The sequence below is a fragment of the Clostridium luticellarii genome, assembly GCF_002995845.1.
Classification (GTDB): domain Bacteria; phylum Bacillota; class Clostridia; order Clostridiales; family Clostridiaceae; genus Clostridium_B; species Clostridium_B luticellarii.
This window is the reverse complement of record NZ_PVXP01000016.1, coordinates 1-57671: the sequence shown is the minus strand read 5'-3', so window position 1 is coordinate 57671 and position 57671 is coordinate 1. Positions and strand designations below refer to the sequence as shown.

Here is a 57671-nt window from a genome sequence, read left to right as displayed (position 1 = left end):
CCACCATGCCGTCCATTTTAGGCATCATGATATCCATAAGTATCAGATCTATTTTGGTATTTTCAAGTATGTGAAGAGCCTCCATGCCATTTGCCGCACATACAGTATCCATATTTTGATTTCTAAGCATTATGCCCAGCAGTTCTCTTATACTTTCATCATCGTCCACAATGAGCACCAAATTCTTATCCATATAAACACCCTCGTTTCACACCTATATTATATCTATTTTTATCGGTCCTGTAACAATTGTAATAAAATCTTAATAAAGTGCATCAATTTTGTAATATTAAATATATCTTTTTTGAAACATTGAGACTTTATAATTAAAATATTACTGAAAAAAGGATGTGATTTGCAATGGAAGTGCTAAAACTTCAAAACATATCAAAAAACATAGGTAAAAATAAAATAATAAAGGATTTAAGTCTTACCATAAACCAGGGTGAGATCTTCGGCTTTCTCGGGCCGAACGGAGCCGGAAAAACCACCACCATAAAGATGATTGTGGGATTTTTAAATCCAACCAGCGGAAAAATATATGTATACGGCAGGGACATCCTCCAGCACAGAATTGAATCCATAAAAAATATGGCTGCCATGGTAGAATCTCCGGACATGTATCCCTATCTTACTGGACTTGAAAATCTAAAACAGCTTGCCAGGCTTGATAGGAATATTGATGAAAATAACATAATAAATGCTCTGGAAGAAGTAGGTCTTAAGGATAAAATGAATCAAAAGTTCAAGACTTATTCCATGGGTATGAAGCAAAGGCTGGCAATAGCCCAGGTCCTTCTAGGAAATAAAAAATTATGGCTGCTGGATGAACCTACAAATGGACTGGACCCCAGCGGAATAATTCATTTTAGAAATCTGTTTAAAAAATATGCCAGTAAAAGAGGAGTTACCATTTTCATCTCCTCTCATATACTGGGCGAGATGGAAGTTCTCTGTGACAAAATTGCCTTCATAAAAGGTGGAAGAATCAAGGGAATACAGGATATGTGCAAACTCCATGGAAAACTGGAAGACAGATATATTGAACTTATAGGAGGAGATATTGATGATTTTCAACATAATTAAAAATGAACTCATAAAAATATGTCACAAAAAGAAACTCATAATATGCTTTATACTGATGTGCATTGTGTCTACAGCTTCTTTTTTCTTTTTCAGCAGGGATCGTGGAGAAGGAGGTCTGGAAAACTATAAAAGAATAGAGAAATACTACTATGACCTATAATAAATTCATAGAGATTATACCAGGTACCTCCACCATCATGCCTCTTTACAGATTTCTCGGAGAATTTTTTCTGCTTCAGCTGTTGTTTATAGTAGCCTCAGTAGCCTTTTGCATACTGATGTCCACCTTGTCTAAAAACAGTGCAGTTTCACTTTCATCCAGCATACTTTTCGGAGCCGCCTACATATTTATTCTGAAAATGCCTGGTCTATTAAGTGATGTCACCCATATAACCTCTGCTTTTTTTCTCGGCTTGAACAGCTCTTTTGAAATAATAACAAGATCCTTTGCAGAAAAAACCGGCGCCTATTATATAAATACCTGCTCTGCATCCGCCATACTATTGGCATGGACAGCTCTATTTATTCTAATCTCCATATTCATATTTGAAAAAAGAGAAGAATATATATAGTTGACTAATCAACAATATCGTGCTATTGTATACTGTGGAAATGGAAGGGAGATATCATGGAAAACAGTAAAGCATCAGTTTTGATTAAACTCACCAACAGTATATATAGGTGTACACAGATGTATGTTGATAAAAAGCTTAAAAAGTTTAACCTCACTACAGGTACATATCCCTATATACTTGTACTAAAAAGACGTGAAGGCATAAATCAAAATGAACTGAGCAGGGAGCTTAATGTAGACAAATCTCTTTGTTCCAGAACTATTAAAAGATTGATAGGGTTAAATTATATAAGAATGGAAGAGAATAAAGAAGACATAAGAGCCCATAAGTTATATATAACAAATAAAGCGGAAGATGTGATGCCTAAAATTGTAAAAATCATACAAGAATGGATTCATATTTTAGTACAGGGGACCGATGAACAGGAAATTGCAATTTCTATAGAATTTTTAGAGAGAGTTTTAAAAAATGGAACTATCTATAGAGAAAAATACTGTGAGAGGATGAAGAAAATTGAATAACACTGACAACAGGACATATAAGAGAAGATGGATAATTTTATTCACAGTTCTTTCTGCCACATTTATGTCAACTTTAGATGGAAGCATTGTAAATGTAGCTCTGCCGGACATGTCTGCTAAACTGCATGCACCCATGGCTGGTATTGAATGGGTGGTGACCGGATTTTTAATAGTTATTGCAGCTACTATATTGATTTTTGGAAGGCTGGGAGATATAAGAGGGAAAACCAGGATATTTAGTTTTGGAGTTGTACTGTTTACTTTTGGCTCTTTTCTATGCGGTCTGAGTAATTCACTTATATTTTTGATAGCTGCCAGGTGCATACAGGCAGTTGGCGCCTCTGCCACCATGGCCACCAACCAGGGAATTATAACCCAGGTTTTTCCCAAGAATGAAAGGGGCAGCGCCCTTGGCATACTGGGAACATTTGTAGCTCTGGGAGCCATGACGGGACCACCTCTGGGAGGCTTCATTGTTTCAGCCTTCAGCTGGAAATATATATTTCTGATAAACGTACCTATAGGAATACTTGTATTTATAATTGGGCTCAAGGTGTTACCCAAATCCCACAGAGCAGTTGATGAAAATCTGGATGGGAAAGGTTCTTTCCTATTCATGATATCCACTATACTTTTATTTGGTGCACTAGTTCATGGACAGAGTATAGGATATGACAATCCCCTTATGATCTCCGCATTTATAATATCATTTATAACTTTCATCATATTTATTATCATGGAAAGTAAAATGGATCTGCCGCTGCTTCAATTGAATATTTTTCACAACAGCTTGTTTTCTATAAGCATTATCTGTGCTTTTATTTCTTTTTGTGCCATAAGTGCCTCCAATATAATACTGCCTTTTTATTTTCAGGATACAATGAAACTTTCACCGGCAGCAACAGGATTATTCATGATGGTGTCTCCCGTAGTATTGTCCGTAGTGGCACCTTTAAGCGGACATATGTCAGATAAAATCGGCTCTGAAATACTGACATTGGTGGGGCTTTCCATTACCAGCCTGGGACTATTTTTAATATCCAGCATAAATGCAAGTTCATCTTTAATTATGATGGTTACCTACATAGCTATCATGACCATAGGAAATGGAATGTTCCAATCACCTAACAATGTTCTGGTCATGTCTACTGTCTCAAAAAACAAACTCGGTATTGCAGGAAGCGTAAATGCACTGGTAAGGAATCTGGGATTTGTTGTAGGAACTTCCCTTGCCACCCTTCTGCTGTATAACAGGATGAGCCATAAAATGGGCTACAGGGTAATTGACTATATAAAGGGAAGGGATGACGTATTCATTTATGGAATGAAGTATGTATATATATCCGCTGCCTTATTGTGTGTTATAGGAGTGTTTCTAACAGGTTTCAGACTTTATAACAATAGAATTAAAACAAATTATAACAACAAGCAATATCCATTAGCTTAGATGGAAATTTTATTATGAATAAGAAAGGGTTGATCAAATTTTTTATTTGATCAACCCTTTCTTGATTAAGGATAAATTCCACATATAGAGCTAACATAAGCATTCATATTCTTTCTCCTTTTCTCAAGAAATTAAATATCAAATTTATTATCACCCTGTACAAAATTACACTCACAATTATAATTACAACAAAACAGATATTTTCCCATAGTGGCAGGTCATTATATAGAATATATCCGAAAATAAAAAAAAGCAATATAATTTCAACTATACAAACTATCACAGATAATAATTTCAATCTACTTTTATCCATGGTAAAACTCCTCTTTTACAATTTATTTTATATGGTAATAAAAGCCTAAGTATATTCTCAGACTTTTATTATTGATATCCCCATAATTACATTTCCTTCCATCTCTGCAGGCAATAATTTATTCTATAATACCATGCTCTAAAAGTATCTGCTCAAGTCTTTCCTGAGACATAGGCTTTGGAATCACAAAATTATCATTTTCTTCTATTGCCTTTGCAAGCGATCTGTACTCTGCAGCCTGATCTGCCTTTGGATCAAACTGTATTACAGTTTCCTTATGGATTTCTGCTTTCTGAACTACATTGTCTCTTGGGACAAAATAAATAAGATGTGTCCCCAATTCCTCTGCAAATGCTTCAAGCAATTCTTTTTCATTTGCTACCTTCCTGCTGTTGCAAATAATTCCTCCCAGTCTCACTCCACCTTTCTCCGCATATTTTTTTATTCCTCTGGATATGTTGTTTGCTGCATAAAGTGCCATCATCTCACCACTGGCCACAATGTATATTTCCTTGGCCTTTCCCTCACGAATTGGCATGGCAAATCCACCGCATACCACATCTCCAAGCACATCATAAAATACATAATCCAAATCATCCGTATATGCTCCCAGTCTCTCAAGCATATCTATGGAAGTTATTATACCTCTTCCAGCACAACCCACTCCCGGTTCAGGTCCTCCAGACTCCACGCATCTTATACCATTAAATCCTTCTTTTAAAATATAATTTAAATCCACATCTGATCCTTCCTGCCTCAAAGTATCCAGCACCGTTTTCTGGGCAAGCCCCCCTAAAAGAAGCCTGGTTGAATCCGCTTTTGGATCACACCCCACCACCAGGACACTTTTGCCAAGTTCTGATAATCCTGCTGTTAAATTCTGTGTTGTGGTGGATTTGCCTATTCCACCTTTCCCATAAATCGCTATCTGTCTCATGTAAATATTCCTCCTAATATTACTGTATTTATTAACTTTAAATCTTTAATCATCAAAGCGGTGTACATTTGCCAGAATCTTTGCTGCCCTAATTGGGCAATTAGCTCTATCAACTGAAGCTCCAAAGGTATCCTTGGCCACAAGATATTCAAGTATCTTTCCCCTTTTAGCATAGGATTCAAGTGCCCTCTCTATAGATCCGCTGAGGCTTACAGCCACAATTTTCCTATCATGAAGCACATCTACTGCTCCAGATCCAACGCTGCTGGCCAATACCAATTTCACATCTCCCAGCAGCTTTACAATCTTGTTTAATTTATCCTCCCCACTCTTGGAATCATTAAAATGGACTTCTCTTGTCTCTATGAATTCAAATTCTCCACCCTGGTAAATTTCATAAATAAAAAATTTATCCGCCCTTGCAAAATGTTCGTTTATAGAAACGCCATCGCTGCTAGCTACGGCAACTTTCGCCATATATTAACCTCCTCCATACTATGGTCTCACAAATTTGCTCAAGAAATCTTCTATAAGTGAAATTCCTCCGCCGTATCCCGTGTAGGTATCTCTTACAACAACACGATTCTCTGCAGGAAATGTTACACTTAAATGTATCTGCTTTTTACCTTCAGCTTCATATCTCTCCTGGGAACTTGCAAAAAGCACCCTGAAATAAGTATTCCTCAAATGCTCATGTATCTCATAAGAATCTATTTCAAAAATAACTTTAGGATTAATTCCACCAGTTTTGGCTACAGTATTTTTATCGCCAAGATCTTTAAGCCTCTCTAATATCTCTTTTCTGGTATCAGCTGGTGGATCGTCATTTATGATTATGAGCTTTGGAGTAAATCCTGCTTCATTTGTCAAGAACCTGGCGATCCCCACAGCTGTTGCTGATCCGGAAACTACGGCGAATGGAAGCGATGCTGAAAATCTTGAGCAAACATCTCCTATGATATTGAGGTCTTCATAAGCCTCTCTCTCTTCTTCCGCAATTGCTTTTTCAATTTTTGATTTGGATATACCCACTTTTTCTCCTATGGCACGTAAAAACTCACTGGAATCCCTTGGTCCTACAGGTATATTGGGAAAATTTATATACGGTATGTCAAATTTCTCTTGCAAGAGCTTTGCCACTTTTCTTCCCACCCAGGGAGAAACCACTATAGTGTATTCTGCAGCAGAAAGTTTTTTCAATCCTTCAATTCCGCTGAAATCTCCTATTACCTGATTTGTCTTCAACCCGATTTTATTGAGCAACCTTTTTATCTCGCGTAAGTTTCCCCTCCAGAATATATCCTGATATGGTACAAACCCAAGTATATTTACCAGTCCTTTTTCCTTTGGCAGGGGCTTAACCAGCTGTTCAGCCGCAGCCTCAAAAACTGCCTCATATCCAAAATAGGTATTTCCCAAAAATCCGCTGGAATTGACATACAATACAGGAGTTTTCTCCTCTGAAAATTCACTTACAATTCCCTCAACGTCATCTCCAATCATTCCTGCAATACAGCCGTTTGCCACAACATAGAGATCTCCGTCAATAAGATCTATTGTAGAACGAATCTCTTCCCTGAGTCTTGTTTCTCCGCCAAATACAACATCTCTCTCTGAAAGATTGCTGGAAGGAATACTTAATCCACTTACATATCCCACACCCTGCTGAGCACCTGCCGCCCTGAAGCTGAGCATTTGCTGCATTCCGCAGCCTATCCCTGCATGAATTATAGGCACTGCTCTATGAATATTGGTGATAACCGAAAGTGCCCCTCCCAATGCACAAGTATACTTAGGATTTTCCAGAACCCTCTTGTCACTTTCCACTTCTTGTAGTTTTAATTTTTGAATGCTGTTTGCCAAACTTATCCTCTCCTCCTGAATTTATTTTTTTGCCGCATACGATTTTTTCGGTTTAACATAAGCCTCAACATCATCTTGTTCATACCACCATGATTTATATGGACTTGGAGTCTCCCTGTACAGTGTCTTGTTGAGGGAAGGATTTTTTAAAGCACGCTCCAAAATAGTTCCATAATTCAATATACCTCTAAAGAAGAATTGATTTGACTGTGGTGAAAAATCAGAAAGGAAAGAGTGATTCCTAAGCTGACTGCCCTCTCTCTTATAAAGGCCCATAAATGCACAACCTGTGTAAAGATCAGGTTTCAATCTGTTTAACAAATGACTCTGTTCAAAAGGCTGATAATCTGATGCATGTACTTCAAAATCACCGATTTCATTATATACTTGTTCAAATTCATCCACTATATTATGATCCAGTTCAAGTGTATTAACTGCTGCTACATCAATACCCAATTCAGTTGCAAACCTTGGAATAAATACAGCCCTGGCTTGGCCTGCAGATACATAAATGCTTGCTTCTCTTCCTTTAAATGATTTCTTGAGTTCTTCCAATCTTGGCAGTACAAAATCCAATTCCTCTTTTATAGGCTGCTCTACTTCCTTTTCTTTGCCTGTATATTTAGCTATCTTTCTAAACCATATTTTGGTATTTTCAATTCCAAGCGGAGCTGGATCCAGAAAATATGGTGTACCATAATTTTCATAAAGAGCTTTCTGCATATACTGACCGTATGACTGGCATGTAGGTGCAATTACTGCTGCCTCTGAGATTTCCTTTAATTCATCTACTGTAGCAAAGTCTGGAATAAATCTTGCCCTCAAACCAATTTTATTGAACATCCTTATGAGATCATTTTTATCTCCCAATGTCACACTCATAGGGGCTATCACACCCACCAAATCTTTCTGTCTCTTCTTTGGTTTTTGAACTATATATTTCACTATGGCATGTGAGGAACCATCAAAAGCACTTTGTGATATCTGGGATCTGAAACCTTCGCAGTGGACAGGCACGAGTATAGGCTCCACTTCACGCTGAACTGATGCTACTATACCCTCTATATCATCACCCATTACTCCTGAGGCACAGGAGCAAGCAATTATAATTGCCTTTGGATTATATCTCCCAGCTGCTTCTTTTATTGCCAGTCTTAGTTTCCTCTCTCCTCCGAATACAATATCGCTTTCCGTAAGATTGCTGCTCACTGCATGAAGTTCCACCTCTCCTTTCCATGCCCTGAATTTTTCGGGAATTCCCTGATATATTTCCCTGTAACCATTTGTACCCTGAGCGCACCCCACAGGCCCATGGACAACAAGTGCAGAATCCCTTATAGTCACAAGTCTCCCTACAGTCTGGGTCAAAAGGCACCCTCCTGTCTGCTGAAATTTGTGATCACGCCAAGCTAGATTTTCACCAACATGTTTTCCATTTATCAAATCACTCACCTTACCTGAAAAAGCTTTGATACTTCCCAGGCTATCTTCTCTAATGGGACTGGTACTTTGAGTAAGATCTATTTCCTTTTTCTGTTCTTTTGACATAACAATATCCTCCTTACATTTTATATTGAACTTTATTTTTAAAATAAAATTGAACTAAAGTAAATGAAATTAAGAAGCCTAGTTCTTTTTTAAAAGTTTCTTATTATCCTGATTGTCAATTAAAACCTTGGTTATAACAGGTATCTTCAAAAACAAATAAGCTACGATGCCTCCAAATATACTGCTAAGTGCAAATGGTATTACAAATGCATATACGGCACCCTCTTTTCCAATCAAGAACTTTGCCACCGGGTAAGCCACTATGGCACCTATTATTCCAGTTCCAATCACTTCCCCGATCACGGCAGTTATGAGCTTTTTAAATTTAACATAGAAAATTCCTGCAATACCTGCTCCTATTATGCTGCCCGGAAAAGCCAATAGAGTTCCCACTCCTAAAATATTCCTGATCAATGCTGCAATAAATGCATTTGCAAGTGCATAAACAGGTCCTAAAACTATTGCACCTACTACATTTACAAAACTCTGCAGCGGTGATAATCTTGCAGCTCCAAGCGGAATGGAAAATGTACCAAAAATAACTGCAAAAGCAATTAGGACTCCGCTTAATGCGATTTTTTGTGCTGTACTTTTTTGTTTCATTATCAAATAACTTCCCTTCAATATATATTTGGCAATTTACTGCGTGATATCATTCCCAGCAACATTTCAAAGGCCTATAACATTACCCCATAACTATTGGAATTAAAGTCCTTGTCTTTTTCAAACTTTTTCCCATCACTCACTTTTACCAGCATAAGGGTTAAACTCATTTGTCTGTACATCTGACACTTTAACTTTTCCTTTTGGTATATATTTATATTCCTCCAATTTATCTATAAAATATTGGGCATCACTGCCCTTTGCCAATGAATGAGGTCTAATGTCAACTACAGAATAATATTTTTCTATTGCAGATGGATCAAGTCCTCTTTCTTTTGCAATCTGAACATGCAGTTCTTTACCCTTTTCCGGGTTTTTCTGAAGCCAGGTGTTTGCCTTTTCAAATCCAATAGTAAGTTCTTTAACAGCTTCAGGGTTTTCATCTATAAATTTCTGATTGAGAAACAAACCGCAGTGAATGAGTCCTTTTGGGAAAAGATCATACACAGTAAACAAAGTACGATATTTACCTGATTCTTCTATAGGTTTCTGTTCAAAATCCGACCAGGTTCCCACTCCTGCCAGCTGATTTTTCTCCAATACCTGGAATGTCTGACCTGGCTGTACTGTAACAAATTTAACATCATTTATTGACACTCCACCTTTTTTAAGCCAATCCGAAAGACCATAATATGCAGAATCACCAATTCTAATACCGCCAATTGACTTGCCCTTTAAATCCTGCGGGCCGTGAATCGGACTATCTTTTGGTACATAAAAATGCAGGTTGGAAGTATTCTGACCGCCGTGGGCAGCTGCAACTGCTTTCAGCTTTGCACCTTTTGCCACAGCACTTATGGCAATGGAGTACTGGAGATGAGCTGCCTGGATACGCCCAGATGTAAGAGCCGCCAATGTATCAGCTCCTACCGGTACACTGGAATCCACAATTTTAATATTTTTAAAATATCCCAGTTTTTGTGCCACTATCAGCGGATCATAGGTTGTAAGACCTCCTGCTCCCCAGTATCCACCTACATTTATAGTGATTACTTTTCCCGATTTTCCTGATGCTGTTTTTTTATTTGATGTTGAATTTCCTGCACTGCTTGTTCCACATGCTGTTAATCCTAATACCAATACTAAAAAAACTGATACAACTTTAAGCGGCATTAAAAATTTAAATTCTTTTTTCATAATAATAACTCCTCTACTCTATAATTTAAATTATAATCTATTGATGGAAATCGTACTTCCAGTAGGTCAATCTCTTCTCCAGCCACACAAAAATATTATTTATAATCAATCCAATTACAGCCATTGTAACAATACCTGCCCACATTTTATCTGTCTGAAAAAGCATCTGCCAGTTGGTAATCGCATATCCAAGTCCACTGGTACCACCCAGCATTTCAGTAGTTATCAATAACAGAAGTGCTACAGAAGCACTATATCTTAATCCTGTAAAAATAGACGGAATAGCTGATGGTAAAACCACCTTCCTAAATATTTTACTATTGGAAAGCTTTATTGATTTGGCACATTTTACATACAGCGGATCAACACCTTTAACTGCACTCACTGTATTCATGAAAGTAGACCAGAAGCTCGCAAAAGCTATCATGGCTATTTTTGAAGCTTCACCTATTCCCAGCAGCAGAATAAATAATGGTAAAATGGTCATGGTGTTGACCTGACGTAAAGTCTGGAACAGAGGATCCATATATTTTTCAAATTTCTTAAACCATCCCACAAGAAATCCCAGCGGAATGGCCAAAGCAACTGCTATGGCATAACCAATCACTGCTCTTCGCATACTGGCGGCTATCAATTTTATCAATTCATTGGACAAAATCAAATTCACCATGGCAGATACTATTGCAGATGGAGGCGGTATAAATACAGGATCAATTAAATTTAACCTGGGTGCAGCTTCCCATATAGCTAAAACAACAATAATAACAATAGTTCGCTGATAAATATTTATAAATTTTGATTTAATTTTCTCAACTCCTGGACTTATCTCTGAAAAATGAACTTCTTTTTGCATTTTATCACTTCCTTTCTTCTCTAAAATATTTCTGGCTTTTAAAAACTTCTTCTTTTATCAGTGCCCATAAACTTTGACGTATTTGTACAAATTCTTTTGTGGATCTGATATCTTCATTTTCCAGTCTGGAACGGCGGGACAGTGGTATTTTTACAATTTTCTTTATAGTTCCTGGCCTAACCGTCATAACTGCAACCCTGTCCGCAAGAAAAACAGCTTCATCAATGCTATGGGTGATAAATATTATTGTCTTGCCTGTCTCATTTCTTATCCTAAGAAGTTCTCTTTGTAAAATTTCCCTGGTAAGAGAATCAAGAGCTCCAAAAGGTTCATCCATGAGAAGTATATCTGGCTCAAAGGACAATGCTCTTGCAATGGCTGCCCTCTGCTTCATGCCTCCACTCAACTGATGTGGATAATGATTTTCAAAACCTGAAAGCCCCACCAATGCTAAAAGTTTATTTACAATTTTATCTCTTTCCTTTTTCTTTACATTTTGACTTTCTAGTACAAATCCCACATTTTCAGCAGTTGTAAGCCATGGAAACAATGCATATTGCTGAAAAACTATCCCCCTGTTCAAATCAGGCCCATCTATGCTTTCACCATCAATACTTACAGTACCTTCTGTTGGTTTAGAAAGGCCTCCGAAAATATCAAGGAGCGTGGTTTTCCCGCAGCCGCTTGGTCCAACAATTACGAGGAACTCTCCTTTTTTTACTTCAAGACTTATATTATCCAGTATAGTTACGGTAGAATATTCTCCATTCTGTTTTTTTCTTATAGTAAATTTTTTTGTAATATTTTTAACTTGCAATTTGACATCAGTGCTGAAATCAGGCTTTAAAATAGTCTCAACAGCTTCTTCACTCATTACAAAACCCCCTGTATTCATTTTCTTTGTATTTTCTATTAAATTCCAATTTAAATAAAGTCTTTCAAATTTTCAATAACTGTGGTAAGATAATGTTGTGTTTAAAAAGCTCTGACATATATGCTACCTCCATTGATTATTTGGTCGTTTTTAATGAAAGGTTAACATATTATGTTGGAGTTTTTCTATCTGTAAGCTAAATCACACCAAAATAATTAACTAGTGCAAGAAATTAACTTATTTTATTTTCAGCAAACAATACAGTAATAAATAAAAAAGACTGATCAAATTTTGATTTGATCAGTCTCCAGTCTATCCAGTCAACTAATTCCACTAAACTAAATTTTATAAAATAAAAAAACTTCCTTGTGAGAAAATGCAGGAAGTTTTAATCCTCGTATTCTCTCATCTCTCAGGTTCTACCTGCTGGAATTGGCACCACACATTCTAATGAAAAATGTTGGTTGCCGGACATCATAGGGCCAGTCCCTCTGTCTCTCTAGATAAGAAGTTTTCTATTTTAATTACTTTTAAAATTCATTGTCTGTCACGTTCGTCGTGTTTATTGATATTTAATATACACTGTTATATTTATCTTGTCAACATTTTTTTATAATTTTTTTAAAAAATAATGTGAAAATCTATGATTTATTGATTTTAATTAAAAAAAGCTATAAAAACACAGCTGATCTTATTTGCAGCAGTACATGGAATATGAAAAAAGATATATCTTATTCATTTTATTTTTCCCTCCTTACTAAAAAGACTGATCAAATCCCTTGATTTGATCAGTCTCCAGTTTATCCAGTGAACTAATTTTACAAAATAAAAAACTTCCTAATGAGAAAACATACAGGAAGTTTAAATCTTCACATTTTCTCATCTCTCAGGTATACCTGCTGGAATTGGCACCATACATTCTAATGAAAAATGTTGGTTGCCGGACGTCATAGGGCCAGTCCCTCCGTCTCTCTAGATAAGAAGTTTTTTATTTTAACTATTTTTAAAAATTTCACCACTAATGTCATCCATATCTGTTAATAAATAATATACACTCTTATATTTAGGCTGTCAATATTTTTTAATATATTAATTTTATAATCTATTAGAGCATATAAATCTTTATATTCATCGTCTTGGTTTATAAATGAATATAATTCATCATTTTTCAAAATATTTAGTTCTATTGAAATTGCTGTCCAATGTTCAAAGTTTAAAATAAATGAGGATAGATCTGTTTTTTACACAATCTATCCTCATTTACAATAGCTTCTAGATTTGAAGTATCCACTTTCACAGGAAAAACTTACTCTAAATTGACATGATTTTTTATTGCTTCTTCATTGTCAAGCTTATCTTTATAGCTGAGCTTTAAACAAATTGCATCCAAAACTATATGAAGGCTTTGATCAAATAATGAACTTAAAAGTTGTATGGACTTTACACTCTTATCAGATTTTGTAGCTCCGGGAACTATCAGAAAGCTTGATGAAATTTTTATCAGCGATGAATCCTCTTTGCTGCTCACTCCTATTACAAGTGTACCTTTATCTCTCGCTTTCCCGGCTATATTTAAAACCAGGGAGGTTTCTCCTGAGCCGGAAATAGCAACTATTATATCATTTTCATTGATAGCCGGCGTAATTGTTTCTCCAACTACATATACTGCATAACCTAAATGCATAAGCCTCATGGCAAAGCATCTTCCAACAAATCCCGATCTTCCTTCACCGTATATAAATATTCTTTTATCCTTGGATATAAGCTCAACAATATTATCCATTTGATTTTCATCAACGTTATTTACCACGTCATTTACTTCATTTAATATTTTACTCAAAACTTTCATAATCTCACCTCCAATTTATTTTTGCAGCAATTCCTTAAACCGCCTGGCCGCCAATTTTATATCACTGGATTTAGTTATGGCTGAACCAACTACTAAAATTTCCGGGTTTATAAGTACTATATCCTTTAATATATCTTCCCTAACATTCCCACCTACTGCAATTCTCTTGATTCCTCTATATAAATCACTATTTTTATTAAAATTGTCAATTAAATTTACATGTTTATTATCCTTGGGCAGGTGAACAAAAAATATGGCATCATCAAACTTTTTTAACTCCGCCAGCTTATTTTTGCTCGTTTCCATAAGATCTATCATGATATCTTTGTTATATTCCCTTGAAACATTATAGCATATTTCTATAGTTTCTATTGGTGAATTCCCCATGACAGTAGCAATATCAGCACCTGCCTCAAACATGGCTCTAAATTCATATTCCCCTTCATCACAAGTTTTTACATCTGCCAGTACCGTCCTATTCTTAAATCTTTCTCTAATAAAACTCACTGATTTTTTTCCATAATCTTTAATAAGGGATGTTCCAACTTCTATTATATCAACATAATCTTCAGCTTCTTCAGCAATACTTTCAGCCTTTTCCAAATCCACTCTGTCCAGGGCTATCTGTATCTTCATCTAAGCCTCACCCTTTAAAAACTTTTCCAATTTTTCTCTTGTTGGATATCCGTCATTATCTCCAGGAGACATCACTGCCATGGCTCCTATTGCATTTCCACGTCTGACGGCATCCTTTAAATCTAATCCTTCCAGCAATCCGGTTATAACTCCAACTGCAAACCCATCTCCTGCACCAACTGTATCCACTACTTTTTCAACCTTAAACCCAGGAACTGTATACATTCTTTCTTTGGATTTAACAAAAGCACCCTTTGCTCCAAGTTTTACAATTACCAGTTTCACCCCTTTGTTCAAATAAAAATCGGCAATTTTCTCCGGGTCATCGCTGCCCATCAATATCAATCCTTCATTTATACCGGGCATAACTATATCACTTCTGAAGGCTATATCATTTATGGTATTCACCATCTCTTCTTTGCTGCTCCAAAGCTGCGGCCTTAAATTAGGATCAAAGGTAGTTCTTATATTCTTTTCTTCAGCAAGTTCTATTAATTTATAAAAGGCATCTCTTGAGGTTTTTGACAATGCCGGGAAAATTCCAGACAAATGAATATGCTTTACATCCTCAAGATCCAGCTTCTGCAAATCATCTACCGTAAAATGTGATGCAGCTGAATTTCTTCTAAAATAAAATATCTTGGGATCTCCAGTACTAACTTTTGATTTCAATTGATATCCAGTGAAATAGTCTCCCGTTGAACTTATATAACTTGTACCTATATTTTCTCTATCAAGGCTCTCCTTAATAAAATCTCCAAATGGATCTTCTCCTAATTTGGTTATATACTCAACAGAATGTCCTAATCTTGATACACCAACACATACATTGACCTCAGCACCGGCCAAAAATTTTTCGAAGTGGTTTATATCTTTTATTTCTTTATCTGTTTCAGATTCTCCTTCTGCTCCAAATAATGTTAATGGTTCTCCAATTGTTATAAATTCACTCATCCTAATAATCCTCCATTTTAATTTAATTTTATTTTTATCCAAACATAATAACTGCCAAAACTTCATTAATTGCAGCGGCTATCCAGCACCATGCAAAACCTGTTTTTAAAAATTTCTTAATTTCTATCTTACTGTAGTTTATAGACCACAAATTCCATGATTGAGTCGGGCAGGTGGATATGGCCATAATTGCCGGTATATATAATAATGGGAATAAAAATTTGGCTGGGAAAATATTCATGGCCGCCAAAATTGCCGCAGTGGCACTTCCAGCTCCCCAAACATTTAAAGGCCCTCTAAACAATGCTATAGGACAAAGTATTGCTATAGCTATCGCAATAATTACTGTACTGTGAGGTACGACACTTGACAATATAGAAGTAAAATTTTGTGCATCCTTTGCAGCCGCTGCACTAAACATGGTGAGCGCAAACAACATCATGAGCAATCCAGCTATATCAGAAACAGCCTGCTTTATTGTAGCATTTATAATTTCAAGGGATCCTTTCCAGGTCTTTAATTTCCCCGTCAATAAAAGCCCCAGCAAAGTAGCCAAGAGAAGAGATGGTATAGGCTGCCATTTAAATAAAATTGTCATCAGTATAGGTATTATAGGCACTATATAACTTATTGCCGGTACACTCTTCAACTCTTTCTCTTCAGTTTTTTCCAGAACCTCTTTCTCGCCTTTAACTATTTTTCTGGAATTGAAAAGCAGCATGACTATCAGTACGATAACTTGAACAGCTGCGGCTGCTATACCGAATTTAAGGTAATTTGCATCGTACTTAACCGATGGGAAAAATAACTGCATCTGTTTAAATAAAACTATATTGACATACATTCCGGCACCTATTGCTATGGTAAATGCAGATACTGCTATATTTCTTGGAATTCCAAGGGAAAACAATATAGGCAGTATGATAACACCAATAGCTATAACCGAGCCAACTCCAAATGCACTGGTAAATATAAACGTAGTTGCTATACAAACTAAAATTGCAGCAATTACAGGTTTGTTTCCAGCAATTTTAAGCGTCTTTTTGCTTATATTTTCAGCTATTCCTGTATCAACTAGAACCCTTCCAAACCAACTTCCGAATATTATAACCACTGCCGTAGCTCCATATCCCTCAACTGGTTTGGAGAAAACATCAACTATTGCCGTATTGAATGGTATAAGACCTATTATTGTCCATAATATTGCCATTATAAAATATCCTACCATTATGTTTCCGCCTTTTACGGCATAGTATATAAATCCAAAATAGGTTATAAGTAGCAATATGCCTATAATCATATTCATAAAAAATCCTCCCGACTTTGTTAATCACTGTTGATCTTTCAACACTTTTTCTCAATTTATTTTTTGTTTAAGGCATGTCCAAAAACATGGATCTCGTAAATAAAAATACCGTTTTCAGACACTGCCTAATTAACTTCAGTATTCCAATAATTTCTTGACTCCAGCTTCTACAACATAAATATCTTTGCATGGATATTCCAGCCCAACTTCAATATTCTTAGGAAGTATATCCAAAATTTCTCTCCACTTTATATCTCCATCATCCAGTGGTAAAGTTAAATTCCCATCTTCAGTTTTTTTGACATCTTTTAAATGTATATATCTTGTAAATTCCTTTAATCTCTTTGCGTTGTCTAATTCGTTTTCATCTACCCAATACCAGTTTCCTATGTCATAAACATAGCCTATGTTTATATTTTGAGCTTTGCAATCATTTAAGAATTTAATTATATTTTTATAAGTACCATTCTGCTGTGTCTGATCATTTTCTACTGTGATATTGAATTTCAAATCAACAAACGGTGATAAATCCTCTTTTAAATTTCCCTTATAATTTTCATAATCACCTATATTTAACTTGACATCTTTACAATTCATTGCTCTAGCTTCTTCCAGGTACTTATTTAAATTTTCCTTATCTACTATATTGTTTACAAAAATCGTCCTGGGAACACTGTAAAAGACCTGTATTCCCGTTTCTTTTGATGCTTTTGATATAGCCTGTAGTTCCGAAGAAAAATCTTTAATATATTCTCTCCTGATCTCTATTTTCTTTACTCCAAGCTTTGATACAAAATCAAAAAATTGCTCTTGTTTAAAACCTTTTGACACGTAGCTGTTAAAAACCAAAGTGTTTATTACAATTAAATCTCTATTCACTGTAATTCCTCCTATGTTTATTCTATTTTAATGCATCAAATATTTTCTTAACCCTTATATCAATCTCTTCTAAGTTGTCTTTGGTTATATTCTTTGTAAAATATCCACCTAGACCAACGGCAAATACTCCATTGTCAAACCATTCTTTTACATTTTTTTCGCTTACTCCGCCTGTAGGCATAAAATTCATAAATGGGAATGGCCCTTTTAATTCTTTTATATATGAAGGTCCAAAAGCACTTCCTGGAAATATTTTTACAATATCTGCTCCCATCTTGTATGCTTTATAAGCCTCTGTTGGAGTCGCCGCACCCTGCGAACAGCATATATCATTTTTTACACAGTAGTCACATACTTCATCAACTATACATGGTGAAACTATAAAATCTGCTCCATAGTTTACTGCTTCTTTTGCCTGATCCAATGTCAAAACTGTTCCTGCTCCAATCAAGCTGTCTGGAAACTGTTTTTTTAGATTCTCAATTAATTTTCCGGCATCTTTAACTGAATAGGTAATTTCAATGGCTTTTATTCCATCGGCTATTAATCTCTTTGAAATCTCTTCAGCCAAACTGAATTCTGAACATCTGACAACTGCTATAGCCTGATTTCTCATCTTTTCCTTAATTTTATTTTTTCCCATATTTTCATCCTCCTTATTGGTAATGTAAAACACTTAGTGAATCAGTTTCTAAAAATCTTAAAGAATATAAATCATTATAATTCCAATCAAAACAATTCAATAAAATTGTTCAAATATTGTGTTAATGTTTACATGAGTATTTTTATATAAGCTTTTAGAAACCGATTTACAAAATACTTTTAAATATATCAACGTAAAAACTTACGTTGATATATTTAGAAGTACCGTAGAACCCCTTATTTCCAGCTTTGCTTTAAGCTTTTCATGTACTAATTCTTCAATATTTCCATTTTCAATTCTATCAATCAATATTTTAGCAGCTTCGAATCCCATATCATATGAAGGTTGTGCTATAGTAGTTATCCCTGGAGGAATCAATGAAGCCCATCCCCAGTTATCATACCCGCAAATGCCCACATCATCCGGAATTTTTTTGCTTAATTTTTCTATTGAACATAAAATTTTTAACAGTACAACTCCGTTCACGGCAAATATTGCCTTTTTACCACTGTAATTACTTAAGAATTTACATATCTCAACTTCTAAATTTACTTCTCTTTCACAATCAATAACACAAACACTAAAATTTGATTTATCAAGTCTTTTATTGCAGACATCCACAAATGCCTGTTCTCTTTCTTTTCTGGGACTAATTTTTTTAATTCCCTGGGTAAAAAAGCACAAACTGTTGAATCCAACATCTATAAGATAATTAATTGTTTCGGATGTCATTTCATAATTATTGCTGGTAACTGAATCAAACTTGTCTTCACGTAAAATTCTATCCAGCATCACTACAGGTGTACCCTTATCTTTAATATCAATCAGCAGCTCTTCATTATAACCTGTACTGTTGACTATGAAACCCTCTACTCTTTGATCCAGCAAAGATTTAATGTATTCTTCTTCCTTGGTTTTATCATTATCTGAATTGACAATAACCATGTTATAACCTCTAACCTTGCATCCATCACCAATTCCTTTAATTATAAGTGAAGAAAATGGATTAGTTAAATCAGCTATAACAACACCGATTAACTTGCTCTTGTTTGATTTTAGGCTTCTAGCTATATTATTGGGTCTATAATCCAATTCTTCAATGGCCCTGCTTATCTTCTTTCTGGTGTTCTCAGACATATACTCAAATTTTCCATTGAGATACCTTGATATAGTCGTCTTGGAAACCCCCGCCAGCTTGGCCACATCATCTATTACCACTTTTTTTTCTCTATTCATTTTTATCTTCCTTTAGTAACCGGTTTCTATGTTTATATATTACTCCTAAAATAATAACTTTGCAATATGTAATTTTATAATATGCTCAAAAAATATTTTTACATGCAAAAATGCACTCTAAAAAGGCTTAACAAAGCCAATCAAAGTACATTTTAAATTAACTGCAGATCATAACAGCTTTATGATATTGAAATTTCCCTCCAATAATGTCCAGTTTTGTGGAAACGGAAAGCCAAGAGCCCAGTAGCTTATGCCCCTCAGCCCATAATCTTTAACCGTATCAAATTTGGCCTGGGCACTTCTTGCATCCTCAAACCACACCTGATGCCGCCTTCCCTGTGTATCCGTATAGTTGTAAAAAGGCGTCTGACTGACTGGATCAAATTGTATAGCCACTTGATGCCGGACTGCCCTTGCTACGGCTTCCTGCATGCTGAAGGTCTCCGCCTCCATACCCGGCACATGTGGAACAATCCAGTCCCTTGCATACAGCTGGAACCCAAATAGAATCTTTTCCCTCGGTATGACGGTAACTGCATAATCAAGCACCTGTTTTATCCTGTTTAAAGGTGAAATGGCCTGAGGGGGTCCCAATCTGTATCCCCATTCATAGGTCATAAGTATTACAAAATCCACAATTCTTCCATGTGCCTCATAGTCATGAGCTTCATACAACAATCCCTGCTGACCCGGTCCTGTTTTGGGAGCCAGTGCAGTTGATACGAAAAAATTTTCCCTGTGAAGTCTTTCAACCACAAGCTCAAGGAATGTATTATAATTTTCTCTATCTGCGGGAAGTACATTCTCAAAATCAATATTTACTCCTAAATATCCTTTATTTCTCATGATATTGATTATGTTGTCTACAAGATTTTCTCTGATATCTGCATTGGACAGAACCGCATGTGCCAGATTATTACCCAGCTCTGTAGCCGTAAAATTTGTCACAGCCATCATAGGAACTACATTTTCAGCATAGGCTGTATTTATTAGAGCAGAATCATCTATGGCCTCCAAACTACCATCTTCTCTGATTCTATATGCAAAAGGACTTAAATAGGTCAGATAATCCCCAACTTCTCTTACAATGCCGGGAGAATTTTCGGTAAAATCATAGATATAGCCATTTACATATATGGAAGGTCTTTGCCCTGAAGTATCTTCCACAGGAATTATCAATGACTGTCCGACAAGTAATCTGTTGGGATATTGAAGCCCATTGGCACTGATTATTTGAGCAGTTGAAATGTTGTAATAATTTGATATTTTCCAAAGTGAATCCCCTGGCTTAACTACATAAATAAGCACAGAAAACCTCCATGTTATTACTTCATATATTAATTTATGCACATATTCTAAAATGGTGCATGAGTTAATTATTTACATAAAGCGAGGGAAATTTTTCATCTCAAAATTTCCCTCGCTTCCAGTTACCTCTGTTTTAATTTGCTGCTTCCTTTTTCTCTATTTCAAAATTGCCTTCAATTTCTGTTCTCTTTTTGAATACTGCAAAGTAAAGAACAAATCCTATCAATATAAGCACTATGGATACCAGAGCAGTTTTATGAAAATCGGAAGGCAGAGTGAGTATTGCAAGTTCAAATACAAGCCATACTACAGCTGAAATAAATACCGGTTTTGCAGCTCTTCCGAGATTGAAAGATCCCTCTTCGATTTTTACCTTTTTTCTGGTAAGACCATAGCATATTATAGTTGTAAAATATATGATTGCAGGAAGTATGGCTGTAACACCTATCAACGTAGTTAAAGAACTTGAAAACAATGTAGCTATAACTCCAAATATCAAAATCAGAACCGTGGCATATATGGGGGAGGACGTCTTCGGTGAAACTTTTCTGAACAAATTGCTCAAGAAAAATGCATTGTCTCTTGACATAACATATACAAGCCTGGAGCCTGATGTCATGGCCACAGTTCCACAGGCAAATATGGAAATGGTAACTATTATCAAGAACAAAGTACCTATTGCATTCCCCAGGTTCGACTGAAGTATATACGGCAGTGGACTGTTGGACGCAATAGCAGCAGGAAGATTTTTAATTCCAAGAGTCACGGCAATCAGAAAAAACGTGCCAAATATTCCTGCAATAAGTACTGAGCCCACAACGGCTTTTGGAACAGTTTTATTGGCATTTATGGTTTCCTCGCTCAAATTTGCAGCAGATTCAAATCCGACTAACGTAAATGAGCCCATAAGCATACTCATCATGAAGGGTTTTATATAAGACATGCCTTCTCCCGTATTTGCCGTATTAAACAATATGGAGGGGTTATTTCCATTTTTCAAGGAGATTGCAAGCAATATGACCGTAAGAGAAATTATTCCGATACTTTCCGTAAACACCGCTGCATTATTTATAAAAGCTGCCAGCTTTACTCCTATGATATTTATAGCAGCCTGAATAATTAAAGTGGCAACAACTATCATCGTTATCTGTGAAGGAGTTCCTGCAAGTCCAAAAAGAGAAGCAACTATAGGTGCAAGCCCAGAATCTATTGCCGGAACCACCAATACCAGAAAGCAGATGCAGACCCATCCTATTATCCATCCCATCATATTGTTTGAAAGTCTTTTTATCCATTGGTAGGAATATCCTGAAACAGGTATCACTCCGGAAAGTTCCGCAAAAATCAGGGCTACAAGAAGCTGCCCGATAAAGGCTATGACCCAGGACCAGATTCCTGCAGGTCCTGCAGTGGAAATTACAAACTTGTAATTTGCAAATATACCGGTGGTTATGGAAATAAAAGAAAAGGCTACGGCAAAAGAACTGAATAATTTCAAGTTTCTCTTAAGCTCCTGTTTGTAACTATTTGATTCAATACTGTTTCCTAAATTACTTTCTGTATTTTTCATATTATACACCGCCTTTAAAATTTTACATTTTCAAATCAATTCCACTCTTTTTTTCTTTCAACATTATTTCAATCAGGTGGACTATCTGGGCACCTGCCTCCACAGGCGGAGTACCATCCTTGTATATATTTGAAATCACATTTCTCTGGGATTCGGGTTTTAAGGTGCTGGATTCATATGCCATATAAGAACTCATGCTTTCATTGGTAACAAGTCCAGGTCTTTCTCCTACAAGAAGCACCGTAACCCTGGCATCAAGCACCTCGCTTATTCTGTCCATGACGGCCACTCTGCCGTATTTTACAAATATAGGAGTGCCTATCCTATATCCTTTTGCTTTTACTCCATCTAAAATTATGGAGTATATGTCTTTCAGGTTTGTATCTATGGCATAGGCGCTGAGACCATCTGCAGCTATAATTTGAACATCGGGACTGCTTATACAGTTATCCTCTATTCTTTTTAAAGTTTCTCTGGAAAACTTTCTTCCCAGATCAGGTCTTTTTATATATTCTTCTTTATCCCTGACAATGGTCTGTACTTTAAAAAATCCCAAATCATCAACTATATCTTCATCTACATGGGACCAGACAGAATCCATGGCAGCAGCATGATCCGCCAAAAATTTGAGCAGCGTTTCGGTTCTGTATCTGCAGCCAGCTCTTCCCACGCATATTCTGGCATTTGTACTTTTCTTCAATTCTCTGCAGGCATCCGGATTTTTAGGATTTTGTATTGTGACCCTTGAGGTATAATCCACCTCGGATATGTCCCTTATATATTGTTCATTCAAAATAACTCACCTCTAATCTACGAATATAGATGGATCTCCGGCTTTTTCCGTGAGCCTGCCATCCTTCATTATGCCAAGTCTCTCCATGCTGTCTTCAAATTCTTTTATGGGTCTTTTATTCATTATTTCTCTGACTGCAGCCACATCATGATAACTGGTTGTCTGATTCATCAGCATTACATCGTCCGCCACAGGTATTCCCATTATATAAGTACAGTCGGCTGCTCCCAAAAGCACCACCAAATTTTCTGAATCATTTTGATCCGATTTCATATGATTTGTGTGACAGGCATCTACTCCCATGGGCAGCCCTGTAAGTTTTCCCATAAAATGATCTTCAAGCCCTGCCCTTATGGTCTGCTTTCCGTCATACAGATATTCAGGTCCTATAAATCCCACTACGGTGTTCACCAGAAAGGGCTTATATCGTTTTGCAAGTCCATAGCATCTTGCCTCCATGGTAACTTGATCCGCTCCATTATGCCCCTCTGAAGAAAGTTCAGAACCCTGGCCTGTTTCAAAATACATAAAATTATCACCTGTACAGTTTTTCTTTTCCTTCATAAGTTCATAAGCCTCATCAAGGAGCTTGACATCTATACCGAAAGCTGTATTTGATATTTGGGAACCTGCTATGCTCTGAAACATAAGATCCATGGGAGCTCCCTCTTTGAGTGCTTCCATCTGGGTGGTTATGTGTGCTAAAACCGAATTTTGGGTGGGAATATTCCACTTTTTTATAAATTCCTCAAATTTATTTAAAATCATAGCCACCTGGCTTGCGCTGTCACCAACAGGATTCAACCCTATTACCGCATCTCCCGCACCATAGCTTATGCCCTCCATCACGGAAGCCATAATTCCATCTACATCATCTTTTGCATTGTTAGGCTGAACTCTCGAAGAAAATGTACCTGCTCTTCCAATTGTAGTATTGCATGTAGCCAGATTCTTGATCTTTTTAGCCGTATATATCAAATCCATATTGCTCATCAGCTTTGCCACCGCAGCTATCATTTCGGATGTCAGACCATCTCTTATACCTTTTATGTCTTTTTCATGGGATTTCAATAAAAATTCCCTGAATTCACCTACAGTGAAAGACTTGATTTTGTTGTAGCAGTTCTCATCCACCTGATCCTGAATGACCCTGGTAACTTCGTCCTTTTCATAGGGCACCACCGGATTGTTTCTTAAATCCCCAAGAGTCATTTCAGATAAAACAACTTTTGCTGCAACCCTTTCAGCATCATTTTCCGCTATAATTCCAGCCAGGGCATCTCCTGATTTTTCTTCATTTGCTTTGGCAAGAACGTCTTTTATGTCCTTGAAACAATACGTTTTTTTTAGAAGTCTTGTCTTTAATATCACGTAAATCACCTACTATTTAAAAATATTTTCTCTGTCAGCTTTTAAAAATCAAAGTTTTCACCACCACCGGCACCACTCCTGAAATGGCTTTTCCAATATCGATATAGTCTCCATTTCTGACTTCTACATTGTCGATACATATCACTTTATGATGTGTGTCCATGTTTTTAATAGTCTGTCCTAGTGCCTTTGCAAAATCATTTTGAATTATCACAACTATGGGATTGTCACTGCCTTCAAAGGCCTTGACTATACCCTCTGCCATCTTTTTTATTGCAAAATACCCCGGGGATTTAGGGCCTTTAAATGCAATTGCCATATTGCCGCTACTGTACATTCTGGATCTGCTCCATATATTTTTACAGATGAATTGAGGTTCTTCATTTTCACCCATGGGTATCCTCACAATGGGAATATTTTTCATGGGCAGTATATCATCTTCAAACATTATGGTACTTCCGCTTATTTTTACAGAATTGCTCCCGGCACCTATTACTGTAGCTCTTATTTTTTCTCTGGGCCGCAGCAATTTATCCCCTTCATTTTCAAAGATCTGCCTTATGGAATATCCAAGCAGCGGTCCTATATCCTTGAATCTCATGGTATCTGAAATTCCGTTTATTTTTAAATCACTGTATATAAATTCAGCTACTCCGCCTGAAAACATAATAAAGCCTGATTTTACACCTTCATTTTTGTGATTTATAAAAAGTTTTTCCTCCACCTTATTCAAATTCCTGTTATAGAAAATTTTGGAAAGTATTTTTGCAAATTCATCTGTAAGAGATTTTAAATCACGAAATTCAGCCTTCTCGCCAATACAGAGATTTAATTTTAAATTACATATAAGTTTTCTTATTTTATCCGATATATAAGTTATCCTGCCTTCACCATCAAATTTTATAAGCCTTCCCCCTATGTCAAGAGCAAAAGAATCCACCACCTCTCCCCCTGAAAATACGGCACAGTTTGTTGTTCCTCCGCCTATATCAAAATTTACAATCCCGGCAGCCCTGTCTTTTGACATATCACCTGCTCCAGAGCCATAGCCAGCCAATATGGACTCAAGATCAGGTCCTGCTGCTGCTACCACAAAATCTCCTGCAAAATCCGAAAGAATCTCTAAAACTTTCTCCGCATTTTCTTTTCGCGCAGTTTCTCCGGTTATAATTATGGCTCCGGTTGAAATCTGTTCTTTATGAACACCTGCTGACTTGTATTCATTTAGTATTATCTTTTTAAGTTGTTCCAAATTTATCTCTTCTTTGGACAACAGCGGTGTAAAATATATTCCACTTCTATAAGTCACCGCTATATCTGTGATTTTCATATTGGGCACAAGAAAAGCTCCTGCTGTATTTTGTACTGTAATTTTACTGAATATAATCTGGGTAGTGCTTGTCCCAATATCAATTCCCACACTTAAAATTTCATCTCCCATTACTTTATGCAATCACCTCTTTCCATAAGGAATTTCAATTTAAACAAATGGAGCCCAAACACTTGCGGCGTGTTCAGGCTCCATTGCCTATTAGAACTATATTGTTTTTTGTTACAACAGTAAAAATTTCAAATATAAAATAACTGCTCCAGTGCAGCTACTTTTTAAATTATAGTAAGTTTATCACAATAATCTGTTAATGTAAAGTACATTTTTATAATAATTTAATAAAATATTTATGCTTTATTATTGATTTGATTTCCATTCTTTTTCCAGCTTCTCTATTATTTCAAGAGAATTTCCTCTTTTTCCTTTTATTTTCTCATTTTTAATTCCTGCACATAAATCCGTAGAAGAGGATTCTCTTATATCTTTTACATTTTCCACAATGATTCCTTCAACCTTTTTCATATCTTCATCGGAAGGCTCATCTGCATTTACCCCTCTTATCACAGTTGAAACCAATCCGATTTTTTCACAGGATTTTATATCATAGGATATTCCGGGCACTCTTTCCGCAATTTTATCCACATATTCAACTCCCTTTTTCAAAGCTTTTGAAAAACACTCCTTATTCATAAGATGTATAAAGACTTCAGGATCATCAAAAGCAAGAATCCTATTTGCCTGACATCCATGGGAAAGAAATCCTGATGATACTGCTTTTCCCACTATAAGTGCAATTACCGGATGACCTTTTTCTCTGGCGGTTGCATATGCATCCACCGCACAAGCACAGGATTGAAACTCTCCCATTATCTCTTCCTCATATCCATACGCCTGTCCCGTTATATCCACCACAGCCAGTATGGGAGTCTTTTCATTTCTGGATTTGCCTTCATCTTTTTTCATCAGGTCATTCAATCTCTCTGCAATCGTCAATCCTTCGTATAAACCAAATTCTCCATTTCTTGCATTTTTAAATACATTTTTTAAATTGGGTACTACGGAGAGAATATACATTTCAATTCCTCCCAGAACAACTTTATTACTGAGAACTGAATCATTTACAGCATCTGTTCCAGTCCTTCCAGCCAATTTTTCAAACCAGATTCTTCCCCTGGCTGATGGATTCTTTAACTTTTCACCATTAACTTTTCCGTTTTCACAGTACTTTTCCCATATCTTGCTTAAATAATATGCCTGATTTCTGCTTCTCAAATTCTCCTCTCCATCACAACTCATGGCTTCAAGTACAGTACTCTTTATTCTGTCTATATCGTCCTCAACAAGGTAATCGCAGAATCCCTGGACATATCTTTCATTTCCACCACCAACACTCCATATGAACCTTTTGTCTTTAAAGTTAAACTCCTTTTTACCAACTTTTTCTTCAGTATCAGAAGGTTCATTCATGAAATACTTGCCATGCCTGGTCATTATCAATCTGGAGCACAGTGCTGCAGTTACTGCCAGAGAACCGCAGTTTCCTCTATTTCCAGCTATGATTCCAATAACAGGTACATATTTTCTAAGTTTTATAATTGAAGATTGTATTTCAGAAACTGCCATAAGGCCGTAGTTGACTTCCTGAAGCCTCACTTCTCCACTGTCAAACATGATTATAGGTATTATCCTATTTCCCTTTTTGTTTTCCTCAAGTGCAAGATTCAATGCGCCTGAAAATTTGGCCCCTGAAACTTCTCCTATCCCCCCATTTAAAAATATTCCCTCTATTGATATTACAAGTGCATACTGTGAATTTATTTTTCCCCTGGCAATTATAACTCCATCATCACTTTCAGGAACGACACCCTGGATTTCAAGATGTGGAGATTCCGCGTAGTCATAAGGCCCTAAAATTTCCTTAAAGGTTCCAGTATCAAAAATTGTCTTTGCCCTTTCTCTTCCCTTCAATTCAATAAAACTATCTTTCAGCCACATCTCTGATCCCCTCCAATGCTTCAAGTATTCTCAGCTCCACTATACCGGGAGTATTTCCAAAATCATTTACCACCATCTGTATGGATACAGGATATTTTGTGAAAAACCTGTCTAGAAGGTTTTTATATATACTCTCTCTGCCAGTGATTCCGGTTCTTATAATTACCTGGGACTCATTGCTTTTATCATTGGGCTCTATAATAACTTCAAGGTTTCTAGGCCCTACAGCTCCTACCTGGCTCTTTCCCCGTACTTTTTGACTGCAATTTTCATACTTGAATTTATATACCTCCACAATTACATCTCCTCTCTACCAATTTTTAAATTTCGCAGGCGGTTCATAAAGTCCCTGGGACCACTGAACCAGATCCTCTATGTCCTTCGCCGCAAGAAGACTCCTCTTTGCATCCGTTCTCTTTATTCCAATATCCTCAGGATAGGCAACCAGACCTTTTCTCCTTAAGGCATAGACTTCATCATCTGTTATTGAAAGCCCCGGGCCGGTGACACCTGCTATTGCAGCCAGGGCCTTTTTTCTCTCATCTAAATTTTGCGCTTTATACAGGTAGGCTATTCCCTCTTCACTGACAACATGAGTTATATCGTCACCATATATCATCACAGGTGTTATTGGAAGCCCTGAATCACTCCTTACTTTTACTGCGTCAAGTTTGTCCACAAATACAGGATTATCACCTCTCTTAAAGGTTTCAACAGTTTGAATTACAAGTTTCCTGCCCTTTTGTATTTCTCCTCCACAGACTGCCATGTCAAGCCATGCCTCAGTGGAATGTCTCCTTCCCCTGGAATCCGATCCCATGTTTGGTGCTCCGCCAAAACCGGAAAGCCTTCCTTCTGTAACAGTAGATGAATTTCCCATACTGTCTATTTGAAGAGTAGATCCTACAAAAGCATCAAGAGCATACTGTCCTGCCATCTGTGCATAAACTCTGTTGGATCTCAGGCTTCCATCCTTTCCATCAAAGAACACATCGGATCTGGAAGAAACATATTTTTCCATACCAAGCTCTCCTCCAAAGCTGTATACGCTCTTTACCCATCCCGATTCTACAGCAGGTATTAGAGTTGGGTGAGGGTTCAAAACCCAGTTGGTACATATTTTCCCTTTCAATCCCAACAGCTCTCCATAAGTAGGAAGCAAAAGTTCGATAGCAGCTGTATTGTATCCTATGCCGTGATTCAGAGAAAGGACATGGTGTTTTGCATATATTCCCTTTATGACCATCATGGCTATTAGAATCTGGACTTCATTTATTTTTGCAGGATCTCTTGTAAACAGCGGATCTATATCATAGGGAACATCTGATTCAACTATAAAGTCCACCCAGGAACCAGGTATGTCAACTCTTGGAAGATGATTGTCTATTTCATTTACCTGGGCTATTACTATACCATCGTGAAAAGCGGCAGCTTCTACCAGTACAGAGGTTTCCTCGGTATTTGGCCCCGTATAGAGATTACCTTCCCCGTCTGCCTTTTCGGCGGCAACAAGGGTTATATCTGGAATAAGATCCACAAACAGCCTTGAATAAAGCTCCAGATAAGTATGAACATCGCCTATTTTAAGACTCCCTTCCTTCAGCATATTGGATACCTTTACACTTTGGGAACCGGCATAGGAAAAATCCAGCATGCTGGCTATGCCTTTTTTAAATATCTCAAGATGTTCATCTCTTGAAATGTTCGACATCACCATATGAAGATTGTTCACCTTTCTCCTGTCAACATTTAAAAGCGCCCTGGACAAAAATGAAGCCTGTTTTTGGTTGTCTCCTTCAAGGGTAACTATATTCCCGGGATATATTACATTTTCCATTACATCTACTATTTTGTCAGCAGGTATTATCTTACCCTTAAAAATTTTTAAAACATCTTCCAGCTTTTTCTCCTTTTCAAGATGTCTTGAATTCCATTTTCTACTGTTTAATTTAATCTCTCTCATTGCAAATCACCCCCATACTTAAATTTTATATTTATATACATATAACTTCCAATACATGTTATTATATATGTATATAACATATATGCTATAAAGGGGGATATTGTGGAACTTCAACAATTGAAATATTTTGAAACTATAGCCAGATATGAAAATATTACAAAGGCCTCGAAACTTCTTCTCGTATCTCAGCCTTCCCTGAGCAGGACACTTAAACAGCTTGAAAATGAGCTGGGTGTCAATTTGTTTGACAGATACGGCAGAAATATAAAATTGAACAGATATGGCAGAGCATTTTTTAGGAAAGTACATTCGGCACTTAATTCCATAGAGGATGGAAAGAAAGAGATAGATGACATGAAGGGAAAAGAACCTCAGAATATAAAGCTTATGATATCCTCTGCATCCGGTCTTATTCCCGATCTTTTAAGTTCCTTCAGAGAAATACATCCAAACGTAAGATTCAGTCTTTTTCAGAACAAAAACGAATATGGAAGTGATGACTGTGACTTTTCAATTTTATCACTTTATTCCTATGTATTAAATAAATCAAGTATTCCACTCAGGACAGAAGAAATATACTTGGGAGTTCCAAACAATCATCCTCTTGCCCGTAAAAAGAGTTTAAACTTGATTGAAGTGGAAAAGGAGCCTTTTATAAGTCTTAAACCCAATAAGGACTTGAGAAGAATAACAGACATATTTTGTGAATATTCGGGGTTCAAACCAAATATAGTCTTTGAAAGTGATGAACCTTCAATGGTAAGAGGACTTATAAAGGCTGGACTTGGAATTGCATTTGTACCTTCAATATCCTGGACAAAGCTCATAGGTCCTTCAATTTCACTTCTGCACATAGATATACCAAAATGCAAACGAACAATATATCTTTCCTGGAAAGAAGAAAAATATTTTACAAAAGCCGATAAACTTTTTAAATCTTTTACACAAAAGTATTTTGGGAATCTATAAATCTATAGCCAATACTGTCAATTTTCAAAAGAGAACACAGCCTTAGTTCCGTTTTTACCGGATTCAATATTTATATCACCATTCAGTTTATCTTTTATTATGCTCTTTACAATATTCAATCCAAGGCTGTTGACTTTTACCTGATTCATATCAAATCCCTTGCCATTGTCGGTTATGGATATGTTGGAATACATAATTCCTGTTTTTATTGTTATTTTTATAAGCCCTTTGCTGCACTCTGCAAAAGCGTGCTTTACGGAATTTTCGAGAAGCTCATTTATAACAATGGCTATAGATGTGGCTTTATCCGAGTTTACGGAAAAGCTGTCTCCAGCAAGTACTATATCTATTCCCTTGCCCTCCTGGTATAAATTCTTTAAAAAATTATCCCTTATTTTAGAAAGGATGGCTTTTATGTCCACATCGTCTATTCCGTTCTGAGACAATACTTCATGGGTGGAGGCTATACTGAGTATCCTACCTATGCTTTCGCTAAAGGCCTGTTTTGCTTCTTTATTATTTATTCTTCTGGATTGAAGTCTTAAAATGCTGGCTATGGTTTGAAGATTGTTCTTTACTCTGTGGTGTATTTCCCTGATAGCTACAGCTTTCAAAATAAGTTGTTTTTCTTTTTCCCTTATATCCGTCACATCCTTAATGAGCATAACAACTCCGTATACATTGGAGGAACTCTTTGTAACTGCATATTTTACCTGAAGTGAAAAGCTGCTCACCCTGGTTTCACACAAGGTTGATTTACCCTGCTTTAATATTTCATAAAAACTTATTTTGTTTAAAACTAGATTTTCAAATTTCATACCCAGTATCTGGTCTTTATAGCCAAGTTTTTTATACAATATTTCAGCATTGCGGTTTAAATAAATACAATTTCCATATTGATCAAATATAACAATGGCATCATTTATCAAGTTAAAATCAATGGTACTCGGCAAATCATGATTTTTTAAATTCATAAGTGATTCCGTGAGCTGCTCTGTGGTTTCAGACAAAATTTCCATATTTCTATTTTTGCTTACATCCTCAGTTATATCCTGCTCCATTATAAGTACTCCAATTATTTTATCCACATTGCTTTTAATGGGTACAGTATTTTGCTTTACAACTATATTTTCCTGGGTGATTGCTTTTAAATCCACAGTTCCTATACCCAGCTCCAGTGTTCTTAAAACCGCAGGTTCGTTTTGCCTGTATACCAGTTCCCCCACCGTGGAAGTTTTATAAAGTGACACGTGATTGGACGGCTTTGCCTGTGCAACTGCAATTGCTATATCGGAATCTTTAATCAAACAATCTATAAAAATATCAGCTCTGACTAAATTAGAGATATAGGGAATGCATTTCTCTATCCTCTCTAAAATACATATGTCCTCTTCATTTAAAGATGTATTTTTTTTGCATAATCGACGCAGCATACTATGTATTCTCCCACTTCCTATTTGATATGATTGTCGTGAAATTCTATAAGTCTTTTTGAAGTTTCCAGAATTGAACACTGATTGTTCATGCTCAATTTTCTTATTCTGCCATAGGCTTCATTCTCGGTTATACTGTATTTCTCCATAATCAGTTCCTTGGCTCTATAAATTATCTTAGTTTTTTCAGCCTGTTGTTCTGCTTCCATAATTTTATTTTTAATGGATTTAATCTCTCTGCCCTTGGATATTGCAATTTCAATTTGAGGAATCAGTTTCCTTTCGTCTATTGGTTTCACAATATATCCCATGGCACCAATTTCCTTCACCTTGTCTACAAATTCCTTTCCACTATAAGCCGTGAGCATTATTACTACCTGTACTATTTCTTCTTTTATTATCAATTGTGCAGCCTGAATGCCATCCAATTTGGGCATTTTTATATCCATGATAGCCAAATCCGGTGCATACCTTCTGCATAAATCCACTGCTTGCAGTCCGTCAGAAGCTTCTCCCACTACATCATATCCTGAAGATGTAAGCATTTCACAAATGTCCATTCTAGTAATAGGTTCATCTTCAGCTAATACTATCCTATCCATTTTCAAATCACCCCTATACTAAAATATACACATATCACTGTAAAAAATTCAAAATATCAACTCTGTAAAAAATCCAAAGCTGTCTGGGCATAAACGGAAGCTCCCACAACAAGGCAATCTTCATCAATAATAAAGTGATTGGAATGCTGGGAATACGTCCATCCTTTTTCTGAATTTCCACCACCGAGTATCATAAAAGTCCCTGGTACTTTCTCAAGATAGGTTGAAAAATCTTCAGAGCCCATGACCGGCGGTATTTGAATTACATTTTCTTCCCCTATCACTCTGGCCACAGATTTTTTCACCAGTTCAGTGGAAACAGCCTCATTGATTACAGGACTGCAGCTTTTTTCATATTTAAATTCAGCTTTGCAGCCATAAGCACTGCATACATTATCCACCATTTGCTTCATCCATTTGGGCAGCATTTTTCTGGAATCCTCTGAAAACGCCCTGTTTGATCCAGTCATTTCAACTTTTCCGGGGACCACGTTGAATCTCTCCCCTGCCTTTACAGTTCCCACATTTATGACTATGGGATTTCTGACATCATTGAATCTGCTGACAATGGTTTGAAATCCTTCCATGACAGCTACTGCGCAGGGCATTGCATCTACTCCCTGCCAGGGTGAAGATCCATGGCAGGATTTCCCCTCTATAGTAAGATTCCATACATCTATAGAAGCCATTAAAGCCCCTTTTTGAACTACCACTTTTCCAGTTTCAATCAATCCAAAAGTATGCATTCCCACAATCATATCCACCTTCGGATTTTCAAGTGCTCCATGCTCCACCATATATTCAGCGCCAGTCCCAGCTTCTTCTGCAGGCTGGAAAATAAATTTCACACTTCCCGCCAGTTTATCTTTTAAACCAGATAATATTCTTGCAGCTCCCAGAAGTTCTGTAATATGTGTGTCATGGCCGCAGGCATGCATATAGCCTGGATTTTTCGAACTGTAGGGCAGTCCTGTATCCTCTCTAACCGATAATGCATCAATGTCGGCCCTGAGTCCTATAACCTTTCCAGGCTTTTCACCCTGCAATATTCCAATCACTCCTGTTTTTCCCGTAGAAGTAGTTTTTATACCTATTTCTCTAAGTTTTTCATCAATAATTTTTGAGGTTCTCACCTCCTCGAAGGAAGGTTCAGGATGCATGTGAAAGTCTCTCCTGAGTTCCACCATCCAGGGCTTAATTTCTCTTGCTTTATCCAATGTGCTCATCTTCCATTACCTCCAATTTACAATTGCACTTCCAAAAAATCTGCTGCTATCTGGGCATAAACCGCTGCTCCTATGGGAAGACAGTTCTCATCAATAGTAAAATGATTGGAATGCTGGGAATGCATCCATCCTTTTTCTTTGTTCCCGCCGCCAAGTATTATAAATGTACCCGGTACCTTTTCAAGGTAAGAGGAAAAATCTTCAGAACCCATGATCTTTCCTACCTGAATAATATTTTTTTCATCTATCAGTTTGGCTACGGACTTTCTGGCAAATTCAGTGCATGCATCATCATTAATAGTGGGTTTAAATCCATCTTTATATTCAAAGTTATATTTACAGCCATAGGCATCACAGATGCCATTTATTATTTTTCTCATCCATTTAGGCATCATTTCTCTGGAATTCCTGGACAAAGCCCTGTTCATTCCAGTCATCTCGACTTTTCCAGGGACCACGTTGAATCTTTCCCCAGCTTTCACAGTCCCCACATTTATGACTATGGGATCCCTTGCATCGTTGAATCTGCTGACAATGGTTTGAAATCCTTCCATTATGGCCACTGCACAGGGCATTGCATCCACACCCTGCCAGGGAGAGGAACCATGACAGGATTTCCCCTCTACAGTAAGGTGCCATTCATCACCAGATGCCATAAAAGGTCCTTTTTGAACCACCACCTTGCCCGTTTCAATCATGCCAAAGGTATGCATTCCCACAATCATATCCACCTTTGGATTTTCAAGTACTCCATTGGCTATCATATAATCAGAACCACTCGCCGCTTCCTCCGCAGGTTGAAAAATAAATTTTACACTGCCATTTAATTTGTCTTTTAAATCTGACAATATTTTTACAGCTCCTAAAAGTTCTGCAATATGAGTATCATGACCGCAGGCATGCATGTAGCCTGGATTTTTCGAACTGTAGGGCAGTCCTGTATCCTCTGTAACCGACAATGCATCAATATCGGCCCTGAGTCCTATAACCTTTCCAGGTTTTTTACCCTGCAATAATCCAATAACCCCTGTTTTGCCCGTAGCAGTCACCTGTATGCCCATTTTTCCAAGCTCACCTGCTATAATTTTCGATGTTCTCACTTCTTCAAAAGACGGCTCCGGATGCATATGAAAATCTCTCCTAAGTTTCACCATCCAGGGTTTAATTTCCTGAGCCTTTTCTATAACATACATTTTTCATCATCCCCCAATCAAATAATTCCCACTTTATTTAAGGGCGGCTTGACATCTGGAGGAATTGGACATACATACTTTTCTCCATGAAGTCTTTCCTTCAATTCACTTTTGGCTTTATCAATGAGTTCAGGTTTTTCAAACAGCTCCAATGCAGAAAGTGCCATAATTTTTCCTGCCATCAGCATACTTTTATGACAAAATTCAGCTTTCACCTGAGCCACCACCTGCCAGGAATGTCCTGGCGTTCCAAATGCATAACAGGCTGTAAAACACTGTGCTGTAGGTACCACCCAGCTTACATCACTCACATCCGAAGAAGCATGAATTATATTTGAGCTCTCTCTATAAGGTATAATAAAATCTGCAATAGTCTTTTTTCTCAATTTATCTTTGAGCTTGTCATCCATAGAAATGGGGAAATAATTTTTTTGCTCTTCTGTCAAAGTATTTCTTATGGCTTCAGCATATTTAAGATCTTTTTCGTCCGGGACAACAGGCCCAAGTTCCAGCATTTTTTCATACATCACCTTATTTAAAGTACTGTTTATGATGAGATTTGAAAGGGCATTGTCAAAAACCACTTCTACTCTGGTACCTGTCATAAGTGCTGCGCCCCTTGCAATATTTTTTATTCTTTCGTAAATATCCTTTACCTGGTTCACCTTAGGCGCTCTCACCAGATAAATCACTTCCGCATAGGATTGTACAACATTAGGTGAAGATCCGCCGCTGTTTGTAATAGCATAGTGTATCCTGGCATCCTGAATAACATGTTCCCGCAGATAATTTGCACCTATATCCATAAGCTCCACTGCATCCAGTGCACTTCTCCCAAGGTGAGGACAGTCTGCTGCATGGGAACTTACACCATAAAATCTGAAATATGCTTCTATATTGGCGGTCATGCTGCTGCCAAGTACTGTATTTATACTTTGTGGATGCCATCCAAAGACTGCATCCACTCCATCAAATACTTTCTCACGAACCATGTAAGTTTTACCTGAGCCACCTTCTTCTGCAGGACACCCAAAATAACATATTGTTCCACTCATATTGTGCTTTTTAAGATAATCTTTAACTGCCACTGCAGCTGCAAGAGAACCCGCCCCCAGTGCATTGTGCCCGCATCCATGTCCATTCCCATTTTCAACTATGGCTTCCTTTGCGGCAATTTTTTCTTTTTGACTTAAATTGTAAAGCGCATCATATTCACCTAAAATTCCAATCACTGGCCTGCCGCTGCCGTAAACCGCTTTGAAAGCAGTGTTAATTCCCGCTGCATTTTTATGAACTATAAAGCCCTGTTTTTCAAGTACACTGCATAAAAGCTGACAGGATTTAAATTCTTTAAAGCTGTTTTCAGCAAATTCCCATATTCTATCACTCACATCAATAAATAAATTTCTTTTTTCTTCCACAATATCTATTATTTCATCTTTATTAGCCATAAAATTGTGCCTCGCTTTTCAAAAATTGATTATCTTTCATTTGTGGGATCAAAAGCATCTCTCAACCCGTCACCGATGAAGTTAAATGCCAGAACAGTAATTACAATCATAATTCCTGGTGGAAACCAAAGCCATGGTTTTGTAGTCAAAACCGTAAGAGCCTGGGCATCTGTGAGCATATTTCCCCAGCTTGCCGTAGGAGGCTGTACTCCCATACCTAAAAAACTCAGTGATGCCTCATATATAATAGCTCTGGCAATACCAAAAGTGGCATTTACAAGTATTGGTGCCATGGTGTTGGGCAGTATGTGAGAAAATAATATCCTGGGAGTGCCAAATCCAAGTGCTACGGAAGATTTTACATAATCCATTTCCTTGATTGAAAGTACATTTCCTCTTACCAGACGTGCCACACTAGGCCATCCGAGAAAGCCTAAAACCCATATAATATTTCCGAGACCCGGACCCACAATACTCACTACAACCAGTATGAGCATCATCTGTGGAAATGACATGAAGATATCCGTTATACGCATAATAAGCATATCAATCTTCCCGCCAAAATATCCTGATATAAGTCCAAGTATTGTGCCTATGCCCACGCTTAAAATCACGGTTCCAATACCAACAAGGAGAGAAACACGTGCAGCATACACAAGACGGCTCATCACATCTCTTCCTACCTGATCAGTCCCAAGAACATGCCCTGCAGAAGGTGCGGCGCCAAAGGAATTCTCTACGGCATAAGGGCTTTGTGGGGCTATAAGCGGAGCAGCCACTGCAATCACGGCCAATATTGCTATAAATATAACTCCAGTCACAGCCATTTTATGTTTCTTAAAACGCTTCAGAATCAAGCGTGCATAATTTTCACTAGATGCGGTGGTTTCAATAGCTAATTCATTTGAACTATTTTTCAATCCCGCTTCCATTTTGCTCATAATATTAACCTCCTAGTTATATCTAATGCGCGGATCGACAATAGAATATATGATATCAATTAATAGATTGGCTACTATACAAACCACCGAGCCGAACAGGATAAGTCCCATCAAAGTGGTATAATCACGGCTCATTACAGAGGATATAGTAAGCTGCCCTATTCCCGGCCACTGAAATATCTGCTCGGTAACAACAGAACCTCCCAGTAAAGTTACAATTTCCAGACCTGTTATAGTTATAATAGGAAGCATTGCATTTTTAAAAGCATGCTTGTTTATAACTATGGATTCTTTTAACCCCTTTGATCTTGCAGTACGCAGATAATCCTGATCCAGTATTTCAAGCATACTGGAACGCACATACCTGACAAGTGTTCCAGCTTCATTTACCCCCAGGACAACAGCAGGCAGTATCAAATGTCTCAGTCTGTCCACAAAACCATTATCCTGTCCCAGTGTTATCATGCCTCCTGAAGGCAGTAATTTGAGTTTCAATGAAAAAATATATATAAATACAAGGCCCAGAAAAAAAGTTGGAACTGATATTCCAATAAGTGATCCCGTTGTGGAAATATAGTCTAGTTTTGAATACTGTTTAGTAGCACTCAATACTCCCAGGGGAATAGCAATGACAAATCCAATTATAAGTGCGGCACCCATGAGAACAAAGGTGGGAAGTATTCTCTGTCCAATCAATTCAGATACAGGTTGAAATGATGTCATCGAATATCCTAAATTCCCATGAAGCACATTTCCCAGCCAAGCTAAATACCTGGCATACAAAGGTCCGTCCAGACCAAGTGCAGCTTTTCTGGCTGCAATATCAGCTGCAGTAAGATTTGGATCAATTAACTTATCCAGCGGGCTGCCTGGCGCCATATTTATGATTACAAAACTTATTATAGTCACGCCAAGTAATACTGGAATACTTATCAATATTCTTCGTAAAATATAGTTACCCATTTAAAAAGTCCTCCTTAATAACATTAGCTAAAAACTATCCTGGAAAAAACAAGCCGATAGATGTTCTCCTTCTGCTCCTTTTACCTGTTTTAATTCCGGTGTATCTTTATCACATACATTTTCCCTGGCAAATTTACATCTGGTATGAAATCTGCATCCCTGCGGCGGATTTGCGGGACTGGGTACATCCCCTTCCAGAATCACTCTTTCCTTGTTTCTCATGTGCGGATTAGGTACTGGATATGCACTTAACAGTGCTTTGGTATATGGATGCCTGGGGTTTTTGAAAATTTCATCCTTGCTTGCAATTTCTACAATTTTTCCCAGATACATAACTGCAATTCTATCGCTTATATATTTTACTGCCCCCAGTCCATGAGCTATAAAAAGATAGGTGAGATTTAACTTCTTCTGTAAATCCTTTAAAAGATTCAGTACCTGTGCCTGAGTAGATACATCAAGTGCAGACACAGGTTCATCACAGACAATGAGTTTTGGATTCAGCGCAAGGGCCCTTGCAATACCAACACGCTGTCTCTGTCCTCCGGAAAATTGGTTTGGATATCTGTTTTTAAAATTTTTAGGAAGCTCCACGGCATCCAGAAGTTTGTCAATTTGTCCAGGTATTTTGTCCTCAGGCACAATCTTATGAACCTTGAGAGGTTCCGCCAGTATATCATAAACACGTTTCTTAGGATTCAGGGAAGAATAGGGATCCTGAAATATTATTTGAAGATCAGTGCGAATACTGGTCATGCGTTTATTGGAATACCCTGCAATATCTTCATTATTAAAAATAATACTGCCCTCAGTGGGATTTTCAAGCCTTACAATTGTGCGTCCCATTGAAGATTTTCCACATCCTGATTCTCCCACAAGTCCCAGGGTTTCACCCTGATAGATTTCCAAATCCACACCATCCACTGCTTTTATATATCCAACTGTTTTTGATAGGATACCCCTTTTTATGGGGTAATAAGTTTTTAATTTTTTAATAGAAAGTAAAGGCGCTGGCGCTGCCTGTTTCTCCATGTCCTTAATCATAAGTTATATTGCCTCCTTATTTACTTCCTCCACATTTTCAGCTAAAAAGCATCGTACTTTATGGCCTTCTCCAGTAGAACTTAAAACCGGTGCCTCCATTTTGCACCGCTGGGATGCATAAGGGCAGCGATTATGAAATCTACATCCGGCTATACCCTGGTAACTGGATGGAACCATGCCTTTTATGGATGCCAGACGTTCATCGGATTTCGCGTCAATCTGGGGAATTGATTTTATAAGTGCTTTGGTATAGGGGTGTTTTGGATTGTCAAACAGTGTAAAAACATCTGCCTCCTCAACTACCTGGCCGGCGTACATTACAATAACCTTGTCCGCCATTTCTGCTACAACCCCCAAATCATGGGTAATGAGCATAACCGACATTTTCATCTCTTTTCTCAATTTTTTGATCAAATCCAATATCTGAGCCTGAATGGTAACATCCAGTGCAGTAGTAGGTTCGTCTGCAATCAAAAGTTCAGGTTTGCAGCAAAGTGCCATGGCAATCATAACCCTCTGTCTCATTCCTCCGGAAAGGGTATGAGGATAATCATTTATTATCTTGTCTGCCCTGGGTATACCTACCAAAGACAGCATTTTCACTGCATATTCTTCTGCTTCTTTATGATTCATGTCCTGGTGCAGCTTTATGGCTTCCGTTATCTGATCTCCTATGGTAAAAATAGGATTCAAAGATGTCATTGGTTCCTGAAATATCATGGATATTTTATTTCCTCTGATATCTCTCATTTCTTTATCTCCCAAATTTACAAGATCCACATTGTCAAATTCTATCTTGCCGTTTTTTATATATCCCCTTTTGCCTAAAAGCCTCATTATAGATAGAGAAGTTACACTCTTTCCACACCCTGATTCTCCAACTATTCCCACTGTTTCTCCCCGATTTATATCAAAACTCACATCTTCTACAGATACAACTTCCTTTTTGTTTGACCTAAATGCCGTCTGTAGGTGTTTTACCGAAAGCAAACAACTCATATTTATCATCCTTTCTATAAATTTTATACTGCAAAAGATTATAAGTTTTAACAGCTTATAACCTTTTGCAGATTTCAATCATATATTATTTACTCTGTACATCCCATTTATATACATCAATGAACATACCGTAATTTTTGGGTTTTCCATAAGTCACTCTCTTGTTTACAGCTCTCAGCTGGTTCTGAACATACACTGATGGACAAGGTAAATCCTGTGCAAATATTTCCTGTACCTTATCATAAGTTGCTTTTACCTGAGCTGGATCAGTCTGATGCAAGCCGCTTGCAAGCAAGCTGTCCATTTCCGGATTGCTGTACTGTGACAAATTAAGTCCCTGTCCAGTTTTTAATATAGATGATACATCAGGGTTCATAGGATAAACAGGTATACCTACCAGATATATATCAAAATTATGTTTTTTAGCTGTAGCAAGGCTCGTAACAAAATCATATTTTTGAGGATTAACCTTTAACCCTACACTCTTCAAATTCTGGGTTATAATATCTGCCACCTGCTCACGAACTTTGTTGCCTGTAGGTATATCAAAGTTTATTGCCTTATTTGGATCCCATCCTGCTTCCTTCAAAAGTGCTTTGGCTTTTTCAGGATCATGTTCAGTAGGCTTTAAATCTTTATTTAAAAATTTACTTTCCTTCAAATATGGCTGTTCAATTATTTGTCCTTCGCCCTTTAACAAACTGTTTATTATCATATTTCTGTCTATAGCATAGGAAATAGCTTTTCTAACCTTTGGATCAGTTATAGTCTGTGTATTTATCATCAAAGTCTGAATAGTGCTCTGAACTCCCTTGGAATCCGTAGTCAAATTGCTCATACCCTTTACTTTGCTGTAATCTTCAAAAGGTATCTGTCCTAACTGAGGGTCATTCATGTCAATTTCTCCACTCTGCAGCTGGGCAGTTATATTAGCTCCCGGCATTATTTTGAAGATCAATCCATCCAATTTAGGTGTGCCTTTGAAATAATCTTTGTTGGCTGTGAACTGTACATATTGATCTTTTACATACTTTTCAAGTTTAAAAGGTCCGTCACTTACTGTAGGCTTCTGAATGAAAGAACTCTGATAGATTTTCTCTGGTGCGGTGCTCTGAAGTATATGTTTAGGAAGAGCCTTAAGCTTGGTTCCCAATGTATCTTCAAATAATGTCAGTTCCATAGGTTCCTTTGTTGTGATTGTCATGGTGTGATCATCAACCTTTTTCACACCGGATATACCCGTAGTTCCAGCAGAATTTTTACCTTTTTCATCCAGGCCTTCAACTATATTAAAATTTGATGCCACGGTAGATGGTACTTTAGGATTTGATATAAGTCCAATAGTATATATTTCATCATCTACAGTTACAGGCTTTCCATCACTCCACTTTGCCTTTGAATTGAGCTTGATTGTAAATGTCTTGTTGTCATCAGTTGTAATAGAATCGGCCAGCATAGGCTTATATTTCATGTCATCATCCAGTTCTACCAGGGCCTGAAACAATAATCCACAGCTTACTTCCTGAGCTACGTCTGTCCACTCCAAAGGGTTGAAACCGCTTGGTGCATTCATCATTCCTATATTGATAATTTTCTTTTCTCCTCCTGAACTTCCCCCTGAACTTCCACAGGCAGGTAAAATAAGTGCAAGAATACATACCAATGAAATTATTATTTTACTTTTAATTCCCTTATTACTTCTCATTCTAGTCATCCTCCCAAAATTATACTAAAACACAAATTTAATATGAATGTTTTTATAATAATACCACCATTTTTTATTCAGTTCAATAACATTTTAATATTTTTTTTATCATTTTTTTGATATTTCTCCACTAAAACGTTTTAATATTTATAATTTATTAATTATTGTATACGTTTAATGAATTAAATTGCAGTATTTATTCATATTTCAAATTATTATGCAAAGAAAATAAAAGTTTTTATAATAGTTCATCTTTTTCCTTTCAATAAAAAAAGCATAGTTAATTCATTAAAATGATATTAATTATGCTTTCTCTATTCAATAATATTCAAAAGTATTTATATAGAATTTTTTAATAATTTCTACATCTGATTTAAAAGGATTAATTTTCAGTGCTGTCCCATGCCATCTTGGCCAGCGGGAATGGTTTTAAAGCTCTGTCCAATATTCCCTGAACGTATGCAATCAAAATGCCATAGTTGACTATAGGTACATTGAATTGTTTTGCAGTATTGATTCTGTAAATCATGGCAGACCTATTCAGCATACACCCGCCGCAGTGAACTATGAGTGCATATTTTTTTATATCATCTGTAAAAGAAACGCCTGAAGAAAACTCAAAATTTATCTTTTTCCCCGTGATCTGCCTTATCCACCTGGGTATTTTCACTTTTCCTATATCATCAGACTGTCTGTGATGGGTACATCCTTCTGCAATCAATACCTTATCACCATCTTTTAATTTTTTTACAGCTTTTACTCCCTTTATGAGTTCCACCAGATCTCCCTTGTATCTTGCAAACAATATAGAAAAAGATGTCATTAAAATATCTTTGGGGGTATCTGCTGAAACTTTTAGAAATACCTGAGAATCCGTAATCACCAATTTAGGTTTTTTACCCATATTTTCCAAAGTTTCTCTGAGCTCATATTCTTTTGTCACCACCGCCATGGCATCGCTTTCTAAAATATCCCTTATGGTCTGCTGCTGTGGAAGTATAAGCCTTCCCTTAGGTGCTGCCTTGTCAATTGGAATGACAAGCACCACAAAATCCCCGGGTCTTATCAAATCTCCTACTATTTTAAATTTATCTTCATCCTGGGGCAGTATACCTGCTATTTCATTTCTCAACTTTTTAATTCCTTCCCCCGAGGCAGCCGATACCGATATTACCGGGGCATTAAATTCTTTTTTTACATTTTTGATATAATCATTATCTTTTTTTAGAATATCTATTTTGTTCAGTACCACTATAAACGGCATGTCCTTGTCTTTTATCTCATTTATTATATATCTGTCATAATCGGTAATTCCAAGGACAGAATCTATCACCACCAGGGAGATGTCAGTTTTATTCAGCACCTCCATGGTCTTCTTCTTTCTCAAATGCCCCAATTTACCTTCATCATCAAGTCCTGCCGTATCTATTATCACACAGGGTCCTATAGGTAAAATCTCCATTGATTTATAAACTGGATCTGTAGTAGTCCCCCTTACATCTGATACTATGGCTATATCCTGCCCGGTTATTGCATTTATAATACTTGATTTCCCTGCATTTCTTTTTCCGAACAGGGCTATATGTACTCTTACAGATCGGGGAGTTTCATTTAAGCCCATAATTACACCTCCAAATATTTATCTGCCAGGTATCCCTGGTTTTGTAAGCTGATATGGATTCATTATCTCATCTATTTTTTCTTCTGTCAGCACCTTTTCTTCCAGGAGCACTTTTCTTATTGTCTTGTTTTCTCTCAATGCCTTTTTTGCCAGCTGTGCAGCCCTGTCATATCCTATATAGTGCACAAGAGCTGTTACCAGCGCCGTAGATGATTCCAGGTTATCCCTGCACTTTTCTTCATTTATTTTAATATTTTTAATGCATTTTCCCTTAAATATGGTAACTGATCTTTCCAGCAGTTCAAGAGATTCAAGCAGACACTCTGCAATAAGCGGAGTAAAAGCATTCAGCTCCAGCTGCCCCGAGCCGCTGGCCAGGGTGATAGCAGTATCATTTGATATGACTCTCATGCTGACCTGACCCACCATTTCCGCTATAACTGGATTTACTTTGCCCGGCATAATAGTAGATCCTGCCTGTACCTCGGGAAGTATTACCTCTCCAATTCCCCCTCTGGGTCCTGAATTCAGCAATCTCAAATCATTGGAAATCTTCATCAGATTTACAGCCAGGGCTTTCAAAAGTCCGGACACTTCTACGAATACATCACAATTTTGAGTTATATCCATGGGATAATCAGATCTGGCAAGTCCAAGTCCTGTCAAATTCTGAAGTACATCCGTCATTTCATATATGAATTTATTCCGAGCGTTTAGGCCTGTGCCTATGGCAGTACCTCCTATATTCATTTCCCTCAGCCTTTCTTCTACCTTGTAAATTCTCCATCTGTCCCTGGCTATTGCCTTGGCATAAGCGCCAAATCCCTGGCCTGCCATCATTGGAAGTGCATCCATAAGCTGTGTTCTGCCCAGTTTTATCATATTGGAAAATTCATTTTCCTTTATCTGCAGTTCTTCCTGTAAATCCGCCAGGCAATTGCTCAATTTTCTTATCTGCCGTATGGCTGCAATCCTGAGCGCCGTGGGATACACATCATTGGTTGATTGTGACATGTTCACATCATTTAGTGGATGTACCAGGGTGTACTGGCCCTTTTTACCGCCAAGTATTTCTATGGCTCTATTAGCTATGACCTCATTTACATTCATATTTGTAGAAGTACCTGCTCCCCCCTGAAATGCGCTCAAACTAAATTGATCATCAAATCTGCCCTCTATAACCTCTTCACTGGCTCTTATTATGGCATCAGCCTTATCAGCCGTCATTTCTTTTAAATCCCTATTTACTATTGCGGCCGCCTTTTTTATCAGGGCAATTTCTCTAATCAGATTCAAATTCACTATTTTGCCCCCCAGGTTAAAATTTTCCATGGCCCTCTGAGTATTGATACCAAAATAAGCCGAATTCTGAATTTTTTTCTCTCCCAGCAAATCTTTCTCAAGTCTGTCTTCCACATTCTTACCCCCTTTATTTTGCAGTACATAATTTCATTTCAAAATCAACTTGAATTTTTCATAGTTGGCTCTAATTCCACTGTCAAGATGAATTTTTACTTGCATTTTTTCCATATGATGCAGCTTTTTATCATATTCTTTCAATTCATCTAACTGCTTATGAAGAATTGAAAGTTTTTTGGCTGTGTCACCTTTTTCAAGACACAGGGCATTCTTTTTTTTATACAATTTGCTTTGAAGTCCACATACATAATCAGTTCTAATTTTGGATAATACATTCTTATCAAATCTATGTACATAGCTCAAACAGTTAAAGACCTTGTATTTGCCTGAAGTAAACAGCCAGTATATGGGCTTTTTTTTATACCTTTGGAGGTGATCTTTAAAAAAATCATTTATAAAATACCTTCTCAAAGTATCCCTGTCGCTTTCATTTTTCTTTTTTTTGAGAATCCGCGCTATGAAGGCAATATTTCGAGATAAATTCTTTTTTCCAAAAGCTATTCCAACAAATTCTACAAACCTGGATACTATGTCATTTTCGAAATAATCCTCATACAATACTGGAATTATGTTGTCCTCGTCCGGAACAAAGGAAGCATCTGTCCACAAATCAGATATAACATTTCTCTCATCATCTTTATCCACCTTTCTTACCTTCCATATTTTATCTCCAGATTGTGAATTGTTAATTGTAAACCATGAATTGAAACTGCCTCCTGCATATGCAATTCCTTCCGTATCCAGAGAATACCTGCCAAACATACATCCTACTGCATAGGATATAAAAGATTTTATATCCCTCTCACTATCAGCTCTCTCTATGGTAATGTCTTTTTCCTCCACCTCTGCAGTTATTTCATGTTCAAAGCCATAAATTTTTATAAATAATTCATTTAACTCCTCTTCAATACGCTTCATCCTATAAAATTGTCTTTCAGAAAAATTCTTCCATTTGCAATAGGCTTCTTCTATGGTATTTGAGTTTCCCTTGTAAGTGAGGAGAGGATGTACTTTAAAATCCCAGGATATTTCAAAAGAATCCCAGTCATTTTTGGATATGGCTATACATTCCCTGCAGAGCAGATCAATTTTTTTTCTTATGTACGGATCCTGCTCCATATATACAGGTATCTGTTTAACAGTACCTGCAGTGAGATTCAATGTAGGGGAAATGAACTCGAATATACTCGCCATTATCTTGGTATTAAAAAAGCTCAATATATAATTGTAATCTGCTTCATCTTTTACAAATATTGAATCCGCAGATTGGTCAAAAATGAAACCCTCATTCAGCACTCTTATGGTATTTTTTCCAGAAGTTATTCTCTTCCAGCTTATACCTTTATGAGAAAAAAATTTTTCATTTCTTATTACGGAGCCTTTTTCCTTCCTTACCTTCTGCCCATTGTCTTTCCAATAGATTATCTCGGATATATTTCCATACCATTTTTTTGCCTGTCCGCCCATCTGATATGGAATCCAGTATTTATCAATTTTATTTTCTCCATAAAAATCTATACTATTGTAATCCACCTCAAACCACTGCCTTACATATTCATCATTGTTGCCTGTCTGCATGCCTGTACAGGGATATGCGACATCAGCCATTACTTTTGCTCTATTTAATATGTAAATCTCCCTGTCTGTAAGCCAGTATCCAAATCTATTTCCTGGTATCCTCTTCATTTTTTTTTGATTTACAGTAAATACGTAATCCAAGTGTGAATTGTCTATTGCCTCTCTGGTCTTTTCCGGCTGATTTTTTGCTCCTTTAAAATCTGACAATTTAATATATTCACCTGGCATATCCACATTATAATTTCTCAAGGTAAATGTACAAACAGGCACTGTTGCCTCTTCAAATCCGGAATACTCAAGCTGAATTAAGCTGCTTATATTTTTTGTATCAATTATAATTTTTCTCAGTTCCTCATAGGACTGTATGAACATCCACACAAAAGGTACCATAAATCCAAGATGCCCATTGCATTTGACTTTCGAAAAACCATACAGCATAAATGCAGAAAACATATCTGCTTTTGCCTTTGAATAATTTCGGGAAATATATTTCCTCAGCTGAGGAATAAAATATCTGCCTCCCATATAAGGTGGATTTGTCACCAATACATCATAAGTTTCTCCCATTATATGAGCTTGTTTTATAAGCTGCGGCAGCAGCCTGACAACTTTTTTTTTCATTTGCTCTTCAACAGGATTCTCTGCCTTATCCAGGATTATGTGCTTCAATCTGTCCACAAAAAAATTTTCATGAAAATCCTGTAATTGTATCAGTGAACCGTATATTTTGGCATCTGTAAATCCTTCTATGAATTCCTTTGTTCTGTTATAATTTTCACCTGAATTCTCCCCTGCTATGTAGGCTATATCTTTATGACTAAGACCATTACTCTCTTCTATAGCTGCTATGTTAAATTCTGCAGTTTCCCTCCAGCCCCTATTCATTTTTCTGAGAAAATCTCTATCATGTTTCATACCCTGCATGGCCAGTGCAAAGCAGGTCAATTGATATGCCCTGTCATCTATATCCATTCCATAGAGATTATTTTTCACAATCAATTCCGGTATTTCACTTTCTCTATATCCGCACCTTTCATATATCTGATACAATACATCAAACATATATATGAGTATATGACCTGATCCGCAGGCCGGATCAAAACATTTAATATCTTCAACCTTTAGTCCCTTATTTATATGGTACTGCAATTTTTCATAGGATTCATCCCGGGAATTCTCAATATAAAATTTCCAATTCACTTTTAAATCGCTGTGCTCCGGATGTGCCTCCACCCAGTATCTGCCCAAAGAATTCTCCACCATGTATTTTACTATCCAGTCCGGAGTAAACAGCTGTGTGACAAATGGTATTTCTTCCTTGGTATACTTTTTTTTTGACTTTGTCATCCTGTTTTTCTCTTCACACATATAGTATTCATAGAGCCATCCTACAATTGTCACATTCCTCCAGCAGCTTTCAGGTATGATATCTTCACTTGTCAGCTTTGATATAAAAGCTCCTTCATCTAAAATTCTTTCAGGAAACAACAATTTATCACTATATCCCAGTTTTTTAAAGATACATGGAAATGTCTCATTTAAATTGTCCCACAGGGCTATTATCATATATTTAAATAGTCTCTCTACGTCATTCTTTGATTCTTCCATATCATATATTTTTTGATCATCTATAGGGAATCCAGCTTTAAAAGCATTTCTTGTAAATCCTGATTTAACATTTCCAGATAAATAAGATGACATAGGTTCTGCTTCTTCAGGCAAATAGTTATTCACCTCCATAAACCTCAATAAAACAAATCTATTAAACCAGTCATATGCCATGTTCTCAATAAACTTGTTATCTTCTGAAACACCCTGCCGCCGAGCCTGAATCCTGACCTTTTCAATAAGTTCCCTTCTACTTTCACAGGCAAAGCTTTTAAATACACTCTTTTTCATCTATCATACCTCTGCACTTCAATTTTCCAACATGTAAAAGCACTATTGAAATCATGAAATTAATGAATTCAATAGTGCTCTCAAATTTAATCTTTACTAAAATCCTTTTTATCATCCAGATCCAATGTATCTTTAATGGATTCCAACACAGATTTTATAGTCTTGTTAGCCAAGTTTTCTATTTCATCCATTATTTCCTCTTTACTTTTTACACCAGTTATATATACATCCAATTCTTTCTTATAAAGGTTCTTTATGATTTTAACTACCACATATTCTAAATTATCCTGCTCGGATATTATAATATCCCCTGCCTGAAGGTTTAAATATATGGGGTTATCTGATTTTACTTTACTATGAAATTTTTTCAATTCCCCGGGTTCTTCATCTAGAACAGTATAAAAATTCACAGTGACCTCCATTGTACTTCATATCCTTCCTTTTCAATTTACTTCACTGTATTATATTTGTTCAGATAAAAAAATGTTACTTTCACTTTTCTGCTTCAGATATCCCCTGCATCTTTTCCCTGTATCTTTTAACAAGCAGTGCAGCTACAGCTGTTGTAATTGGAATTGCAAAAATCAAACCAATGCTGCCAGCTAGAGCCTTCAATATCTCTGAAGCAATCACATCCTGATCAACTGCAGTAGTAATAGAAGTGCTGTAGGAATACGAAGATACCATAATCATTATGTACATGGCTCCTCCTACATAGGCAAGTATTAGAGTATTGGCCATAGTTCCCATAATATCCTTTCCTACGTTCATGCCTGATTTCATCAATTCTTTCACTGTTATATCCGGCTTAGCCTCTTCAATTTCCTTTACAGAAGATGCTATGGATATGCTCACATCCATAACTGCCCCTAGAGCTCCCATAATTATTCCTGCAAACAAAAGTCCCTGAAAATCAAAATTGGAATTTTGTGCAGTATATATAATAGACTGCATTTGATCGTCTGTAAGTCCATTTACTCTTATTATGGAATTTGAAAATATAGTTATAGCTCCTGCAATCAGCACACCCCCTGAAGTACCTATAATGGCCGCCAGGGTCTTTTCGTTCTTCCCGCCTATTATAACCAGATTTATAACAATTGCAAGCATACATATAACTGAAGAAACAATTACTGGATTAAAGCCCTGTATTACAAGGGGTATTAAAATTTTCAGCACCATGATTCCAGTTATGGCCAAAGTTATAACCGATTTGAGCCCTTTTTTGCCTCCAATAATTATCAAAAGCAGGATGAAAAATATTCCCAATTTATATAGATATTTATATCTGACTATTTCATAAATATATGCTTTCTCCACATTACCATTTTTATCATATTTATCAACATTTATTAAAACCTCATCTCCAACTTTAACAAAACTTTGAGTGCTGCTGTTCTCATCTTTTATTTTTCCGCCTACAAAGTTCTGCACAGTAACTGTTTTTCCCTTGAGCCTTCCGGAAATGATCTTTACGTCCACATTGGAAAATCTCTGAGAATTCTTATCTCCTTGTGATTCTATTTTAACAACCTTTCCATGGATAGGTCCGTTATTATCTCCACCAGATGCAGCCTTTACAGAAAATACACCTGAAAATAACAATATAAAAATTAAAATAATTGAAATATTTTTACCTGTTTTCATCCTCAATATTTTGACTCACCCTTTTCTTACGAAGTCCCTAAAAGCTATTTTAACACAATTCAATTTTAAAATATACAGCAATCAGCTTCATTTTACATATTGTGCATATATTTAAAATTATATAGATATTAAAACCATATTATATAATATACTTTACATTATGTTTTCCCTATGTTACAATATACAGGTACTCAGTTGCTGGGTAATATTTAACATATTTATAGAATATATTATTTTATAGAAATGAGGATTGTAAATTCCATTTAAAGATGAAAAATCAGTGTTTAATCACTAAAATATACTATTTAGAAGGAGTATTTTAAAATGGATAATTTAGCTACTTTTTTATCGGGAGCATTACAGATAACCCTGCTTGACATAGTACTGAGCGGAGACAATATAGGAGTCATTGCTCTGGCAACCAGGGATCTGCCAAAAAAACATGCAAAGCTGGCATCGATGATTGGCGTATTCACAGCAGTTTTCATGAGAATATTGTTTGCCTGCCTTATCACCTATATATTAATGATAGAATGGCTTCCCATAAAATTAGTAGGTGGAATTCTACTTATAAAAATCACCTGGAATTTTATAAGTCCTAATTCAAAAAAATCAAGAAAGAAAAAGATAACTCCAACAGGTAAATATCTTGCAGCAGTTTCCAGTATAGTCATAGCCGACATTACCATGAGTCTGGACAATGTGCTGGCAATTGCAGGTGCTGCAGAAGGTCATATATGGCTTATAGTATTTGGGCTGATGTTAAATATTCCAATTATATTTTTTGGAAGTCAATATGTAGCCAGGCTTATGAAAAAACATCCTATTATAATATATATAGGTGGTGCCATACTCGCTCATACAGCCTTCAAAATGCTGCTGGAAGACCGACTTTTAGCAAGCTATGTATCTCCTGTAATAGCAAATGTGATATCCTTTGGTTTTGCTTTGATTGTACTTCTATATGGTCTATATATAACAACCAGACCCGTATCAGTATCCCTTAAGGAATTTAAACAGCAGCATTCCAAGGTAAATTAAAATGAAAAGATTCAGAGGATGTTCCTACTCCTCTGAATCTTTATATAGATCATTGTACACTATATTAAATACCTCCAGGGATTCTTCTATTTTATTCTTCAGCAATTTTTTTCTATTTTTCAGTTCACAAAATCCCAGATCCGTCAGTGTATATATTTTCTGCATTCTGTTCTTGGAATCATCCCACCTGCCCTCAATCAATTTGCCTTTTTCCAGCTTTTTCAGAAGAGGATAAATACCGCCAGTACTAGGTATCCACCTGCCGCCAGTTCTTTCACCTATTTTATGTGATATGTCATTTCCATTGGTAGCACCCAAACTCAAAATATAAAGCACGTATATGGACAAAAGCCCCTTTGTAAATACCTGGCCTACAGCTTCCTTCTCTTTTTCCACTTTCCTGAGCTCGGCAAGCTTTTTTTTGTACTCCATATAGAGCCGCTTTTCTTCTTCTTTTGTATCTCTTCTCAAACTTGACTTATTCATAAAGCTTATTCTTCCTCAAACAATACTAATCCCACCAGGCCGGGTCCGCTGTGCACCCCCGCCACAGGGCTTATATCTCCCCCAAAACTTGCTGAAACCACATTAGGATGTTTTTTTATCTGATTATATACTTTTTGGGAATCCTCCAGTGCACATCCGTGTAAAACACACATTCTGCATTTTTTGTTTTTTAAAATACTGTCTGCAATCTCAACTATTCTATTTAAGGATTTTTTCCTTCCCCTTACCTTGTCATAGGTAAAATATTTTCCATCATTTGTATCTATCGCTACAATAGGTTTTATATTCAAGAGCTCCGCTATTGTACCTGCTACCTTGCCTATTCTGCCGCCTTTTTTTAAATATTCCAAAGTTCCCACCACAAAATACAGATGTAATCTTTTTCTTAAAGCTGGCAGCCTGCTCACTATTTCATCAAAATTCATTCCTTTTTTTATGAGCTTTGCACATTCTTCCACTATTATACCCTCCCCCATGGAAATGGACTTGGAATCGTATATATACGTCTTTATTTGAGGATAATTTTCACTGACCAGCTTCACTCCATTGAGAATACCTGTAAGTCCTCCTGACAAAGTTATAACTATGGCATGAGTATATCCCTGATGCTGTAAGCTATTAAAAAGACTTTCCATTTCATCTATAGACGGCAGTGAGGATGTGGGAATTTCTCTATCCATGTTGTCATACACATATTTTGGAGTTATATTTATTCTATCCGTAAATTCCCTATCTTTATATATTATTCTATAGTGAAGTATTTTCACATCATATCTACCTACCGTTTCTTTGGTCATATCACTGGTACTATCTGTTATCAAAGCAATTTTCTCCAAAATTTATTCCCTCCGTTTTTATGAAATCTCATTTAATTTTTGCAATACGATAATTATATCACTTTTCAGAGCATTATCAATAGTGATATATATCAACAATGATAATAATTTTTATTACAAAAATAGCAGCCAATGTTAGACTGCTGTTTATATATTATTATAAATTGATTGAATGACAACTACTTTGCCTTAAATCTCAAGGAACATTTAGGGCATAATATCATATTTTCCTTGTCTGAATTTTTTAATAAAATCCTTCTACCACATCTGGGGCATCTTTTATACTTCCTCTTATTTCCCAAAATAGATTTTTTTAAAGAAATCTTACCACGCTTCACATTGTGCACACCATGGAACAGAAAGTCTAAAAATTTCAAAAACATTCTTTCTTCCCTGATTCTTCTCATAGTATTTCTGGATCTGCTTCTCCAAAAAGCATATGAAATCATAAGCAATCCTAAAAAAGCTGTATAGGCTGTAAGTAAACATAAAATGCATCCAATAAAAGTTATAATCTTAGAAAAATTATCCCATCCATAAGTGGTTTTTTCAAGATAATTATTGTTTGTGCTCATAACGTTTACATCTCCTTTTCGCCTCATCTCCACACTGCTTTATTCTCCTTGCAAAGCAGAATTCAAGCAGTGATTCATATTTTTCTAATTTAATATTATCATAAAATATTAAATTAGAAAAATAATTTTCAGTTCAATTGAACAGACTTCACCTGAATCCGGGAGTAACCTGATACTATTTCATCATCAAGTCCAAAATCACTCCATCTGTATTTGACATTCCCTCAACGGATACTCTTCCTAAATTCTGTATGGTTTTTTCCGCCGATTCATCCAATATGCCATCTCCAGATGGTATAAAAATATTTTTGTTTGCCATATTTGCTGCATCCAGAGCCGCATTTACCGATATGGCCAATTTATATGAGCATCCAATCTTTGCGCCATCACATATCATTCCACTTATTCCTGCAATCATATTCTTAATGGCACCTTTTATCTGAGACAGATTTCCACCCGTCAAATAGGATAGTCCTGCACTGGCCCCTACACCAGCTGCCACTCCACATCCACATACCGGCGACAGCGCCCCTGTATAGCTCTTTATATAGATGGTTACAAGGTGGCTTAAAGCAACACTTCTGACTATCTTATCCCTGTCAGCTTTCATTTTTTCTCCCATTACGGCTATAGGCAATATAGCTACCAGGCCGTGATTTCCGCTTCCAGCACTGCTCATCACAGGCAATGGATAACCTGACATTCTGGCTTCTGAAGCAGCTGAAGTAATAGCCTTGGCATACTGTCCTACACTGGAGCTGTCATTGAATAAATGTCCTATACCTATTCCCAGATCCAATTTCAAACCTGCTTTTCCTATTTTTTCATTCATATTTATTCCATCTTCAATGAACCGGATTTTTTCATAAGAAATATTATCTACGAAATCCTTAAACTCTTCTACAGTAAATTCTTTTATTCTATCCTTCAAAGCCAACCCATCGACCTTATCATTTTTTTCTTCTTTTGAAAAAATACATTTTCCATTTTTCTCCATGAAAACTATATTTAAATGGCTGTTTTTTATAACTACCCTGGAAAAATTATTGTTTTTTCTTGCAATTACTTCTATATATAAGCCTCTGGCATCTTTTTTTAGATTCAATTTAATTATATTCCTGTCTATTAAATTAAGTGCACACTTTAAGCTTTTATCTGAAACATCTTTTAGTACCTGTAATCTATACTCCGATTTTCCCACAACCACGGATAAAGCTGCTGCCGTTAGAATACCTTTTTTATCCGTGCCAGGTATGCCTACCTCTTTGCCATTTTTCAATATGTTTTTATCTACATATATATCAAGCTTATCTACAGCTTCACCTAAAATTTCTTTAGCTTTGGCAACAGCATAAGCTACTGCTGTCGGTTCCGTACATCCCAAAGCCGGCACTACTTGATCCTTCAATATATCTACTAACAAGTTATAATCCTTCACCACATACCTCTCCTCTCATTAATTATAAACTTTTCTGTAATCATCTTTATATGAGTTATTTTAAGCAATTATCATGCCAATATTTTTCCCCCTATATGCGAAGTTCAATTCTCAATAATGATAAAAACCAGGGAGTATGTATTAAAAATACATACTCCCTGGCTCCAATCAACCTGAATAAATCCTCTATATCAAAAATGAGAATAAATTCTCATTTTTGATAAAAAATTACGGTTTCTCGTCTATTTTTCTATACAAGGTGGCTGTACTTATCTTCAATTTCCTGGCTATAAGTTTTTTGGCATCAATACCATCACCATATGTTTTCAGGAGATTGTTTATAATATCTCTTTCATATTTTGATACCATGTCTTTAAGACTTCTGTCTTCCATAAAATTTCCACTGTTTTCCCCTTCTCTCTTTTTTATGGTTTCAGAAGTTATAACTTCTTTTCTTTCAAAATTTATAGCATATTCTATGAGATTTTGAAGTTCTCTTACATTCCCGGGCCAGGAATATCTCAAAAACATTTCTTTTACCTCCTCAGAAAAGCCACTTATATTTTTGTCATATATACTATTATATCTGGCCAGAAAATATTGCGAAAGCTCCGTTATATCATTTCCTCTCTCTCGAAGCGGAGGTATTCTCACAGGTATAACATTCAACCTATAAAACAGATCCTCTCTAAATTGTCCTTTTTCAACCATACTGTGTAAATCTTTATTTGTGGCTGCTATTATTCTGGGATTTATTTTTATTGTGCTTAGCCCCCCTATCCTCATGATTTCTTTTTCTTCCAATACTCTCAAAAGTTTTACCTGCATATGGAGAGGTAAATCCCCTATTTCATCTAAAAATATAGTACCATCTTTAGCTATTTCAAATTTGCCCATTTTTCCACTGCTGCTGGCGCCAGTAAAAGCTCCTTTTTCATATCCAAATAGTTCACTTTCCATCAATGTCTCAGGTATAGCTCCACAATTTATAGGCATGAATATCTCGTTTTTCCTATAGCTTCCACAATGTATAGCTCTTGCAAATAGCTCCTTCCCTGTTCCGCTTTCACCCAAAAGCAAAACGGGTATATCCTTCTTCGCAACTTGTTTAACCTGATCCTTGACTTGGGCAAATATATCACTGCTTCCTACTATATCCTCAAATCTGAACAGTGAATTTTTTCCATCTATTTTAAACACAGATTGCTGTAACTTGTTAAAATCCTTAAAGGTTATCACTGCTCCGGATATTTCTTCATCAAAATTTATAGGTCTTACAGACAACAAAAAATTAAACCTTGATCTATTAAAATTCACAGTTACAGCTTCTTCTTCTATATAATAATTGCTTTTCTGAAATTTATTTACTATTCTGTTTGGAATAATTTTATCTATATCCTCATTTATCAGAGAAGCTTCCTTCAATTTGAATTTTTCTTTTATATATCTATTCAGATTCAATATTCTATTATGATTGTCAATAGTTATAATACCTTCATTTACAGAATCTATTATGGTCAGCAGTTCGGTGGACTTATATTCCAGTTTGTGATGCATATTTTTTTCCTTTATCCTGGAGGAAATGAGCTCTCCCATTCTCCTGTCAAAATTCTTGTAACTATCCCTTTTTTTTAAGAATACCTCTTTTTTTTCATCATCAAATATTATCATCGCTATGACACCTTCAACCCGATCATCTATGATTATAGGGAAACAAACTTCTGCCTTCTCATCACACTGGTCCTTTGTCTCACAAACCGTGCATTCAGTGCAACTTCCGGGATTTTCGATAAAATATGACTTTCCACTCTTTAAACATTTTTCAAATACAGAATTTTTAGGCGCACTGAATCCAACCTTTCTCTTAAGTCTTCCCGTACCAGCCACCCTCAAAAGCCTTCTATCCATAATAGTGACATCAATATCCACTACAGCTTTAATGGTCTCCGCTATATCCTGCAAATCATTTTTTATTTGCTCTATCACAAAAGTTTACCTCCTCCTAAATTCAATGTACCTGTATTATAATACTATCATAAATACGTCAAAAGGGATAAAAGCGCAGCTGCAACTTTTATCCCTGTCTAACTAATTTTCCTCTTTATAAATGTCGTATCCAAACCACTTAGTAGAAAGCTTGGACAATGTGCCATCTTTTTTGAGATCGGCTATGGCTTTATTTAAAGCCTCCTGAAGTTTCTTGTCTTTCTTTTTCACGCCAATTCCAACCGGTTCCTTAGTAAGCTTGTCCTTAAGTACTACATAGTCCTTTTTATCTTTTGCCACATAATATTCACCTACTTCAGAATCACAGATCAGGGCATCAATTCTTCCTATACTGACTTCGTGAAAAGCTTCTGTTATCTTGTCATATTTTTTAATTTCCTTGACTCCACTTATCTTTCCTGCAGCCTGTTCTCCTGTGCTTCCAAGTTGAACTCCCACTGTTTTGTCTTTCAAATCATCCTTGGTAGTTATAGACTTATTTGAAGATTTCACTATAATTATCTGTCCCCCGTTGATGTATGGTCCTATAAAATCTATCTGCTTTTTTCTTTCATCTGTTATACTCAATGTGGCTATTATTGCATCAAATTTTCCGGACTGTAATGCCAAAATTATGCCATTAAAATCAGTAACCACGGGATTATATTTTACCCCCAGTTTTTTGGCAAGTTCTTTCCCTAAATCTATATCAAATCCTTCCAATTGATTTTTATTATTTCTAAATTCCATAGGCGGATATGAATCATCCAATCCTATTGAAAGCTTTCCTGAATCCTTCACTCTCTGAAGCGAATTATCCTCATTGCTGTTAGACGTGGTACTGCTTCCACAGCCTGTAAAAAGTGTAAATATCATAATTACACTTAATGCTATTATACCTATTTTTTTCATATTTCTCCCCCTAATTATTTTTCTATAATTATACAT

52 protein-coding genes and 2 riboswitches (1 of these 54 running past the window's edge) are annotated in these 57671 nt (G+C 36.5%); of the genes, 7 read left to right on the top strand and 45 right to left on the bottom strand.

The genetic code is table 11. From position 1 onward, the window contains the following. Positions 1 to 193, bottom strand: the 5' portion of a protein-coding gene (locus tag CLLU_RS07785) for a response regulator transcription factor (protein ID WP_106009176.1). 491 nt of this gene lie to the left of the window's left edge; 193 of the gene's 684 nt are visible here — the first part of the coding sequence; it begins with the start codon at positions 191 to 193; its stop codon lies beyond the left edge, outside the window. A 167-nt stretch (positions 194 to 360) separates the two neighbouring features. Between CLLU_RS07785 and CLLU_RS07780 the strand changes: the two genes are divergently transcribed. Genes CLLU_RS07780 through CLLU_RS07760 form a run of 5 tightly spaced genes read left to right on the top strand, consistent with a single transcriptional unit; the run spans position 361 to position 3629 of the window. After that, positions 361 to 1086 (top strand): ABC transporter ATP-binding protein, encoded by a 726-nt coding sequence (locus CLLU_RS07780; RefSeq protein WP_106009175.1) that lies wholly within the window; start codon positions 361 to 363, stop codon positions 1084 to 1086. Continuing rightward, positions 1067 to 1246, top strand: a complete 180-nt coding sequence (locus CLLU_RS07775; RefSeq protein ID WP_106009174.1) for a hypothetical protein — start codon at positions 1067 to 1069, stop codon at positions 1244 to 1246. The genes CLLU_RS07780 and CLLU_RS07775 overlap by 20 nt, the downstream gene beginning before the upstream one ends. After that, a complete protein-coding gene (locus tag CLLU_RS07770) occupies positions 1236 to 1658 on the top strand; it encodes a hypothetical protein (RefSeq protein WP_106009173.1) in 423 nt (140 codons plus the stop codon). Before CLLU_RS07775 ends, CLLU_RS07770 begins: the two co-directional genes overlap by 11 nt. A gap of 56 nt (positions 1659 to 1714) precedes the next feature. Next, complete coding sequence (locus CLLU_RS07765) at positions 1715 to 2182, top strand: MarR family winged helix-turn-helix transcriptional regulator (protein ID WP_106009172.1); 468 nt, start codon at positions 1715 to 1717, stop codon at positions 2180 to 2182. After that, positions 2175 to 3629 carry an MFS transporter gene (locus CLLU_RS07760; RefSeq protein ID WP_106009171.1) on the top strand — a complete coding sequence of 485 codons (1455 nt, stop codon included), beginning with the start codon at positions 2175 to 2177 and terminating at the stop codon, positions 3627 to 3629. Before CLLU_RS07765 ends, CLLU_RS07760 begins: the two co-directional genes overlap by 8 nt. Before the next feature lie 431 nt (positions 3630 to 4060). Here the strand turns inward: CLLU_RS07760 and nifH are convergent, their stop codons facing one another. The 23 genes from nifH to mdcA all read right to left on the bottom strand — a co-directional run bounded on the left by nifH (position 4061) and on the right by mdcA (position 29650). Then, complete coding sequence (nifH, locus tag CLLU_RS07750) at positions 4061 to 4879, bottom strand: nitrogenase iron protein (protein WP_106009169.1); 819 nt, start codon at positions 4877 to 4879, stop codon at positions 4061 to 4063. A gap of 45 nt (positions 4880 to 4924) precedes the next feature. Beyond that, the gene (locus tag CLLU_RS07745; RefSeq protein WP_106009168.1) at positions 4925 to 5356 is read right to left on the bottom strand and encodes a NifB/NifX family molybdenum-iron cluster-binding protein; all 432 of its coding nucleotides are present in this window, start codon (positions 5354 to 5356) and stop codon (positions 4925 to 4927) included. A gap of 18 nt (positions 5357 to 5374) precedes the next feature. After that, entirely contained in the window at positions 5375 to 6742 is a 1368-nt protein-coding gene (locus CLLU_RS07740) for a nitrogenase component 1 (RefSeq protein WP_158255907.1), read from the bottom strand. Positions 6743 to 6763: 21 nt separating this feature from the next. Continuing rightward, on the bottom strand, positions 6764 to 8290 hold the full coding sequence (locus CLLU_RS07735) for a nitrogenase component 1 (protein WP_106009166.1): 1527 nt from the start codon (positions 8288 to 8290) through the stop codon (positions 6764 to 6766). Between the two features lie 78 nt (positions 8291 to 8368). Next, positions 8369 to 8893, bottom strand: a complete 525-nt coding sequence (gene thiW / locus CLLU_RS07730) for an energy coupling factor transporter S component ThiW (RefSeq protein ID WP_106009165.1) — start codon at positions 8891 to 8893, stop codon at positions 8369 to 8371. Between the two features lie 135 nt (positions 8894 to 9028). Next, complete coding sequence (locus tag CLLU_RS07725; RefSeq protein WP_106009164.1) at positions 9029 to 10090, bottom strand: ABC transporter substrate-binding protein; 1062 nt, start codon at positions 10088 to 10090, stop codon at positions 9029 to 9031. Between the two features lie 37 nt (positions 10091 to 10127). Continuing rightward, a complete protein-coding gene (locus CLLU_RS07720; protein WP_106009163.1) occupies positions 10128 to 10943 on the bottom strand; it encodes an ABC transporter permease in 816 nt (271 codons plus the stop codon). Positions 10944 to 10947: 4 nt separating this feature from the next. Further along, positions 10948 to 11817 carry an ABC transporter ATP-binding protein gene (locus tag CLLU_RS07715; RefSeq protein WP_106009162.1) on the bottom strand — a complete coding sequence of 290 codons (870 nt, stop codon included), beginning with the start codon at positions 11815 to 11817 and terminating at the stop codon, positions 10948 to 10950. Positions 11818 to 12219: 402 nt separating this feature from the next. Then, positions 12220 to 12327, bottom strand: a riboswitch (SAM riboswitch). 366 nt (positions 12328 to 12693) lie between these two features. Then, positions 12694 to 12800, bottom strand: a riboswitch (SAM riboswitch). Positions 12801 to 13123: 323 nt separating this feature from the next. Further along, positions 13124 to 13666 (bottom strand): 6-phospho-3-hexuloisomerase, encoded by a 543-nt coding sequence (gene hxlB / locus CLLU_RS07710; protein ID WP_106009161.1) that lies wholly within the window; start codon positions 13664 to 13666, stop codon positions 13124 to 13126. Positions 13667 to 13681: 15 nt separating this feature from the next. Next, the gene (locus CLLU_RS07705) at positions 13682 to 14302 is read right to left on the bottom strand and encodes an orotidine 5'-phosphate decarboxylase / HUMPS family protein (protein WP_106009160.1); all 621 of its coding nucleotides are present in this window, start codon (positions 14300 to 14302) and stop codon (positions 13682 to 13684) included. Further along, positions 14303 to 15256 (bottom strand): sugar kinase, encoded by a 954-nt coding sequence (locus CLLU_RS07700; RefSeq protein ID WP_106009159.1) that lies wholly within the window; start codon positions 15254 to 15256, stop codon positions 14303 to 14305. Between the two features lie 34 nt (positions 15257 to 15290). Then, a complete protein-coding gene (locus CLLU_RS07695; protein WP_106009158.1) occupies positions 15291 to 16562 on the bottom strand; it encodes a gluconate:proton symporter in 1272 nt (423 codons plus the stop codon). 135 nt (positions 16563 to 16697) lie between these two features. Beyond that, positions 16698 to 17441, bottom strand: a complete 744-nt coding sequence (locus tag CLLU_RS07690) for a sugar phosphate isomerase/epimerase family protein (protein ID WP_158255906.1) — start codon at positions 17439 to 17441, stop codon at positions 16698 to 16700. Between the two features lie 22 nt (positions 17442 to 17463). Further along, entirely contained in the window at positions 17464 to 18084 is a 621-nt protein-coding gene (locus CLLU_RS07685; RefSeq protein ID WP_106009156.1) for a bifunctional 4-hydroxy-2-oxoglutarate aldolase/2-dehydro-3-deoxy-phosphogluconate aldolase, read from the bottom strand. Between the two features lie 201 nt (positions 18085 to 18285). Beyond that, positions 18286 to 19320, bottom strand: coding sequence for a LacI family DNA-binding transcriptional regulator (locus tag CLLU_RS07680; RefSeq protein WP_106009155.1), 1035 nt, complete (start codon positions 19318 to 19320; stop codon positions 18286 to 18288). Positions 19321 to 19488: 168 nt separating this feature from the next. Next, complete coding sequence (locus tag CLLU_RS07675) at positions 19489 to 20628, bottom strand: glycoside hydrolase family 18 protein (protein ID WP_106009154.1); 1140 nt, start codon at positions 20626 to 20628, stop codon at positions 19489 to 19491. Positions 20629 to 20761: 133 nt separating this feature from the next. Further along, positions 20762 to 22198, bottom strand: coding sequence for an APC family permease (locus CLLU_RS07670; protein WP_106009153.1), 1437 nt, complete (start codon positions 22196 to 22198; stop codon positions 20762 to 20764). 22 nt (positions 22199 to 22220) lie between these two features. Continuing rightward, positions 22221 to 22934: an ethanolamine ammonia-lyase subunit EutC gene (gene eutC, locus CLLU_RS07665; RefSeq protein ID WP_242977516.1), complete on the bottom strand. Its 714-nt coding sequence runs from the start codon at positions 22932 to 22934 to the stop codon at positions 22221 to 22223. A gap of 69 nt (positions 22935 to 23003) precedes the next feature. Next, the gene (locus CLLU_RS07660; RefSeq protein ID WP_106009151.1) at positions 23004 to 24362 is read right to left on the bottom strand and encodes an ethanolamine ammonia-lyase subunit EutB; all 1359 of its coding nucleotides are present in this window, start codon (positions 24360 to 24362) and stop codon (positions 23004 to 23006) included. A 34-nt stretch (positions 24363 to 24396) separates the two neighbouring features. Beyond that, positions 24397 to 25803: an ethanolamine ammonia-lyase reactivating factor EutA gene (locus CLLU_RS07655; protein WP_106009150.1), complete on the bottom strand. Its 1407-nt coding sequence runs from the start codon at positions 25801 to 25803 to the stop codon at positions 24397 to 24399. A gap of 246 nt (positions 25804 to 26049) precedes the next feature. After that, positions 26050 to 27687 (bottom strand): biotin-independent malonate decarboxylase subunit beta, encoded by a 1638-nt coding sequence (locus tag CLLU_RS07650; protein WP_106009149.1) that lies wholly within the window; start codon positions 27685 to 27687, stop codon positions 26050 to 26052. Continuing rightward, the gene (locus tag CLLU_RS07645) at positions 27671 to 27982 is read right to left on the bottom strand and encodes a malonate decarboxylase acyl carrier protein (RefSeq protein WP_158255905.1); all 312 of its coding nucleotides are present in this window, start codon (positions 27980 to 27982) and stop codon (positions 27671 to 27673) included. The genes CLLU_RS07650 and CLLU_RS07645 overlap by 17 nt, the downstream gene beginning before the upstream one ends. 15 nt (positions 27983 to 27997) lie before the next feature. Further along, positions 27998 to 29650, bottom strand: coding sequence for a malonate decarboxylase subunit alpha (mdcA, locus tag CLLU_RS07640; RefSeq protein ID WP_106009147.1), 1653 nt, complete (start codon positions 29648 to 29650; stop codon positions 27998 to 28000). A gap of 102 nt (positions 29651 to 29752) precedes the next feature. Here mdcA and CLLU_RS07635 point away from each other — a divergent pair, with 102 nt between their 5' ends. Next, the gene (locus CLLU_RS07635; protein ID WP_106009146.1) at positions 29753 to 30619 is read left to right on the top strand and encodes a LysR family transcriptional regulator; all 867 of its coding nucleotides are present in this window, start codon (positions 29753 to 29755) and stop codon (positions 30617 to 30619) included. A gap of 17 nt (positions 30620 to 30636) precedes the next feature. Here the strand turns inward: CLLU_RS07635 and CLLU_RS07630 are convergent, their stop codons facing one another. The 15 genes from CLLU_RS07630 to CLLU_RS07560 all read right to left on the bottom strand — a co-directional run bounded on the left by CLLU_RS07630 (position 30637) and on the right by CLLU_RS07560 (position 50340). After that, complete coding sequence (locus CLLU_RS07630) at positions 30637 to 32052, bottom strand: sensor histidine kinase (RefSeq protein ID WP_106009145.1); 1416 nt, start codon at positions 32050 to 32052, stop codon at positions 30637 to 30639. A 20-nt stretch (positions 32053 to 32072) separates the two neighbouring features. Beyond that, the gene (locus CLLU_RS07625) at positions 32073 to 32654 is read right to left on the bottom strand and encodes an ANTAR domain-containing response regulator (protein WP_106009144.1); all 582 of its coding nucleotides are present in this window, start codon (positions 32652 to 32654) and stop codon (positions 32073 to 32075) included. A gap of 56 nt (positions 32655 to 32710) precedes the next feature. Beyond that, positions 32711 to 33880, bottom strand: a complete 1170-nt coding sequence (locus tag CLLU_RS07620) for a M20 metallopeptidase family protein (RefSeq protein WP_106009143.1) — start codon at positions 33878 to 33880, stop codon at positions 32711 to 32713. 17 nt (positions 33881 to 33897) lie between these two features. Continuing rightward, positions 33898 to 35073 carry a M20 metallopeptidase family protein gene (locus tag CLLU_RS07615; RefSeq protein WP_106009142.1) on the bottom strand — a complete coding sequence of 392 codons (1176 nt, stop codon included), beginning with the start codon at positions 35071 to 35073 and terminating at the stop codon, positions 33898 to 33900. Between the two features lie 17 nt (positions 35074 to 35090). Further along, positions 35091 to 36524, bottom strand: coding sequence for a M20 family metallopeptidase (locus CLLU_RS07610; protein WP_106009141.1), 1434 nt, complete (start codon positions 36522 to 36524; stop codon positions 35091 to 35093). A 29-nt stretch (positions 36525 to 36553) separates the two neighbouring features. Then, positions 36554 to 37465: an oligopeptide ABC transporter permease gene (opp4C, locus tag CLLU_RS07605; protein WP_106009140.1), complete on the bottom strand. Its 912-nt coding sequence runs from the start codon at positions 37463 to 37465 to the stop codon at positions 36554 to 36556. A gap of 12 nt (positions 37466 to 37477) precedes the next feature. Then, positions 37478 to 38428 carry an ABC transporter permease gene (locus CLLU_RS07600; protein ID WP_106009139.1) on the bottom strand — a complete coding sequence of 317 codons (951 nt, stop codon included), beginning with the start codon at positions 38426 to 38428 and terminating at the stop codon, positions 37478 to 37480. A 27-nt stretch (positions 38429 to 38455) separates the two neighbouring features. Beyond that, positions 38456 to 39472: an ABC transporter ATP-binding protein gene (locus tag CLLU_RS07595; RefSeq protein ID WP_106009138.1), complete on the bottom strand. Its 1017-nt coding sequence runs from the start codon at positions 39470 to 39472 to the stop codon at positions 38456 to 38458. A gap of 3 nt (positions 39473 to 39475) precedes the next feature. After that, entirely contained in the window at positions 39476 to 40471 is a 996-nt protein-coding gene (locus tag CLLU_RS07590) for an ABC transporter ATP-binding protein (protein ID WP_106009137.1), read from the bottom strand. Positions 40472 to 40556: 85 nt separating this feature from the next. Further along, positions 40557 to 42176: an ABC transporter substrate-binding protein gene (locus CLLU_RS07585; RefSeq protein WP_158255904.1), complete on the bottom strand. Its 1620-nt coding sequence runs from the start codon at positions 42174 to 42176 to the stop codon at positions 40557 to 40559. Between the two features lie 382 nt (positions 42177 to 42558). Next, the gene (hydF, locus tag CLLU_RS07580) at positions 42559 to 43797 is read right to left on the bottom strand and encodes a [FeFe] hydrogenase H-cluster maturation GTPase HydF (protein WP_106009135.1); all 1239 of its coding nucleotides are present in this window, start codon (positions 43795 to 43797) and stop codon (positions 42559 to 42561) included. Between the two features lie 18 nt (positions 43798 to 43815). Then, a complete protein-coding gene (locus CLLU_RS07575) occupies positions 43816 to 45213 on the bottom strand; it encodes an aspartate ammonia-lyase (RefSeq protein WP_106009134.1) in 1398 nt (465 codons plus the stop codon). A gap of 33 nt (positions 45214 to 45246) precedes the next feature. Continuing rightward, positions 45247 to 48693 (bottom strand): BREX-1 system adenine-specific DNA-methyltransferase PglX, encoded by a 3447-nt coding sequence (gene pglX, locus CLLU_RS07570; protein WP_106009133.1) that lies wholly within the window; start codon positions 48691 to 48693, stop codon positions 45247 to 45249. Positions 48694 to 48779: 86 nt separating this feature from the next. Next, positions 48780 to 49103, bottom strand: coding sequence for a hypothetical protein (locus CLLU_RS07565; protein ID WP_242977514.1), 324 nt, complete (start codon positions 49101 to 49103; stop codon positions 48780 to 48782). A gap of 82 nt (positions 49104 to 49185) precedes the next feature. Then, on the bottom strand, positions 49186 to 50340 hold the full coding sequence (locus CLLU_RS07560) for a YibE/F family protein (RefSeq protein ID WP_242977515.1): 1155 nt from the start codon (positions 50338 to 50340) through the stop codon (positions 49186 to 49188). A 324-nt stretch (positions 50341 to 50664) separates the two neighbouring features. Here CLLU_RS07560 and CLLU_RS07555 point away from each other — a divergent pair, with 324 nt between their 5' ends. Continuing rightward, a complete protein-coding gene (locus tag CLLU_RS07555; protein ID WP_106009131.1) occupies positions 50665 to 51381 on the top strand; it encodes a TerC family protein in 717 nt (238 codons plus the stop codon). A gap of 24 nt (positions 51382 to 51405) precedes the next feature. Here CLLU_RS07555 and CLLU_RS07550 read toward each other — a convergent pair whose 3' ends face one another. The 6 genes from CLLU_RS07550 to CLLU_RS07525 all read right to left on the bottom strand — a co-directional run bounded on the left by CLLU_RS07550 (position 51406) and on the right by CLLU_RS07525 (position 57635). Then, a complete protein-coding gene (locus CLLU_RS07550) occupies positions 51406 to 51867 on the bottom strand; it encodes a PadR family transcriptional regulator (RefSeq protein WP_106009130.1) in 462 nt (153 codons plus the stop codon). A 5-nt stretch (positions 51868 to 51872) separates the two neighbouring features. Then, positions 51873 to 52724 (bottom strand): DegV family protein, encoded by an 852-nt coding sequence (locus tag CLLU_RS07545; RefSeq protein WP_106009129.1) that lies wholly within the window; start codon positions 52722 to 52724, stop codon positions 51873 to 51875. A 179-nt stretch (positions 52725 to 52903) separates the two neighbouring features. Next, the gene (locus CLLU_RS07540; protein WP_106009128.1) at positions 52904 to 53332 is read right to left on the bottom strand and encodes a hypothetical protein; all 429 of its coding nucleotides are present in this window, start codon (positions 53330 to 53332) and stop codon (positions 52904 to 52906) included. Positions 53333 to 53474: 142 nt separating this feature from the next. Further along, the gene (locus CLLU_RS07535) at positions 53475 to 54737 is read right to left on the bottom strand and encodes an L-cysteine desulfidase family protein (RefSeq protein WP_106009127.1); all 1263 of its coding nucleotides are present in this window, start codon (positions 54735 to 54737) and stop codon (positions 53475 to 53477) included. A gap of 228 nt (positions 54738 to 54965) precedes the next feature. Beyond that, positions 54966 to 56723, bottom strand: coding sequence for a sigma-54-dependent Fis family transcriptional regulator (locus CLLU_RS07530; RefSeq protein WP_106009126.1), 1758 nt, complete (start codon positions 56721 to 56723; stop codon positions 54966 to 54968). Positions 56724 to 56825: 102 nt separating this feature from the next. Next, positions 56826 to 57635, bottom strand: a complete 810-nt coding sequence (locus CLLU_RS07525) for an ABC transporter substrate-binding protein (RefSeq protein WP_106009179.1) — start codon at positions 57633 to 57635, stop codon at positions 56826 to 56828. Positions 57636 to 57671: the final 36 nt, after the last annotated feature.

Coding starts and splice junctions, on each gene's coding strand:
- CLLU_RS07780 (WP_106009175.1), top strand. CDS start 361: ATGGAAGTGCTAAAACTTCAAAACATATCAAAAAACATAGGTAAAAAT.
- CLLU_RS07775 (WP_106009174.1), top strand. CDS start 1,067: ATGATTTTCAACATAATTAAAAATGAACTCATAAAAATATGTCACAAA.
- CLLU_RS07770 (WP_106009173.1), top strand. CDS start 1,236: ATGACCTATAATAAATTCATAGAGATTATACCAGGTACCTCCACCATC.
- CLLU_RS07765 (WP_106009172.1), top strand. CDS start 1,715: ATGGAAAACAGTAAAGCATCAGTTTTGATTAAACTCACCAACAGTATA.
- nifH (WP_106009169.1), bottom strand. CDS start 4,879: ATGAGACAGATAGCGATTTATGGGAAAGGTGGAATAGGCAAATCCACC.
- CLLU_RS07745 (WP_106009168.1), bottom strand. CDS start 5,356: ATGGCGAAAGTTGCCGTAGCTAGCAGCGATGGCGTTTCTATAAACGAA.
- CLLU_RS07735 (WP_106009166.1), bottom strand. CDS start 8,290: ATGTCAAAAGAACAGAAAAAGGAAATAGATCTTACTCAAAGTACCAGT.
- thiW (WP_106009165.1), bottom strand. CDS start 8,893: ATGAAACAAAAAAGTACAGCACAAAAAATCGCATTAAGCGGAGTCCTA.
- CLLU_RS07725 (WP_106009164.1), bottom strand. CDS start 10,090: ATGAAAAAAGAATTTAAATTTTTAATGCCGCTTAAAGTTGTATCAGTT.
- CLLU_RS07720 (WP_106009163.1), bottom strand. CDS start 10,943: ATGCAAAAAGAAGTTCATTTTTCAGAGATAAGTCCAGGAGTTGAGAAA.
- CLLU_RS07715 (WP_106009162.1), bottom strand. CDS start 11,817: ATGAGTGAAGAAGCTGTTGAGACTATTTTAAAGCCTGATTTCAGCACT.
- hxlB (WP_106009161.1), bottom strand. CDS start 13,666: ATGAAAGTTTTGAGTAAAATATTAAATGAAGTAAATGACGTGGTAAAT.
- CLLU_RS07705 (WP_106009160.1), bottom strand. CDS start 14,302: ATGAAGATACAGATAGCCCTGGACAGAGTGGATTTGGAAAAGGCTGAA.
- CLLU_RS07700 (WP_106009159.1), bottom strand. CDS start 15,256: ATGAGTGAATTTATAACAATTGGAGAACCATTAACATTATTTGGAGCA.
- CLLU_RS07695 (WP_106009158.1), bottom strand. CDS start 16,562: ATGAATATGATTATAGGCATATTGCTACTTATAACCTATTTTGGATTT.
- CLLU_RS07685 (WP_106009156.1), bottom strand. CDS start 18,084: ATGGGAAAAAATAAAATTAAGGAAAAGATGAGAAATCAGGCTATAGCA.
- CLLU_RS07680 (WP_106009155.1), bottom strand. CDS start 19,320: ATGAATAGAGAAAAAAAAGTGGTAATAGATGATGTGGCCAAGCTGGCG.
- CLLU_RS07670 (WP_106009153.1), bottom strand. CDS start 22,198: ATGAAAAATACAGAAAGTAATTTAGGAAACAGTATTGAATCAAATAGT.
- CLLU_RS07655 (WP_106009150.1), bottom strand. CDS start 25,803: ATGGGAGATGAAATTTTAAGTGTGGGAATTGATATTGGGACAAGCACT.
- CLLU_RS07650 (WP_106009149.1), bottom strand. CDS start 27,687: ATGTGGCTGAAAGATAGTTTTATTGAATTGAAGGGAAGAGAAAGGGCA.
- mdcA (WP_106009147.1), bottom strand. CDS start 29,650: ATGAGAGAGATTAAATTAAACAGTAGAAAATGGAATTCAAGACATCTT.
- CLLU_RS07630 (WP_106009145.1), bottom strand. CDS start 32,052: ATGCTGCGTCGATTATGCAAAAAAAATACATCTTTAAATGAAGAGGAC.
- CLLU_RS07625 (WP_106009144.1), bottom strand. CDS start 32,654: ATGGATAGGATAGTATTAGCTGAAGATGAACCTATTACTAGAATGGAC.
- CLLU_RS07620 (WP_106009143.1), bottom strand. CDS start 33,880: ATGAGCACATTGGATAAAGCAAGAGAAATTAAGCCCTGGATGGTGGAA.
- CLLU_RS07615 (WP_106009142.1), bottom strand. CDS start 35,073: ATGTATGTTATAGAAAAGGCTCAGGAAATTAAACCCTGGATGGTGAAA.
- CLLU_RS07610 (WP_106009141.1), bottom strand. CDS start 36,524: ATGGCTAATAAAGATGAAATAATAGATATTGTGGAAGAAAAAAGAAAT.
- opp4C (WP_106009140.1), bottom strand. CDS start 37,465: ATGAGCAAAATGGAAGCGGGATTGAAAAATAGTTCAAATGAATTAGCT.
- CLLU_RS07600 (WP_106009139.1), bottom strand. CDS start 38,428: ATGGGTAACTATATTTTACGAAGAATATTGATAAGTATTCCAGTATTA.
- CLLU_RS07595 (WP_106009138.1), bottom strand. CDS start 39,472: ATGATTAAGGACATGGAGAAACAGGCAGCGCCAGCGCCTTTACTTTCT.
- CLLU_RS07590 (WP_106009137.1), bottom strand. CDS start 40,471: ATGAGTTGTTTGCTTTCGGTAAAACACCTACAGACGGCATTTAGGTCA.
- CLLU_RS07585 (WP_158255904.1), bottom strand. CDS start 42,176: ATGAGAAGTAATAAGGGAATTAAAAGTAAAATAATAATTTCATTGGTA.
- hydF (WP_106009135.1), bottom strand. CDS start 43,797: ATGGGCTTAAATGAAACTCCCCGATCTGTAAGAGTACATATAGCCCTG.
- pglX (WP_106009133.1), bottom strand. CDS start 48,693: ATGAAAAAGAGTGTATTTAAAAGCTTTGCCTGTGAAAGTAGAAGGGAA.
- CLLU_RS07560 (WP_242977515.1), bottom strand. CDS start 50,340: ATGAAAACAGGTAAAAATATTTCAATTATTTTAATTTTTATATTGTTA.
- CLLU_RS07555 (WP_106009131.1), top strand. CDS start 50,665: ATGGATAATTTAGCTACTTTTTTATCGGGAGCATTACAGATAACCCTG.
- CLLU_RS07550 (WP_106009130.1), bottom strand. CDS start 51,867: ATGAATAAGTCAAGTTTGAGAAGAGATACAAAAGAAGAAGAAAAGCGG.
- CLLU_RS07525 (WP_106009179.1), bottom strand. CDS start 57,635: ATGAAAAAAATAGGTATAATAGCATTAAGTGTAATTATGATATTTACA.